The organism is Porphyrobacter sp. ULC335 (assembly GCF_025917005.1).
Lineage (GTDB): Bacteria > Pseudomonadota > Alphaproteobacteria > Sphingomonadales > Sphingomonadaceae > Erythrobacter.
Genome location: NZ_CP078091.1, coordinates 1,695,130 through 1,749,824, shown reverse-complemented (window position 1 = coordinate 1,749,824; position 54,695 = coordinate 1,695,130). Strand labels below are relative to the sequence as shown.

Sequence of the window (54,695 nt, the reverse complement as noted above, 5' to 3'; positions counted from 1 at the left end):
GCCTTCGGGCGGCGTGCCGCTCTGCCAGAACACATCGATCGGGATGCCGCCGCGCGGATACCAGTAACCGCCAATGCGCAGCCATTGCGGGCGCATCTCCTCGAACAACCGCACCCCGATTCCCACGGTCACATCCTCGTGGAAGCCGTTGTGGTTGCGGAAAGACCCGAGGAACAGCTTCAGGCTCTTGCTCTCGACAATCGTCTCGCCCGGCACATAGTCGATCACCAGATGCGCGAAATCGGGCTGGTTGGTCACCGGGCACAGCGAGGTAAACTCCGGCGAGACGAACCGCACCAGATAGGTCAGCCCCGGGCGCGGATTGGGGACATAGTCGAGCACCGCTTCTTCGGGCGAGGCGGGCAGCGGGGTATCCTTGCCGAGGAATTGCGGCGCGGGCTTGGCGGTTTCGGGTGTGCTTTCCATGCCGCGCTGTTGCCCCGATCCGCCGCACGGCGCAACCCGGGAACTGGACGCAAGGGCCCGCTAATCCCTAAGGGGACAGCCAAGGTTCACCCAGCGCCTTGCACCACCCCCTGTCCGAGACCCGATCGAGCCGCTTCGCACCATGACCCGCCCGACTGCCCGCCTGTTCCCGTGCCTCGCCGCCGCGCTCGCGATGAGCGTGCCGCTTGCCGCGCAGGATCAGCCCGACACCTTCAACCTGCCGCCCGCCAGCCCGGCGCCGACGCCGACCCCCGCCGGCCCGGCTGACGAACGCGCGGGTGTGGCGATTCCGCCGCGTGCCGTGCCCACAGCGACCGCAACGCCGGTGATCCAGCCGCTCCCCCGGCCCTCGCCGCGCACGAGCCAGCCGCCGCTCGCGCTGCCGACCCCGCGCCCGACGCCTGCCGCCCCGGCATCGACGCCGCTGCCGCTGCCGCAAGCAAGTGCAAGCGCCGCGCCGGATGCGCCGATTGATCCGCTCGCTCTGCCCACCACCCTTCCCGAAGCCGCGCCCGCTGCACCCATCGCGCCAGCGACTAGCGCACCCGCTGACGCTTCCCCCGCCTTGCCCGCATGGTGGCCGGTGGCAGCAGGCGCGCTGGGTGGCCTGGCGCTGCTCGGCGGCGCTGCCCTGCTTTGGCGTCGCCGCAAGCCCAAGGTGCTGCGCCTTGCCGCACCGGTGGCGAACACGGCGGCGGGCGTGCCTGCCGCTGCCGACGAACCGCCGCGCCTCGACCTTGCGCTGGAAATCACCGCTGCAACCCGCAGCGTCATGATGTTCACGCTGGAATACCGCCTGACCATCGCCAATCGCTCGGACCGCGCGGTCAATGATGCGCGGCTGGCGGTGCAGCTTGCCTGCGCGCGGGCGAGCGCCGGTAATGCCCCCTCGGCAGGCGCGGCGCAGGCGCTGGCGGATGTGGCGCGGCTTGGCCCCAACCAGATGCGCTCCGTCACCGGCACAGTGCAGCTTCCGCTGTCAGCCATTGCACCGCTGCGACAGGGACAGACCCCGCTGTTCGTCCCGCTCGTCCACGTGACGCTGGAGGGCGAGAGCCTGCCCGCGACTTCCAAAAGCTTCGTCATCGGCACACCCAGCGCCAGCGGACGGGTACATCCGATCCCGCTGGATGTGCCGCCGGGTGCGATCAACGGGCTGGTGGCACAGGCAATCGCAGTTCCTGCCGTTCCTGCCGCAGCGTGACATGCGTGCCCTTTGCGCCGCTGGGCTGGCCGCGCTAGGGTCTCCGGCATGATCACGCTCCCCGCCCCGCTCGTCACAGCCGATTGGCTCGCCGCAAATCTCGGTGCTCCGGGATTGATGATCCTCGACGCTTCGTACCACCTGCCCGCCGCGGCGCGCGATGCCGCCGCAGAATTCGCCGCAGCGCATATTCCGGGCGCGCGGTTTCTGGGGCTGGCGAGCCTGTTCGATGCCGGATCGCCCGTCCCCTATGCCTTCCCCACCCCCGAACAGCTTGCCGAGCGATTGGCGAGCCTCGGCGTCGGGGCGGATGATGCCATCATCATCTATGACGACAGCGCGATCCGCACCTCGGCGCGGGCGTGGTTCGTGCTGACCGCAAGCGGGCGCGGCAATGTCGCCATCCTCGACGGGGGCCTCGGCAAGTGGCGGGCCGAAGCCCGCACGCTCGAAGGCGGCGCGCCCGACATCACCCCCGCGGCTCCGGCCACGTTCGCCGCGCCCACGCGGGTGCGCAGCAAGGCCGATATGCTCGCCAACATCGAAAGCCGCGCCGAACAAGTGCTCGATGCGCGCGGGGCCGACCGGGTCTATGGCAGCGGCATCGATCCGGTGCATGGCGGGCCAAACGGGCGCATTCCGGGCGCGATGAACCTGCCGTTCAATCAGGTTCTGAATGCCGATGGCACGTACAAGTCGGCCGAGGAACTGCGCGCCGCTTTCACCGCCGCCGGGATCGACCTGGACGCGCCCGTCGCCGCGACCTGCGGCAGCGGGGTGACGGCCAGCGTTCTGATGTTCGCCATGCACCTCCTCGGCAAGCACGACACCGCGCTTTATGACGGCAGCTGGAGCGAGTGGAGCGCCGATCCCGATACGCCCAAGCTCCAGGGCCCCGAGGCATGAGCGGCGGGGACGAACGGCACCTGAAACCCGCCACCCGGCTGGTGCGCGGCGGGCGACGCAAGGAATGGACCGGGCCGGTGGTCAACCCGCCGGTCTGGCGCGCATCAACCCACCTCTATGACCGCGACGCCGATCGTCACGCGGCGGGCGGCAACAATGCCGACGGCCAGTTCTTCTATGGCAGGCGCGGCGCGCCGACCCAGTGGTCGCTCGCCGAGGCGCTGACCGCTATCGAGCCGGGCGCTTACGGCACGGTGCTTTACCCCAGCGGCGTCGCGGCGATTGCGGGCGCCATGCTCGCGGTGCTGAAGCCGGGCGACCGGCTGTTGATGACCGACAACGCCTATGATCCCACCCGCAGCATGGCGACCGGGCTGCTGGCGCGGCTGGGCGTGGAGACAACCTTCTTCGACCCGCGCGACCTCGCCGGTTTCGATGCGCTGCTGGCAGGGGGCGCTAAAGCCGTGTGGCTGGAAAGCCCCGGCAGCCTCACCTTCGAAATGTGCGATGTGCCTGCTCTTGCCGCCGCAGCCCGTGCGCATAGCGCGGTAACGATGATCGACAACACCTGGGCCAGCCCGCTCGGCTTCGCCGCGCTGGAACATGGCTGCGACATCGTGATGATGAGCCTGTCGAAGCATGTCGGCGGCCATTCCGATTTGATGATGGGCAGCGCCAGCGCAGGCAAGCGCTGGTACACGGCGCTGCGCCGCGTCTCGCAGGAATTGGGACAGGTCGTCTCGCCCGATGATGCCGCGCTCGCGGCGCGGGGCCTACGGACGATGGGCGTGCGACTTGAGGCCGGAACCCGCTCGGCATTGCGGATCGCCGAATGGCTGGAAGCCCAGCCGCAGGTTGCGCGGGTGCTGTGCCCGCTGCTCCCCTCCGACCCCGGCCACGCGCTGTGGCAACGCGATTTCACCGGCGGGTGCGGGCTGTTTTCCTTCGTTCTGGCAAGCGATGACCCCGAAGCCTCGGCCCGCGTGGCGGACGCGCTGCAATTGTTCGGGATCGGCTATTCTTGGGGCGGGTATGAAAGCCTTGCGCTGCCCATCACCCCGCGCACTTATCGCAGCCTGATGCCCTGTCCCACCGGCGGCGCGCCCGCGCTGCGGTTGTCGATCGGGCTTGAGGATGCGGATGACCTCATCGCCGATCTGGCGCAGGCGCTGGCGCTGGTCGGATGACCGCACCCACCCCCGCCGCCCCCGAAACCGTCGGCGGGGCGGATGTGCTGCGCGAAGACCTCGCCGAACGCAGCCAGACCGTGGGTGACATCGCCAACCGGCTCGATGCCTTCGCGCTCGAGATAGGCACGTGGCGCGTATCGGCCTTCGACGTGCTGTTTACGGTGGCCGCGATCCTGCTGGTGCTCGGCTTTGCGCTGGTCGCCACGCGGCTCACCCGCAGCGCCTTGCGCCGCCTGACCGCGCTCGACGGCACCCAACGCGTGCTGGCCGAAAAGATCGCGAGCATCGTCATCTGGGTGGTGACGTTCCTCGTCGGGGTCGATCTGCTGGGGATCGATCTGACCGCGCTGACGGTGTTTTCGGGCGCGTTCGGGCTGGCGATCGGTTTCGGGCTGCAAAAGACCTTCGGCAACCTGATCTCCGGCATCATCCTGCTGATGGACAAGTCGATCAAGCCGGGGGACGTGATCGCGGTGAGCGACCAGACCGGGCAGCAGACCTTCGGCCAGATCCGCAAGATCGGCATCCGCGCGGTCTCGGTCACCACGCGGGACGAACGCGAATATCTGATCCCCAACGAAAACCTGATGATCAATCAGGTCGAAAACTGGTCCTATTCCTCGAAGAACGTGCGCGTGCAGGTGCCCGTCGGCGTCAGCTACGATGCCGACATGGCGCTGGCCGAAAAGCTGATGCTGGAAGCCGCCGCCAAGGCGCGCCGCGTGCTCGCCACGCCGTCGCCCAGCGTATGGTGGAGCGGGTTCGGCGACAATGCGGTGAACTTCACGATCCACTGCTGGATCAACGATCCCGAAGAGGGCGTCGGCAACGTGCGCAGCGATGTGCTGAAGCACCTGTGGGGCCTGTTCAAGGAGCACGGCGTCGCCCTGCCCTTCCCGCAGCGCGACCTCAATCTGCGCGACAGCGATGCGCTCGACCGGGTGATCGCGGCGCTGGAAGAACGCCGGGGCGACACTCCGCAATAGTTCCGCTTCGCCGCCGCCAAACCATTCTCGCTGGCACCGCTGCGCGCGCTGGCCCATTTGCGCTGGCATGAAGCAGACTGGCACCATCTATCTCGTCGGCGCGGGGCCGGGTCCGGTGGACCTCCTGACCTTGCGTGCCGCCCGCCTGATCGAAGCGGCGCGGGTGATCGTCCATGACGGGCTGATCGGCCCCGACATCCTCGGCCTTGCCCGCCCCGATGCACGGCTGATCTCGGTCGCCAAGCAGCGCGCGCGCCACACCATGCCGCAGGAGGAGATCAACGCCCTGCTGGTGCGCGAGGCGCTGGCCGGACATGACGTGGTGCGCCTCAAGGGCGGCGATCCCTTCATCTTCGGGCGCGGCGGCGAGGAAGCCGAAACCGCGCGCGCGGCTGGCGTTCCGGTCGAAGTCGTCCCCGGCATTTCGGCGGCGAACGGCGCGGCGGCGGCCTCGGGCATCGCGCTGACCCACCGCGACGCCTCCAGCATCGTCAGCTTCGTTGCGGGCCAGTGCAAGGGCCTCGCCGAACAGGACTGGTCGGGCCTCGCGGGCAAGGGCCGCACGCTGGTGATCTACATGGGCGTATCGACCGCCGCCGCCATCGCCGAGAAGCTGATGGCCGACGGCCTCGCCCCCTCGATGCCCGTCGCCGTGATCGAGAACGCCGCGCGCCCCGAAATGCGCGTGCTGCGCGGGTTGCTCGCGGGCTTGCCCGATCTGGTCGAGGCCGAGGCTGTGAAAAGCCCCGCGCTGATCGTGATCGGCGAAGTGACCGCGCGCGAGGACGCTGTCGTGGCGGCGCTCGCACAGGAGAGTGCAGAATGAAGATCCTCACCGGCAACGACCTGCGCAGCGGCGCGGTGACTTGGTGGAACGGCACCGGCTGGTCGCTGTTCGTCGATGATGCCGTAGACGTCGGCGAAGAGGCCGAGGAAATCCTCGCGCGCGAGGAAGCCGCGCGCCGCGTCAATGTGCCCTATGCCATCGAAGCCACCATCGACGCCGCCGGACACGTGCGCCCCGCGCACATCAAGGACCGCGTGCGCGCACTCGGCCCCACCGTGCGCCGCGACCTCGGTGTGCCGACCGCGAACAAGACCGGCTGGGACTGGGTGATCTGATGCGCGCTTCATCCCTCAACCTCGCCTCGGCCTTTGCCTTCGCCGCCGCGCCGATTGCCGCGTCCGCCACGCCCGCGCCCGCCGAAAGCCGCGCCACCATGGTGATCGAATGGACGCGCCTCAAGGCACTCCCCGGCGAGCGTGCCAACCTTACCTCGTTCATCTTCCTCAACTGGTTCGCGATGGACGCCAAGGCGGTGGAGCAAGGCCTGTTCACCTCCTACCGCCTGATCGCCAACCCCTCCGCCGACGGCGACTGGGACTTGCTGGTCGAGGTCGGCTACCCCACCCCCGCCGGTTACGATGATCCCGCCACGCAGGCCGCCTTCGCCGCCATCCGCGCCGCGCACAAGGTGGTGCCGGTCGAAGGCAAGACCCTGCGCGAGCTTGGCACCATCCTCGGCACCGAACGCCTCCCTGTTCTGACTGGAACCCGCTGATGTACCGTTACGATTCCTACGATCAGGCGATGGTCGATGCCCGCGTGGAGGAATTCCGCGATCAGGCCCGCCGCCGTCTGGAAGGCAAGCTGACCGAAGACCAGTTCAAGCCGCTGCGGCTGATGAACGGGCTCTACCTGCAACTCCATGCCTATATGCTGCGCGTCGCGATCCCCTATGGCACGCTCGACGCGCGCCAGATGGAGATGCTCGCCGACATCGCGGACAAGTATGATCGCGGCTACGGGCACTTCACCACCCGCCAGAACATCCAGTACAACTGGATCAAGCTGGAAGACTGCGCCGATGCGCTCGCCGATCTGGCGACGGTCGAGATGCACGCGATCCAGACCAGCGGGAACTGCATCCGCAACATTAGTGCCGATCACTTCGCCGGAGCCGCCGCCGACGAGGTGGTGGACCCCCGCCCCTATGCCGAGCTGATGCGCCAGTGGTCGAGCTTCCACCCGGAGTTCACCTACCTGCCGCGCAAGTTCAAGATCGCGGTCATCGCGTCCGAGAAAGACCGCGCGGCGATGCGGCTGCACGACATCGGCGTGCGGATCGTCAGCCGGAACGGCGAGATCGGCGCGGAAATCTACGCGGGCGGCGGGATGGGCCGCACCCCGATGATCGCGCCGCTAATCCGCGATTTCGTGCCGATCGACCAGATGATCACCTATGCCGAGGCCGCCTTGCGGGTCTACAACCGCTACGGCCGGCGCGACAACAAGTACAAGGCGCGGATCAAGATCCTCGTCCACGAGCTTGGCGCGGCGGAATATACCCGCCAGGTCGAGGAGGAATTCGCCCACCTGCTTTCGGTCGGCGTGGAACCGCCTCGCGAAGAATTGGCGCGGATCGCCGAATACTTCTCCGACCCCCCGTTCGTGTCGAGCGAAGTCGAGACACCCAGCCTCTCGACTACGCTCGAGGCGAACGGAGGTCAGGGTAGCGCGTTCGGCCAATGGGTCCGCCGCAATACCCATGCTCACAAGGCACCGGGTTATGTCTCGGCGGTCATCAGTCTGAAGCCCGCAGGCGGCATCCCCGGCGATGCGACCTCCGAGCAGATGCGCGTCATGGCGCGGCTGGCCAAGCAATACAGCTTCGACGAACTGCGCGTCATGCACACGCAGAACCTGCTGCTGCCCCATGTGCGGATCGCTGATCTGCACGCGGTGTGGACCGCGCTCGACGAAGCGGGCCTCGGCGCTGCCAACATGGACACCATCGAGGACATCATCGCCTGCCCGGGCCTGGACTATTGCAGCCTCGCCAATGCGCGTTCGATCCCTCTGGCCCAGCGCATTTCGGAACGCTTTGCCGAAACCGGCCGCACCGAAGTGGTGGGCGAGTTGAAGCTGAAAATCTCCGGCTGCATCAACGCCTGCGGCCACCACCACGCGGGCCACATCGGCATCCTTGGTGTCGATAAAAAGGGCACCGAGAACTACCAGCTCTCGCTCGGCGGATCGGAGGCCGAGGATGTCAGCCTCGCCAAGATCACCGGCCCCGGCTTCGACGAGGACGGCGTGATCGCCGCGGTCGAGAAGGTCACCGACGTGTACCTCGCGACCCGCGCCGATGGCGAGCGCTTCCTCGACACCTACCGCCGCATCGGCATGGAGCCGTTCAAGGAGGCGCTTTATGGGTAATGCCCGCGATCTCGGCACTTCGCCCGACGAGGTGCAGTTCCGCTTCCGCGATGACGAGCCGGTCGATCACGCCGCCGTCACGGTCGATTCCTGCTGCGACCAGACCAACGCCACCGCCGTCCGGATCGAGCCGGGCGATGATGCGCGGGTGCTGCTGCCCTTCCTTGACCGGCTGGCGCTGGTCGAGGTCAACTTCCCCAGCTTCGGCGACGGGCGCGGCTATTCTGCCGCCCGTATCCTGCGCGAGGCGGGTTATGTGGGCGAATTGCGCGCGGTGGGCGCGGTGTTGATTGACCAGCTCAGCCATATGCGCCGCTGCGGTTTCGACAGCTTCGCCCCCGACAAGCGCCTCGACGAAGAAGACGCCGCGCGCGCTTTCGCGACGTGGGAGAATGTCTACCAGCGCGCGGCAGACCGCCGAGCCACGATTGCGGACAAGCGCCATGAAGCCTGAACTGTCCCTCCCCGCCGAGGCGCGCACCCGCGACGCCCTCGACCTCGCGCCGCGCTTCACCGAGCATGATGCGGTGCGGCTGAACCGGCTGTTCCGCGGCAGCACAACACAGGAAATGCTGACGAGCGTGATCCGTGACGGATTGGCGGGCGATCTGGCGGTGGTCTCCAGCTTCGGTGCGGAAAGCGCGGTGCTGCTGCATCTGGTCGCGAGTGTTGACCCGAGCGTGCCGGTGCTGTTCCTCGACACCGGCAAGCATTTTCCCGAGACGCTGGCCTATCGCGATCTGCTGGTGGAGCGCCTCGGCCTCAATCTGGTGATCTTGACCCCGGATGCCCAGGAGCTGGCGAAGCGCGACGAAACCGGCCTGCGCTGGTCCTACGACCCGGATGGCTGCTGCGAAATCCGCAAGGTCCGACCGCTGGAAAAGGCGATGGCCCGCTATGACGCCAGCTTCACCGGCCGCAAATCCTTTCAAGCCGCGACCCGCGCCAATCTCCCTCGCTTCGAGGTGGATACTTCGGACGCGCAGGGGCGGCTCAAGATCAACCCGCTGATCGATTGGGACGCAGGCCAGATCGAGGGCTACTTCATCCAGCACGACCTGCCGCGCCACCCGCTGATCGCGCAAGGCTACCCCTCGATCGGCTGCTCGCCCTGCACCAGTCAGGTCGCGCCGGGCGAAGACCCGCGCTCGGGCCGCTGGAAGGGCTGGGACAAGACCGAATGCGGCATCCACAAACCGGGCGAGGAACCGTTCCTCTGAGGCTTTCGCCTTAAACCCACCCCTCACGCCGATACCACTCGGCCGTGGCCTTGAGCCCTTCCTCGCCCGCGATCCTCGGCTGCCATATCCCCGGCGGGGGTTTGCGGTCGAAGCGGGCGACCCAGTTGGGGTGGCACATATAGCCCACGCGGTCGGCGGTCAGCTTTGCGCGGTCGCCGCGCGCGATGCGGTCGGCAGCGGCGGCGGCGTCGAGCACGGCGCGCGGCAGGTGCGGCGCGAAAACAGAACGCTTGCCCATCGCTTGCCCGATGGCTTGTGCAAGCTCCTTGTGGCTCCACCCGCCCTCGCGGCCGTCATCGGGCTCGTAGATTTTCTTCTTCGTCGGCGCGGCGTTGCTGCCGGCAAGTGCGACCAGCAAGTCCGCCAGATCGTCAGCGTGGATGATCGAGGTCGCTCCGCCCGGCGGCAGCGGCACCACGCCCCACTTGGCACTGCGGAACAGGTCGAGCATGTCGATATCGCGCGGGCCGTAGACTGCGGGCGGCCGCACCGTCGTCCAGTCGAGCCCGGACGCCTCGACCAGCGTCTCGGCCTTGGCTTTGGACGCGCCATAGACCGACAATCCGGGCATCCGCGCCGACAGCGAGGAGACGAACACCAGCCGCTTTACGCCGGCTTCCTTCATCGCGGCGATGACATTGGCGGTGCCGGTGACGTTCGCCACCTCAAACTCCGCCGGGTCGGGCGTGTTGGTGAGGCCCGCAACGTGGATCACCGCTTCCGCACCTTGCACCAGCGCCGCCAGCGCAGCGGTGTCGGCAAGGTCGCCGCGAACCCACTCCACGCCGCCGCGCGCAGGCTGATCGCGCCGGGCGAGCGCCCTCACCTGATGGCCTTGCGAGCGCGCCGCATTCAGCACCGCGCTGCCGACAAAGCCGGTCGCGCCGGTTATGGCGATCAGGCTCACAGCAGCACCAGATGGTCGCGGTGGATCACGCATGAGCGTGGTGCATAGCCGAGGCGTTCGGCCTGATCCTCGGCGCGTTTGCCCGCGATCAGCTGCATTTCGGCCACGTCATATTCGGCGAGGCCCTGCGCCAACCGCTCGCCGCGGATGCTCAGCACACTGACCAGATCGCCGCGCCGGAACTGGCCGGAGACGCCGACCACGCCCGCGGCCAGCAGGCTCGCCCCGCCCTTCAAGGCTTCCGCACAACCCTTGTCGACGCGCAATTCGCCAGCCGGGGCCAACCGTCCGCCAAGCCACGCCTTGCGAGCCGAGTCGGCGCGGACAGGGAGGAACAGCGTGCCGCGATCCTGTTCGACAGCGTTGGCGATGGGCGACTCCCAAGTGCCATTGAGAATCCCGAGCGCAATCCCCGCGCGGGTCGCAATCTGTGCGGCTTGCAGCTTGGAAATCATCCCGCCCGAGCCGAGGCCCGAGGACGAAGCCCCGCTCGCCATCGCCATCACCTCTGGCGTCACGGCGTCAACCACCGGGATCAGCGCCGCGCCATCTTCGCGCGGGTCGCGGTCATACAGCCCGTCGACGTCCGAAAGTAGCAACACCAGATCGGCGTTCGCCGCCTGCGCCACCCGCGCGGCGAGGCGATCATTGTCGCCGAAGCGGATTTCCTCGGTCGCAACGGAATCGTTCTCGTTGATGACAGGAATAACGCCCGCCTCCAGCAGACGGTCAAGCGTGGCCGAGGCGTTGAGATAGCGCCGCCGGTCCTCGAGATCGCCGAGTGTCAGCAGCATCTGCGCCGCCGTGATGCCTTCGGCGCCGAGCGCCCGCGACCACAGATCGGCGAGCGCAATCTGGCCGACCGCCGCCGCCGCCTGTGCATCGGCAAGGCTCCCGCGCCCGCCTTTCGCCAACCCCAGCCGCGCCGCGCCCAGCGCAATCGCGCCGGAACTCACCACGATCACCTGCGGCCCTTCGCGGCGTATGGCAGCGAGATCCTGCGCCAGACTGGAAAGCCACGCGACCCGCGCCTCCCCGCCGCCGACCAGCAGCGCCGAGCCGATCTTGACCACAATCCGCCGCGCGGTGGTGATGTCAGCCAGGCGTGTCAGCATCGTCGGCTACAGGGGCGACCAATCGCTGGCGTCTTCCTCATGCTCGACCTCGACCGTCTTGGTCTCGGTCGAGGTACGGTCCGGCAAGTAGCCGAGCACCGCGTCGAGCAGTTCGGGAATGCCCGCGCCTGTCACACCCGAAACCGCGAAGACTTCGTCCGCGCCTGCTTCCAGCAATTCCTTGCTGAACACCTCGACCAGTTCGGCATCCGCCAGATCGAGCTTGTTGAGCACCACCAGCCGCGCCTTGTCCTCAAGGCCCGCGCCGTAGGCCGCCAGCTCTTCCTCGACGATGCGCATGGCTTCGGCGGGGTCGGCATCCTCGGTTCCGGTGATGTCGATGAGGTGGATCAGCACCCGGCAGCGTTCGATATGGCCGAGGAAGCGGTCACCGATCCCGGCGCCTTCCGCCGCGCCCTCGATCAGGCCCGGAATGTCGGCGAGCACGAATTCGCGGCCCTTGTGGCGCACCACGCCCAGCTTCGGCACCAGCGTGGTGAAGGCATAATCGCCCACCTTGGCCTGCGCATTGCTGACCGCGTTGATGAAGGTCGATTTGCCCGCATTGGGCAGGCCAACAAGGCCCACATCCGCGAGCAGCTTGAGCCGCAGCCACACCCACGCTTCCTGACCGGGAATCCCGTCCTGATGCTGGCGCGGGGCGCGGTTGGTCGAGGTTTTGTAGCTGGCGTTGCCGCGCCCGCCCAACCCGCCTTCAAGGAAGGTGACGCGCTGGCCGACCTGCGTGAAGTCGGCGAGCACCTCTTCCTTGTCTTCGGAAAGGATCTGCGTGCCGACCGGCACCTTGATGACCAGCGGCTTGGCCGAGGCACCGGTGCGGTCCTTGCCCATGCCGTGCTGTCCGCGCGGCGCCTTGAAGTGCTGCGAATAGCGGAAGTCGATCAGGGTGTTGAGGCCAGCGACGGCTTCGAACACGATGTCGCCGCCGTTCCCCCCATTGCCACCGTCAGGGCCGCCGTATTCGACGTACATCTCACGCCGGAACGAGACGGCCCCGGGGCCACCCCCGCCGGACTTCACATAGATCTTGGCTTGGTCGAGAAAATGCATGGGAGCCCCCTACGCATTTCTTGCTGCAAATGCGAGGGCTTTGGGCGACCGCACCTCCGGACCAAAGGTCCGCAAGGCCGACTGGCCGCCCGCAGCGATGCGACCGTCAGGTCGCGTGAGCGAGGATTTCGCACGCCGGATGGCGTGCGGAACTCAAAAACGCGCCTCCACGCCGATCACCGCAGACCGCCCCGGTGAGACGAAGCTGAACACCTGCTCGTACCGCTCGTCCAGCAGGTTCTCGACGCGGGCGAAGCCGCTGACGCTGTCGGTCAGCTTCACGCGCGCGTTGAGGTTGACGAGGGTGTAATCGTCAAGCTGCACCCGCACCGGACGGAAGCTGGGATCAGTGAAGGCCACATCGGGCGTCGCGCCATTATGGCGCACCACCAGCGTGGCCGAGGCAGCATCGCCCGGTGCGGTCCATGTCAGCGCCGCGCTGGCGATATGTTCGGGGCGGCGCACTTCCTCGATCCCGTTCTCCTCGGCATCAAGGTAGGAATAGGCCGCATCGAGGCTCCACTGCTCGGCGAGGCGGGCGCCCACCGACACTTCGACACCCCGCTGCTGGCTCACCGTAGTGCGGTTGGCCGGCGTGGCGATGAAGGTGGGGGCCGGGAAGGTCGTGAAGATCTCGCCTTCCAGCTCGCTGTCGAAATAGGTCACCGCGACGCGGGCGGCATCACCGATGTCCTGATCGAAGCCCACTTCCCAACCGGTGGATTTTTCCGGCCGCAGCGCCTCATTGCCGATGAAGCGGCCATCGACGAAACCGAACAGTTCGAAGAAGCCGGGGTTTTTGACGCCCGATCCCGCCGCCGCGCGCAGGCGGGTGGTGTCGGTGATGCGATACCCTGCGCCCACGCGGAAGGTGGTCGCATCGCGGAAGCGGTCGTTGATGTCGTGGCGGATTGCGGCGGAGAGGTCGAAGGCATCTCCGCTGTAGCGATATTCGCCCACGAAGCCGGTCTGCTCGATCGCACGCCTGCCGGTGAACCCGCCGCTTGCCGCCAGCGCATTGCGGAAGCTTTCACGCTCCCAATCGGCTGCAAAGGTGAGGTTGTGTTCATCCGCCAGCTTGAACGCGGTGACGTAAGACGCTTTGACGCGGTCGCCTTCGCTGGCCGAGGTGAGGCCGAAGGGGCTATCCGTTTGCCGGTCCACCTCGGCGACCTGAGCGGACAGATCATGCGTCCAGCGCCCGTCCAGCACCTCGGCCCGCGCACCAACAAGGGCGTAAACCGCCTCGTTGGTGAACGTCACGCCGGGGCTGTCGATGATGAAGCCGAAGGTGGGGCTAGTGCGGTCGAAATTGCTGTCGTTGGTCTGGCCCTCGGTGCGGATGAAGCGGGCGGCGGCGCGCAGGGCGAGAGTCTCGGTCAGCTCGACGCTGCCCTTGCCCGCCAGCGTGTAGCTGTCGCGGCCAATGTCGCGCGAGCCGCCCCGCGCATTGGGCTGGCCATCGGTGCTGACGACGACGGCAGAGAGCGCCGCGACCCAGCTGTCACCGCTCGCGCCGTAACGCAGCGCGCCGTTGATGGTGTTGTCGGTGCCACCTTCGATCCGCGCGGCAAAGCCCGGTCGGCTGCGACCGCTCGCGCTTTCATAAGCGACCACGCCGCCGATCGCGTCCGGACCGTAGAGCGCCGATTGCGGCCCCCGCAGCACTTCCACCCGCGCGCCGGGTTCGGCCTGAAGCGTGCCGATGTCGAATTCGCCCGCGAAGGGATCGGAAACCTCGATCCCGTCGACCAGCACCAGCACATGATTGGCTTCCGACCCGCGCAGGCGGATCTGGGTCTGCCCTGCGATGCCAGCGACGGCGACGCCCGGCACATCGCGCAGGATGTCGGCGATGTCACGGGTCTGGCGGTTTTCGAGCTGTTCGGCGGTGATCACCAGCGCTGAGCCGGTGAAATCCTCGCGCGATAACGATCCGTCACGGCTGGCGGATACCAGAATGGGTTCGGGCAGACGCGTATCGGCAAAAATGATCTGTTCGCCGCCAGTATCGGCGTCCTGCCCCAAAACCGGCACAGCCCAAACCAGCGCCGCCCCAGCGACGCTGCACAACAATTTCAAATTTCTCACGGATTCCTCCCGTCATCAGCAACATGGTGGCCGCGAGGGAGCCTCCCCCACAGCCTAGCGATGTCGCTCACAACGAAAGTCAGTTTCCGCGCTTGGCCAATCCCTGAGCCAAGCAAAGAGCGACACGCCCCGGTCGGTCTCCTGGCTCACGGATCAACGCATCCGGTGCTCACCTTCCCAGAGCGTCGCCGCTCCAGTGGCTGCCCTTTTCAGGGCGCGCACCGCATACTCACCGCTTACAGTTGCAGGGACAGCTGCGGAATCAAACCGCATTCCCGTTACCGAAACGCCTTTTGTTGTTAGGCGCTCGCCTCCGCGAGCGCAATCCTCGCTCTCACGCCCTTCGGGCGCGTCGCTGCGGGCGGCCGGTCGGCCTTGCGGCGCTGCGCGCCGTTACAGTGACAGATGGCAGGTTGTTCCTCGGCCCAAAGGGCCGCAGGCGCGACCGCGCGCCCGAGCTTATGCGAGGAAAGCCAAGCGGGCCGGACGGCCCGCGCCCGGCGTCTGAGGGCGAAAAAAAGAACCCGGTGCCCAGTTCCTCCCGCGCTTGCGCTTGGGAGTTTCGGGGCCGCGCCTGTCCCCCGGACAGGCACGTGTCACCCGAAACTGGTGGAGCCGAGGGGGATCGAACCCCTGACCTCGTCATTGCGAACGACGCGCTCTCCCATCTGAGCTACGGCCCCGTTCCAGGTTTTCGCGCCCACCGCGCCCTGTAGGGGCCTTGGCAAGCGAGCGCGATTTAGCGGGAAGCAAATGGCCTTGCAACGCAAGATTTGCCCTCTGCCGGACCCGCTCTACTGGCCCGATGCGCCGCCAATCCGCGGGCCGATGGGCTGGACCACCGGCTGCGAGGTGACGCCTTCATTGACCGGAATCACCGGCACCGGAAGGCCGGTCACCGGGTCGATCACGGTCTGCACCAAGCCCGCGGCCGGATCGGTCATCGTCCCGGCCCGCGCCTGTTGCACCGCCACCCAGCCGGGCTGCGAGGCGCCGTAGAGTGTGCCCCATTGCGCGTCCCACTCCGACGAAGCGCGCTGGTAGGCCTCGTATTCGTCGAAGAACTGTTCGAACGGCAGCAGCAGTCCGTCAAAGCTGGCGCGCGCGAAGACGAGCGGATCGCTCGGCGGCGCGACAGCCGCGTTGTTCGCCATGTCGAGCGCTGCGCGGCAGAACCCGGCGCGCGCGGCAGGTTCGGCGAAGAAGTTGTAGACCTGCGTGGTGTAGGCATCACGCGCCACAATCGCATCGCGCTTTACCCGGAAACGGCTGGTGTAGGTCTTCTCGATCCGGTCATTGACCGCCTTGAGCGTCTTCACGTTGGTGGTCAGGAAGGCGCGATAGCCATCGAGGATCGGCTGATACTCGGGCGCCAGGCAATTGAGCGCCGCGACGTTCCATGCCGAACGCAGGTTCCAGACCAGCTGGTCGTTCGACAGATTGGAATTGACCGTGATGCGGCGCCCGTCGGGGCCGCGGCTGGGCAGGTTCATCACGTAATGCGCGCCGCCCGGGGGCAGCGGACGATAGGGAACGGCCTCTTGCACGACGACCGGCGGAGTGGGCGGCGGGGGAGGCGGAGGGGGCGGCGGCGGCGGTGTGGCGCAAGCGGCCAGCATGGCTCCGCCCACTGCCAGCGTGGTGATGGCGAGCCCGAAGGGGGTGCGTGTGGTGGTACGGATCGGGTCGGAAGGCGTCTGCGGGGCCGCACTCATGGGGGGTACTCTCTCCTGCTGCGGTCTGTGATTGCCGCTTCGGGGCAAGGATGCGCGCCCCCGGCTTGCTCCAGCCTGAAGCGCTGCGATAGCTGCGCCCGCTAACAAAGCAAATGCCCGGAACCTAGGGAAAGGTTCCGGGCATCCGAGATTTCAACACCATTGCGGCGAAGTGCTTACGCTGCTGCCGCGCAGGTTAAGTGTGAATGCTTACTCGCGGTTGCCGAGGAAGCTGAGCAGGAACTGGAACATGTTGATGAAGTCCAGATACAGCGTCAGCGCGCCCAGCACGACAGCCTTGCCGGCGAACTCGGAGCCGCGCAGGTACTCGTACTCGTTCTTCAGGCGCTGCGTATCATAGGCGGTCAGGCCGGCGAAGATCAGAACGCCGATGAAGCTGATCGCGTAGTGGAACGCAGGCGACTGCAGGAACAGGTTGATGACCATCGCCACGATCAGGCCGATGACGCCCATGATCAGGAAGCTGCCCATGCCGGACAGGCTCTTCTTGGTGGTGTAGCCGTACAGCGACAGACCGGCAAAGGCCGCCGAGGTGGCGAAGAACGTGGTGGCGATCGAACCGCCGGTGTACACGAGGAACACCGAGGACAGCGACAGGCCCATCAGCGTCGCAAAGCCCCAGAACATCAACTGGAGCGTACCCGTGCTGAAGCGGTTGGCGCCAAGGCTCATCGCGAAGACGATGGCCATCGGCGAAAGCGCAACGATCCAGCGCAGGATACCGCCGGTGAAGATCGTTTCTGCAACGCCGGTGTTATAGGCGAGCAGCGCGACGATCCCGGTCAGCAGGATGCCCGAGGTCATGTAATTGTAGATCGAGAGCATGTGCGAACGCAGGCCCTCGTCAAAGTTCACGCGGCCGGCAACATCGCCTCCGGCGCGGGGCACGGAGCCAAACCGCTGCGCGTTGCGCGAAGAGTCATTCCAGTCAGCCATTGCGAAACCCTTAGCCTTTCCTTGTCGGAGCGCGGAAATGCCCACGCTCTCAATGGATGCAATATCGGGCTTTCGTTACGGCATTTCAAGCGAAACCGGATTGCAAAGCGCGCAATCCGTTCAGCTTAACGCCTGTTAATCTTAACCTGCCTTGGAAAGCGAAGCGCCTTTGTCCCGCGTGGCACGCAAAGTTGCGGCCAGCAAGCGGCGCAAGGCCGCATCGGCATCGAGCACGTTGAGCCCTTCGCGGGTCATGCCGCCGGGGCTGGCAACGCGGTCGGCGAGCGTGGCGGGACCGACATCGGATGCCGCCGCCAGCGCAGCCGCGCCCTCGACCGTGGCGAGCGCGAGGCTGGATGCGGTCGCCTCGTCCAGCCCGAGATCGACCGCCGCGCCCGCCAGCGCATCGATAAAGCGATAGACAAAGCCCGGCCCCGAACCGGCGAGAGCAGTGACGAGATCGAACTGCGCCTCGTCGTCCAGCCACACCGCGCTGCCAAGCGCGTCGAACAATGCGAACACGGCATCGCGCCCGCTCGCGTCCAGTCCGGCCTCGGCCAGGATCACCGGCGATTTGTTGATGCGCGCGGCCAGATTGGGCATCACCCGCACATGCGCGCCAGCCTGCGGGAAGGCCGCGCCAAGCTGCGCCAGCGTGATCCCGGCGAGCAACGAGCACACCGTGACACCCGCGCCCGTAAGGCCCTGCAAACCCGGGCCAAGCGCGCCCAATTGCTGCGGCTTGAAACCGAGCAGCACCGCATCATGCCCTGCCGCTGCGGCATCATCCGCACTGCGATAGAGCGCCACACCTTCAGGCGCTTCGGGCAGAGCGGGATCAAGGACGGAAAAGCGCGAAGGGCTCTCCCCCGCGGCCAGCCATCCGGCCAGCATCGCGCCGCCCATATTGCCGCAACCGATGATGAGGAGGTGGCTGGTCATGGCGCGGCGCGGGCGCTCAGGCCTCGCCCGCCGCGTCGACCATCGCCGCGTCCAGCGCCGCGCGCGGGCTCTTGTCGCCCCACAGCACGAACTGGAAGGCGGGGTAGAAGCGGTCGCATTCGTCAATCGCGCTCTCGACCAGCGCCTGCGCCATGTCGATGCTCAGCCGTCCGTGATCGCCCAGAAGCGCGCCGTGGCGGTACAGCAGCACATCGCCGTTCGACCAGATATCGAAATGGCCGAGCCACATCTGTTCGTTGACGAGGCACAGCAGCTCATAGGCGGCGGCGCGCTTGTCTTCGGTGACGCGGATGTCGGGCAGGCACAGGAATTGCAGCACGCCGTCTTCCGCCCGCCAGATCGCGCGGAGCTGGTAATTGGCCCAGCTGCCCTGCACTTCGCCGGTCATTTCGTCGTCGGAAACCATGTCGCACGGCCATCCGCGCGCCGCGAACAGGCTGGCGAGCATATCGACGGGGGCGGCTTCGTCCTCGGCGGAATAGTCCATTTCTTGCGCTCTCATGGCCGGGCTTTCGCAGGCTGAAGGGGTTTGCGTAGCATCGCGAGCAGGGATGGACGCGAAGCGGGCCGCTTGGCAATCACACAAGATGGAGTGGCTGGGGAGAACCGGATAGACCTGTGCAAAGCCTGTGCAAAGAAACCCGTGGACGGGCGACTTGCATCACTTAAGCGGTTGAACTGCCTCACCTTCGTCGCTCAACCACAGGAACACGTCGAGGCCCTGCTTCTTCAAATCGCGGACCAGCGCCTCGGCCTTGTCGCGGCTGGCGACGGGGCCCACAACCAGCCGGTTGGTCTGCCCCCAGCGCGCGGTGTGCGGCTTCAGGGCGGAGAGCGACTTGCCCCCTTCCTTGGCAATGCGCTTCCAGTCGAAGGCGAGCGCATCGATCTTCCTGCCGGTTGCCACCTGCACCCAGACGCGGCTGGGGTGGACCGGCTTGGGCGGCTCCTTGGGCTTGGGCTTTTCGGCGGGCTTGGCGACCACCGGCGGCGGCGGAGCCTCGCGCTTGACGGTGATTCGCGACAGGTCGACAGCATCCCCGCTGACCCGCGCATCAGGCAGCGGCGCGCCAAGATCGGCGAAGGCATCGGCCACGCGCAGTTGGGGCTGCGAAGGAGCCGGTGCCGACGAGGCGGGCGCAGTGCTCACCGCAACCGGCATGACCGTCGCCACCCGAGCCTGCGCTGGGGCGGAACCGATGGTCGAGGCCGGCAGCGGCTCGGCATAAACCGTCGTTTTGGGGGCCGGCGTGGGCGCAGGTGCAGGACGCGCACCCAGCGGCGGACCTGCTGGCGCGAGGCGGCTGTCCGCACGCTCCTCGGCAGCAAAGCGGGCGAGGCGCGGATCATCCCGCCCGATATCCGCCGCGCGCGGGAAAATCCCGAGATTGGCCGCCGCCGCCTGCTGCGGCTTGGTCAGGCGCGGCATATAGCCGAGATAAGGCACCAGCCGGGTGGCGAGGTCGCGCGGCATGACCTGTTCGACAATCGCGGTGGCACGATCGCTCTCGCCAAGGATCGCAAGGCCGAAGGCGCGTGCGCGGTGCGCGGCCATGTCGCGCTTGTCGAGCAGCGGGCGCAGCGTCTCTTCAAACCGGGCGCTGTTACCGGCGATGGCATAGCTTACCGCGAGGCGGCGGCGCGCCTCGTCATTGGCTGGATCAAGCTGGAGCGCGCGCAGGTAAGCCGTCTGTGCCGCGCCTCCCTCTCCGACCAGATCGAGCGTCAACGCCCGGTCGGTCTGCACCGCCCACTCGTCGGCCCCGCCTGCCAGCGCGCGATCGAATTGCAGCAGCGCTTCGCCCGCGCGGCCCGCGCGCAGATAGACCGAGCCGAGGCCCATGGCGACGCCGGGGTGGCCCGGATCAACCTCCGCCGCGCGTCCGAAAAAGCCGATCGCCGCTTCCAGATCTTCAACCCCGAGCGCCGCCTGCCCCGCCTCGATCAGCGTGTCGCGATCACGCGGAGCCTTTGCCAGCGAAACCAGAGCGCGGTTCAGGCGCTGGACTTCGGGCGAAGGGAGCGCCTGCACGACAGGCTGCGCAACCACGTCTTGCGCCCTCGCCGCCCCCGCAGGAAGCAGCACGGCGCTCAACGCGAGCACACAGGACAAGGAAAAGCGCGACACCATCATGCGTGATCTAACGGCCCTGCCGATACCCGCCAGAGGCTGTCCCTGACGCTGCGGCAAACAGCACCGCCCGCGCGCCGGATAGCAGCGCGGGCGCGTTGTTACTGGTTGTTCTGGCGGCCAAGGAAGCGCGGAATACTGAGCGCCGGGCCACTATCATCGCCGTCATCATCGTCATCGTCGTCGCGCGCGGTGCTGCGCGACAGGTTGGCCATGCGTTCGAACAGCGTGCTGCCCTCGCCGCTTGCCCCGCCATCATCACCTTCAGCACCGCCGAGCAGCGAACGGCGACGTCCGCCGCCCAGACGCGCTTCGACCGGACGGTCTTCGGCGGCAAGACGGTCGGCACTGGCAAGCAGATCGTCCTGCGCAGGCCCTTCGGGTTCATCCGCCGCGTCGCTATAGGGCGCGTAGCCATCGTCGAGATCGAGCGTGTCGTCCTCGGCTTCCGCCGCAGGGGTTGCCGGAGCGGCCGCTGCCGCGCCAAAGCCCGAAGCTTCGTCAGCCCCGCGCAGACCTGCGAGCGGATCGACGATACCGTCGACATCGTCGTCATATTCGTCGCCATAGCCGTCACCGGCCTGCATGCCGGTCAGCTCGAAAGGCGCAGCGGGCGGATAATCCGCTTCCTCTTCGTCCTCTTCGCCAAGGTCGAGGGTTTCGTCTTCGTAGCCGGCCGAGGCGGTTGCCGCGGGCGTGCCGAGATCGAAGGTCGGCACCGCAGCAGGCGCGGGCGCTTCGTCTTCGATCGGGGGAAGTTCGGTCAGACCTTCGTCTTCCGAGAGTTCGAGCACGGGACGCTTCGGCGCGCGCGATTGCCCGAGCGAGACCGGCTGCGAACGTTCCGACTGGCCGATCGCGCTCTGCTCGATACCGGTGGCGACGACCGAGACGCGGATCTTGCCCTTGAGGTCGGGGTTGAAGGCCGAACCCCAGATGATGTTCGCATCCTCATCCACCAGCTCGCGGATGTGGTTGGCAGCCTCGTCGACTTCGAGCAGGCGCATGTCCTCGCCGCCGATGATCGAGATGATGACGCCCTTGGCGCCTGCCATGCTGACGCCGTCGAGCAGCGGGTTGGCGATAGCCTGTTCGGCGGCGTCGAGCGCGCGGTTCTCACCCTCGCCCTCGCCGGTGCCCATCATCGCCTTGCCCATCTCGCTCATCACAGAGCGCACGTCGGCAAAGTCGAGGTTGATGAGGCCGGGCATAACCATGAGGTCGGTGATCGAACGCACGCCCTGCTGGAGCACCTCGTCGGCCAGCTGGAAGGCCTCCTTGAAGGTGGTTTCCGCCTTGGCAACCAGGAACAGGTTCTGGTTGGGAATGACGATCAGCGTGTCGACGTGGTTCTGCAGTTCCTCGATGCCCGCTTCGGCAGAGCGCATCCGGCGCGTGCCTTCGAACAGGAACGGCTTGGTCACCACGCCCACGGTCAGAACGCCCATGCGGCGCGCGGCTTCCGCGATCACCGGCGCGGCGCCGGTGCCGGTGCCCCCGCCCATGCCTGCCGCGATGAAGCACATGTTGACGCCTTCGAGCGCCTTTTCGATTTCGGCGACGGTTTCTTCCGCCGCGGCCTTGCCCACTTCAGGGCGCGCGCCTGCGCCGAGGCCGCCGGTAATATCGGGCCCGAGCTGGATGCGCTTTTCCGCAGGCGAGGTGCTGAGCGCCTGCGCGTCGGTGTTGGCGACGATGAACTCGACGCCCTCGATCTCGGCCGCAATCATGTTGGCGATCGCGTTGCCACCGGCACCGCCAATCCCGATAACGGTGATGCGCGGGCGCAGATCGTCGCTCGCCGCGGGTCCGATATTGATGCTCATCAGCTGGTCCTCCAGGCGCGGGAGCAGGACTTTTTCACCTTATTCCCCCGCATTTATCGTCTGTGACATAATCATCGCGCACATTTTATAGCGTCAAAACCCTTATCCACAGCAGCGGCAAAGTGTTTTGATGAGGCGGCCCCTGCGTCAACCGGCCGCCCGACCCGTCAGAAATACTCCCTGAGCGCCCGGAACAGGCGCGTCACCAGCGCCATGATACCACTTTCGCGCGCAAAAGCCTTGTAAACTCCGCCGCGTCCCGCGCCCACCGCGCGGATGTCGACCGGGTCGTCAGCGGCGTAGAGACACAATCCCGCCAGCGTCGCAAAGCCCGGCGCGTGGTGCGCTTCAGGCATGCCGGAAAGCTGCGGCGGCCGTCCGAGCCGCACCGGCTGGCCGAGAGCACCCTGCATGAAATCGGCCATTCCGGCAAGCTCGGCTCCACCTCCGGTAAGCACCACTTGTCCCGCGCGGCTTCCGGCAAAGCCCATCATCTTGAGCGCCTTGCCGATCTCGCCGGTCAACACGGCAAGCTGCTGGGTCACCACTGCAATCAGTTCGGCGCGCACGATCCGGTTCTTGTCATCCGCCCCGCGTGCGAGCGGGCCGACTGGTGTAGCGCCCTCTCCGCCTTCGCCCGGACCGCTGACCGGGATCAGCTCGCGATGATCGGCCGGGCTGGCGATCGCCGATCCGGCAACGCATTTCAGCCGTTCGGCCTGGCTGCGGCGGATTCCGAAGCTGCTGGCAATCGCATCGGTGATCGAGCCGGAGCCCATCGGCACAGCCTGCAACCCCAGCAGCATCCCGCCCGCGAACACCGCGACATTGGTGATGTCCGCGCCGATCTCGACCAGCGCCACGCCAAGCTCGCGCTCCTCGGGCGTCAGGCAACCATGCCCCGCGGCGAGCGGCGCGGCGACCACGCCTTCGACCTCAAGATGGGCGTTCTGCACGGCCTCGGTCAGGTTGCGGACCGGTGCGCCATCGGCGAGCATCACGTGGATATCGACGCCCAGCCGCTCGGCATGTAGACCGCGCGGATTGGCGACGCCGTGGGCACCGTCCAGCGTATAATGCGCAGGCTGGGCGTGCAGCACCTTGCGGCCATCGGGCTGGATCATGTCCTGCGCCTCGATCAGCAGTTGCTCGACATCCTCGTCCTCGATCCGCCGACCGCCGATCTCGATATCGACCGAGACGACATGGCTGGCGAGCCCCGCTCCGGCGCAGGCGATCCATACGCTCCTGACGGGCGTATTGGCGCTTTTCTCCGCCCGCTCCACCGCATCGCGGATCGCGTGGCTGGCCGCGCCCATGTCGGTCACATAGCCGCGCTTGATCCCCGCACTGGCGCGATGGCCGGAACCGAGCACTTGCAAATCACCGCTCTCGGTCTCGCCCATGATCATCGCCGAAATGCGGAACGAACCGATGTTCACCGCGGCATAGGTGCGCGCAAGGCGGCGCGGCGATGCTGCTTTGCTGGCCATCAGGTGGTCTCCCCGTCTTCGCCCGCAGCCACGACCTTGGGCTTGCCGGCAGCTTCGGGCAGACGCAGGTAGAGCCGCGGGGGCGTGCGCATGTCGAAGGCCAGCACCTTGCCGCCGAGCAGCCGGTTCTTGCCGTCAAGCCGTGCGAACTTGACCAGCGCTGTCGCAGCCTCGACCTTGCCTTCGGGCAGGGCGAGTAATTGCCCGGTCTGGAAGGTCAGGTTCCAGCGGCGGTTGCCGACCCATTCGGCAGCCTCGACCTTCGGTGCCAAGGCAGGCGCAGCGGCGAGCAGGGTTTCGAGCGCTTCGGCCTGCTTGCCCGCGCCGGGTCCGGCGAGCCGCAACATGCCCTTGGACTTGTCGGCAGCGACCGGTTCAAGCTCCACGCCGGTCGCGTCGATCAGCACCAGCCGGTCGGGCTTTTCCAGAACCGCATGGGGCGTCCGCTCGACGATATCGATGGCCAGCGTGTGCGGCAGCTGGATCGAAACCCGCGCGTCCTTGACCCACGGCAGCGCGCGCAATTCGGCGCGCAGCTTGCCGATATCGACATCGGGCATGGGCTGATTGCGAATGGCCAGCGCGCGGGCATAGACCTGCTGTTCGTCCATGCGGCTGGTGCCGGTGACCCGCACATTGCGCACCTCGAAACCGGCATCGGCAGCGATCCGCGCGACCTGTGCCTGCGCAAGTGCGGGCACACCGGCAAGCGTGGCGATGATGAAGGCCACGCCCACGCCGGTGCCGATGATCATGGCGAGCCAGATGCGGCTCCACTGTTCCTCGGTGAAGGGCAGCACGCCCATGGCCTGATCGATGAACCCGCTAGCGGACCCGCGTGCGCGGCGCGCGGTTACTGCGCGGCTCTGCGCCTTGGCGACGCGCCGCACGCCGGAGGCGCCGTTACGCCGGATCTGTTGTGCCATGCTGCCCTCCTTTCGCCTGCTTCAGCCCATGGACCCGCAACGCCTCGGCGACCAGCATTTCGACCAGATCGGCATAGGAAATGCCGCATCCCGCCGCCTGTTCGGGCACGAGGCTCAAAGGCGTCATGCCGGGCTGGGTGTTGGTTTCGAGCACAAACAAGCCGTCCTCGCCCGCTTCCTCGTCCCAGCGGAAATCGGTGCGGCTGGTGCCGTGGCAGCCGAGCACCTGATGCGCCTTGACGGCATAGGCCTCGCACAGCGCGGTGATTTCAGGCGGCAGCTTAGCGGGGAAGATATGCTCCGTCCGACCGGCGGTGTACTTGTGCTCGTAATCGTAGAAGCCGTTTTCGATCACGAGCTCGGTGACGCCGAGCGCGCGCGGGCCATCGGGGCTGTCAAGCACGGCAGCGGTCAGCTCGCGGCCCTTGATGAAGGGTTCGGCGAGGAGTTCCGCGAATTCCTGCCACGGGCCGCTCGCCTGCGGGTTGATCGGGTTGCCGACATTGCTGTCTGCGGTGACGATGGCGACGCCGACCGAGGAGCCCTCGTTCACGGGCTTCAGCACATAGGGCCGCGGCAGCGGGTCACGTTCGTAGAGTTCATCGCGGCTCACGATCCTGCCGCCCGGCATGGGAATCCCATGCGGCACCAGCGCCTGCTTGGTCAGCTGCTTGTCGATCGCGATGACCGATGTGGCGAGGCCCGAGTGCGTATAGGGCAGGCCCATCAGGTCGAGCATCCCCTGCACCGTCCCGTCCTCGCCGGGAACGCCGTGGAGCGCGTTGAACACGACATCGGGCTTGGCCTCGTGGAGCCGGAGGGCAACATCGCGGCCCATGTCGATGCGGGTGACCTTGTGCCCGCGCGATTCCAATGCGTCGGCCACGCCTGCGCCGCTCGTCAGCGAGACCGGGCGCTCATTGGCCCAGCCGCCCATCAGGACTGCGACGTGGAATTTCGTATCGAGGCTCACGGGCGTCCCACTCTCTGAATTTCCCATTCAAGGCTCACGCCAGTTGCGGCATAGACTTTGTCGCGCACCATTTCGCCCAGACCTTCGATGTCCGCGCTGGTCGCATCGCCGGTGTTGATGAGGAAGTTGGTGTGCTTCTCCGAAACCTGCGCGCCGCCCAGTTTGAGGCCCCGGCACCCAGCCTGATCGACAAGCTGCCACGCCTTGTGACCTTCGGGGTTCTTGAAGGTCGACCCGCCGGTCTTCGTGCGCAGCGGCTGGCTCGCCTCGCGCGCGGCGGCAATGCGGTCCATCTCCGCGCCGATCTCTTTGGGATCGCCCGGATGCCCGCGGAACCGGGCTGAGACGACGATAGCGCCATCGGGCAGCGCGGAATGGCGGTAGGAGTAATCCAGTTCCTCGGCGTTCAAAGTGATGAAGCTGCCGTCGGTCAGGATCACCGCGCAATCCAGCAGCACATCGGCCACCTCGCGCCCGTAGGCCCCGCCGTTCATGCGCACGAAGCCGCCGACAGTGCCGGGGATGCCGCGCAGGAATTCGAGCCCCGCAATGCCAAGATCGCGCGCGGTGGAGGCGACCAGAATACCGCTCGCCCCGCCGCCGCAGGTCAGTTCCATTTCGCCGCTGTGCGTGACGCCCGCAAACGCCTTGCCGAGCCGCACCACCACGCCGGGAACCCCGCCATCGCGCACGATCATGTTCGAACCGAGGCCCAGTGCCATGACCGGAATCTCGCCGCCGAGCCGTTCGAGGAACAGCTTCAGATCATCCATATCGGCCGGTTCGAACAGCCAGTCCGCAGGCCCGCCGGTCTTGAACCAGGTATAGGGCGCAAGCGGCGCCTTGCAGGTCAGCTTGCCGCGAATGGAATCGAGCGGCACGGGCGCCGACACGCCACCTTCGACCGCGCAGGTGGGGGCGGCACCGCTGTCATATTCGTAGCTGTCGCCCGGCTGGTTCATGCCGCGCCCCGCTTGGCATCGATGGCCGGGGCGAGGCTCGCAGCCCAGCGCGTGATATCGCCCGCGCCGAGACACACGACCATGTCGCCCGGCTGGATCTCGCCCGCCAGCACATCGGCCAGCGCCTCGGCCCCGGCGATCTCGCGCGCCGCCCGATGACCGCGTGCCTTCATCCCGGCGACCAGCGCCGCGTGATCGACCCCCGGGATCGGCTCCTCGCCCGCCGGATAGACCGGCGTGACATAGGCGATGTCGGCATCGTCGAAACACGACTGGAATTCGTTCATCAGGTCATTGAGGCGCGAATAGCGGTGCGGCTGCGCAACCGCGATGACGCGGCCCCCGCTCCCGGCAACCGCCTCGCGCGCGGCGCTGAGCACGGCGCGGATTTCAACCGGGTGGTGGGCGTAATCGTCAATCACCGTCACGGCGCCGCCATCCACGGCGACGCTGCCGACCTTGGTGAAGCGCCGCCGCACCCCGCCGAAGCGGGCAAAGCCGGTGCGGATGACCTCGTCCGAGCAGCCCATCTCGATCGCAACGGCAATCGCGGCGAGCGCGTTCTGGACGTTGTGGCGTCCGGGCATGGGGAGGTGCACGCCTTCGATCCGGCGATCTTCCAGTCCCCGCTGACGGACGATCACATCGAAAGTGTTGCCGCCATCTTCCGAGCGGACATTGACCCCGCAGATATCGGCCTGAAGCGAGAAGCCATAGGTGACAACCTTGCGGTCGCGCACATCGCCGATCACCGCCTGCACGACCGGATGATCCACGCACAGCACCGCCGCGCCGTAGAAGGGCACGTTGTGGATGAACTCCACGAAGGCGCGCTTCACCCCGTCGAAATCGCCGTAGTGATCGAGGTGCTCCGGATCGATATTGGTGACGACCGCGATGGTTCCGTCGAGGCGTAGGAAAGAACCGTCGCTCTCGTCGGCTTCCACGACCATCCAGTCGGAATCGCCGAGGCGCGCGTTCGAGCCATATTGCTCGATGATCCCGCCATTGATGACCGTCGGATCGACCCCGCCTGCATCAAGCAGCGTCGCGATCATGCTGGTGGTGGTGGTCTTGCCGTGGGTGCCCGCCACCGCAACGGTGGATTTGAGGCGCATCAGTTCGGCCAGCATTTCCGCGCGGCGCACCACGGGGACGCGGGCTTCCAATGCGGCGGCAACTTCAGGGTTGGAACGGCGCACGGCAGTGGAGGTTACGACCACGGACACGCCCTCGACGTTCTCGGCCTTGTGCCCGATATGCACCGTCATGCCGCGCGCGCGCAGCCGTTCGACGCTGGGGCCTTCGGAAATGTCGGAGCCCTGCACCTTGTAGCCAAGGTTGTGCATCACCTCGGCGATGCCCGACATGCCGATCCCGCCGATGCCGACGAAGTGGATGGTGCCGATATCGGTGCCGACGCCCTTCATGCTGCGTTCTGCTCTTCGGTTTTCTCGCCGCCCGCAGCGGCGGTTGAGGCCCGCGTGCGCAGGCGGGCGGCGGCAGGCGCAGCCTCGCCGACGCGGATGACGTCCATCAGATCGATCCCGCTCATGCTTTCGACCAGATCGGCCAAGTCCTTCGCCGCATCGGGCCGCCCGCAATTGAATGCACAATGCGCCGCATTGGCGAGGCTGGCGGGGTTCATCGCCATCGCCTGGATCTGCTTGGCGAGTTCCTTGGGCTGGAAAGCCTCCTGCCGGATCATCCGTGCGCCGCCCGCCTTCACCATTTCGCGGGTGTTGACCGCCTGATGGTCGTCGGTCGCAATCGGCAGCGGGATGAGGATCGCGGGACGGCCGACTGCGGTCAGCTCCGCAATCGTGGAAGCGCCAGCGCGGCCGATGAACAGATGCGCATCGGCGAGCCGTTCGTGCATGTCCTCGAAATAGGTGCCGAGTTCGGCGGGGATGTCATGCTCGGCATAGCGTTTGCGCACCGCTTCAAGGTCTTCGGCGCGGCATTGCTGGGTCACCTGCAAGCGCTGGCGCAGCGCGGTGGGGAGCATGGCGAGGCCATCAGGCACCACTTCGGACAGCACCCGCGCCCCCTGTGATCCGCCGGTGACGAGAATGCGCAGCAGGCTTTCGTCGGTGAAGGCGGGGAAGTCCTGTTCGCGCAGCGCCAGCACCTCGGCGCGCACCGGATTGCCGACCAGATGCACCTTGGCGGCGTGCTTGGGCGCGAGGCGATCAACGCTTTCGTAGGAGGTGGCGATTGCGTCCACGCGCCCGGCCAGCAGGCGGTTCACCCGGCCCAGCACGGCGTTCTGTTCGTGCACCACGCTCGGCAGCTTGGCGGATGTCGCCGCCAGCAGGGCGGGCAGCGCGGGGTAGCCGCCGAAGCCGACGATGGCAGAAGGCTCGAAGGCGTCGAACAGCCTCAGCGCCATGCTGCGCCCTTCCAGCACCGCGCGGATCCCCGCAGGCCAGCCCAGCGGGTTCTTACCGAAGCGCCCGGCGGGTAGCACGTGGGCGGTGAGAAAATCCGGCTTGCCGGGGATGTTCGCCCCGCGTTCGTCCGTGATCAGCGCCACGTGGTGCCCGCGCGCGTGCAGCTCGGTAGCGAGCGCGAAGGCCGGGATCAGGTGGCCGCCGGTGCCGCCCGCAGCGAGCACATAGTGGCGGGAAGCGCCAGTGGGGGTGGAACTGGTCATGCGCTCGTGTCCTTGCGTTCGATCAGATCGCGCAGCCCTGTGCCCTCGCGGGCGAGGAACGGATTGCGCCGCGTGATCGCCAGCAATAGCCCAAGCGTGAAGCACACCGCCAGTGTCGATGAACCGCCATAGGAGATCAGCGGCAGCGTCATCCCCTTGGAGGGGAACAGTTTGAGGTTCACCAGAATGTTGATGAAGGCCTGCCCGCCGAACTGGGTGATGAGACCCGCCGCCGCCAGCAGGGCGAACAGATTGTCCTCGCCCGTCAGCCGCAGCAGCGCGCGCAGCACCAGCCCGCAGTAAAGCACCACGATCATCCCGCAGGTCAAAAGCCCGAATTCCTCGCCGATCACCGAGAAGATGTAATCGGTATGCGCCTCGGGAAGGTTCATCTTGCGAATGCCCAGCCACAGGCCCGTCCCCGTCCAGCCGCCCGCCGTGATGGTGCGCTGCGCCAGATCGACCTGATCGAAGGCGGTGCCGCCGCCCAGAAAACCGTCGATGCGGTGGCGGGCGTTATCGTAAAACAGGTAGGCGAGCGTCAGGCCGGCGATCCCGAGGCCGCCCAGCCCGGCGATGCGCTGCCACTGCATCCCTGCCAGCAGCACCATCACCAGCCAGATTCCGCCGAACAGGATCGCATCGCCAAGGTTGGGCTGGAGCATCAGCAGCCCCGCGATCAGTGCGAAAAACCCGGTAACGAAGGCAATCACCGGAAGACCGGGATCGCGCAGCCGCCAGCTCAGAATCCAGGCGCAGATGATCGCGAAACCGGGCTTGAGGAACTCGGACGGCTGCAAGGACATGCCGACATTGATCCAGCGCTTCGCCCCGTTCTTCTCCTCGCCGATGATCGGCACGACGAACAGCAGCGCCAGCATCACCGCGCCCACCATGATGCCGACCCTGCGCGCCTGATCGCGGTTGAGGAAAGACAGGCCGATCATCAGCGTCAGACCCATCATCTGGAAAACGATGTGCCGCTTGAAGAACATGAAATCGGCGACCCGCTCCTTGGCGGTCGAAAGCTGGTCGGCGCTCGCGGGGGAGGCCGCGGCCACCGCAATGATGCCCACCCCCATCAGCAGCGCGATCAGCAACAGCAGCACCTTGTCGATCTCGCGCCACCAGATGCGCAGGGCATCGCGCCAGCGACGCTGCACAGGAACCGGAGCAAGATAGTTGCCGCTGCTACGGGCTGCGGGGGAATAGGCGGGAGCGCTCATGGCAGGATGCTCCGGCTGGCAGCATCGCCGCAGGTGTCGCAGCCGGTTATCGCACCGACCATCTGGCGGAAGTGCAGCCCGCGCTTTTCGTAGTCGCGGAACTGGTCATAGGAGGCGCAGGCGGGCGAAAGCAGCACGACCTCACCCGGGAGCGCGGCTTCCTCGGCGCGGCGCACGGCTTCGCTGATCAGCTCGCAGCGTTCGGTGCGCACTTGTCCTTCGAGCAGGTCGGCAAACATCGGCCCGGCCTCGCCCACGGTATAGGCAGCCGCGACATTGCCGAGGTGATCGGCGCAGGCGCCGAGGCCGTCTTCCTTGGGCAGTCCGCCCACGATCCAGTGAATGCGCGGGGCGCCGCCGTTGATGTCAGCTTCCGGCGGGAAAGCCGCAAGGGCGGGCGCGGCCGAGGCGGCGTTGGTCGCCTTGCTGTCGTTGATGTAGATGACGCCCTTCGCCTCGCACACCCGCTCCATGCGGTGCGGCAACCCGCGATAGGTGGCGAGGCCCGCTGCAATCTGCGCATCGCTCAGGCCAAGCTGGCGGCAGATGGCCACCGCGACCGCCGCGTTCTGGGCATTGTGCGGCCCTGCCAGCGAGGGCGAACGCCCTTCGGCGAGGCCCGCCGCATCGAGGTCCGCCGTTTTCACCCGCACCAGCGGCTTGCCTTGCGCTGCCAACCGGTCGGCGATGGCGATGGTCGGCTCGTCCTCGTCACAGATCAGCGCGGTGCCGTTCGCCTGCATCTGGAACAGGCGTTCCTTCGAGGCAGCATAGGCGGTGAAATCGGCATAGCGATCAAGATGATCGGGGGTGATGTTGGTCAGCGCCGCGATGTCGCAATCGAGCGTGAAGGTGAGGTCTATCTGGAAGCTCGACAGTTCGAGCACATAGATGCCACCTTCCGGCAGGGGCTCCTGCCCCAGGATCGGATCGCCGATATTGCCGCCCATCACGGTGGGTATGCCCGCCTCGCTCAGGATGTGGTGGGTGAGCGCGGTGGTGGTCGACTTGCCGTTGGTGCCGGTGATGCCGACCACCTTGTGCGGCGGCAGGCTGGCGCGGGCCTGTGCGAACAGTTCGATATCGCCGATCACCGGAAGGCCATATTGCCAGGTGTGCGGGGCGATGGGGTGCGAATTGAGCGGCACGCCGGGCGAGACGACCACGCCCGCAAAGCCGGTGAGATCAAGCTCCAGCGGGTCGATCAGTCGGCAGCGCCCTTCGAAGACTTCGCGCGCGTGCGGCTGGCGGTCCCAGCCGATCACCTCGGCCCCGCTCGCGATCAGCGCCTCTGCCGCCGCCGCGCCAGAGCGCGCGAGGCCGAGCACCGCAAAACGCTTGGACTTGAAGGCGGGCGAGGTGATCACGGGCGCGGGCCTACCGCAGCTTCAGCGTCGAAAGGCCGATCAGTGCGAGCACGATGGCGATGATCCAGAAGCGGATCACGACCTTACTCTCGCTCCAGCCGAGCTGTTCGAAATGGTGGTGGATCGGCGCCATGCGGAACACGCGCTTGCCGGTACGCTTGAACCAGAACACCTGCACAATCACGCTGACCGCTTCGAGCACGAACAGTCCGCCGACGATCGCCAGCACGACTTCGTGATGCGAGGCGACCGCAATCGCCCCGAGCGCTCCGCCCAAGGCGAGGCTGCCAGTATCACCCATGAATACGGCAGCAGGCGGCGCGTTGAACCACAGGAAGGCGAGGCCCGCCCCCATGATCGCCGCGCAGAAGATCGCCAGCTCCCCTGCGCCGGGCACATGCGGGATGCCGAGATAGGCGCTGAAATCCGCGCGGCCCGCCAGATAGGCGATGATCGCAAAGGTCCCCGCCGCGATGATCACCGGCATGATCGCAAGGCCATCCAGCCCGTCGGTCAGGTTGACCGCATTGCCCGCGCCCACGATCACGAAGGCGGCGAAGACGTAATAGGCCGGCCCCAGCGGAATGCTGACGCCGGTGAGGAACGGCAGGTAGAGGTTGGTGTTGATCTGGCTGACGATCAGCCACGATGCGATCCCTGCCACCACAAACTCGCCCAGCAGTCGCACCCGCGCGGACACGCCTGCATGACTGTTCTTCGAAACCTTGTCGTAATCGTCAAGGAAGCCGATGATTCCGAAGCCGATTGTCACCGCCAGACACGCCCAGACAAACGGGCTGGAAAGATCCATCCAGATCAGCAGCGCCAAAGTCAGCGAGACGAGGATCATCAGCCCGCCCATCGTCGGCGTGCCGCGCTTGGCAAGGTGCGATTGCGGCCCGTCCTCGCGGATCGGCTGGCCCTTGCCCTGACGCACGCGCAGCAGGTTGATGAAGCGGGGTCCGATGATCAGGCCAATCACGAGCGCGGTCATCAGCGTCGCGCCCGCACGGAAGCTCTGGTACCGCACCAGATTGAGGATGCCTTCGAAGCCAAGCCACTCGGCAAGCAGATAGAGCATTCAATCGTCCTTTGGCCCGGTCTTACGCCTCCCGCTACGGCTCACGCCCGGGCACTATCGGTGTAATGTGATACCAGCTTGCCCAATCCGACCGAATTGGAACCCTTGACCAGCACCGCATCCCCATGCGCCAGACCATATTGCCCGAGCGCGGTAATTGCCTCGGCAGGGCCTTCGCAATGGGCGAAGGTGACGCCCTTGCCAAGCAGTGCCTCTGCCTGTTTCCCCAACTCGTCTGCCAGCGCGCGCATCTCTGCGCCGACAAGGATCGCATGGGTCACGCCTGCCTCGGCAATTGGTTCGGCGAGTTGGCGGTGGAAGGCGTCGGCGAAATCGCCCAATTCCTTCATGCTTCCCAAGACCGCGAGCCGCCGCGTGGCGGGGGTTGCGGCAAGTGCTTTGAGCGTTGCACGCATTGATGCCGGGTTGGCGTTGTAGCTCTCGTCGATCAGCAGCGCGGTCCCGCCCAGCACAGCCAGCGTATGCCGCGCGCCGCGACCCTTGAGGCCGCCCATCTCGGCCAAGGCAAGACCCGCGCTGGCAAGATCGCCGCCCGCCGCGCGCACCGCCGCCATCACGCCCAGCGAATTGACGATCCAGTGCTCCCCCGGCTCGGCGATGGTGTAGCAGATGCGCCGGTCGCCCAGATCGGCGGTGACAAGCGAACCGCCGCCCGCTGCGGGAATGGCGTCGAGCAGGCGCACATCCGCATTGGCGGCGCGCCCGAAGGTGACGACATGTGTGCCAAGCGCCTTGGCGTGGCCGATCATCCGCTCGGCCCATTCGCTGTCGGCGGGGATGATAGCGACGCCGCCGGGAACCAGACCGGTGAAGATCTGCGACTTCTCGTCCGCGATCGCCTCAAGGCTGCCGAGGTTCTCGATATGCGCGGGCGCGATGGTGGTGATCAGCGCCACATGGGGTTTCGCATGGGCGGAGAGCGGAGCAATCTCGCCCTGATGGTTCATGCCCATCTCGAACACGCCGAACTTGCTGCGTGCGGGCATCCGCGCGAGGCTGAGCGGCACGCCGACATGGTTGTTGTAGCTGCGCACCGAACGATGCGCCGCGCCGCGGCTGGCACGGTCGAGGCAGGCGAAGATCGCTTCCTTCACGCCGGTCTTGCCGACCGATCCGGTGATGCCGATCCGCACCGCCTCCACCGCACGGTCACGCGCGGCGTGGGCGAGGTCGTGCAGGGCCTTGGTGGTGTCTTCGACAAGCACGTGCGGGTAATCGACCGGGCGGTCGACGATTGCTGCAACCGCGCCCTTGGCGAAGGCGGCTTCGATGAAGCGGTGGCCGTCCATCGCTTCGCCCTTCAGCGCAACGAACACATCACCCGGCTTCACATCGCGCGAATCCATCTCGACGCCGGAGGCCTGGAAGTCATGGCTGGCAATGCCGCCCGTCGCCCTTTCGATGGCGGCAGCGGTCCACAGCGCGAGCGGCAGCGTGTCGCGCGCCGTGACCGGCCATGCGTGCAGCATCGGATGTGAGAGCGGCGCGTTCACTGACCCGTGCTCCCCGCACATTCGCGCGCGACTTCGACATCGTCGAAAGCTTCGATCCGCATTGTTTCTCCAGACCCGAATATTTGACCCTGCTCGTGCCCCTTGCCAGCGATCAGCACAATATCGCGCGGTCCGGCTTCCCCAATTGCGGCGGCGATGGCGGTGCGGCGGTCTCCGATTTCGCGCGTATTCGCGCCTGCACCGGCCATAATCGCGGCGCGAATGACGGCGGGATTTTCGCTGCGGGGATTGTCGTCGGTGACGATGGCGAGATCGGCAGCGCGCGCGGCGACTTCACCCATCTGTGGGCGCTTGCCCGCGTCACGATCGCCGCCCGCGCCGAAGACGACGATCAGGCGACCGCCTTGCGCCACGTGGGGGCGCAGCGCGGCGATGGCAGCTTCGAGCGCGTCGGGCGTGTGGGCATAATCGACATAGGCAGGCGCGCCCGCCTGGTTGAGTGCGGCCCGCTCCAGCCTTCCGCGCACCGGCTGAAGACGGCTCAGGGCATCGAACACGCTTGAGGCAGAAACGCCCGTCGCCAACGCCAGCCCTGCCGAAACCAGTGCATTGGCCGCCTGATAGGCCCCGATAAGCGGCAGGTTCACCTTCCGCGTCTCGCCCTCATACGCGATATGAAGAAGCTGCCCCAACTGTCCGGGTTCGCGGGCAATGAGGCGCAGGAAAGTCCCGCCCTCACCCACGGTCAAAACCTTGAGTCCGCGCGCCTCTGCTGCGGCGATGGCCTTGGCGGTCCATTCCGAACCCTCGCCCGCATCATGGATCACCGCCGGGCTGCCGGGCGCTACGACTTCGGTGAACAGCCGCATCTTGGCCGCGAAATAGGCCTCCATCGTGCCGTGGTAATCGAGATGGTCGCGGCTGAAATTGGTGAAGGCCGAGGCCGAGACGGTCAGCCCTTCGTTGCGATACTGGTCGAGCCCGTGGCTCGATGCCTCGTAGGCGACATGAGTCACGCCTTCGCGCGCGAGGCCGCTCATGTTGGCGAGGAAGGTGACGATGTCGGGCGTGGTCAGTCCGGTCGAGATGCTCCCGTCAGGCGTGGTCACGCCGAGCGTCCCGATGCTCGCCGCGCGCTCGCCCGCCATGCGCCAGATCTGGCGGGTCATCTCGACGGTCGAGGTCTTGCCATTGGTTCCCGTCACCGCGACGATGGTCTGCGGCACCGGAGAAAAGAAGCCCGCGGCGAGGCGCGCAAAGGCGCGTCGGGGGGTGACGTCGGCAATGTGCAGCGCACCTTCGACGCGGACTTCAGGGCGGGCCACGACGGCAATCGCGCCCGCTGCGATGGCGGGGCGGATGAAGTCCTCGCCATTGACGGTGGCGCCTTCGAAGGCGCCGAATATTGTGCCGGGGGCAACCTTGCGGTGATCGATGGCGAAGCCGGTGACGGTATCGTCACCCGCGCCCGGCAGACCCGCCTTGGCAAGCAATTCGTCGAGCTTCATTCGCCCTTGTCCACCAGATAGCGCAGGTCGGAGATATCGACGTCGCGGCTGTCGTCAGGCTGCACGCCCAGCATCGGACCTATGCGCGGCACCAGCTTGCCGACGATCGGCGCGGAGGTGAAGGCGGCGGTGCGCTGGAAGCTGCTGGCGATGGTGCCCTTGGGCTCGTCGACCACCACCACCACGACATAGCGTGGCGCGTCCATCGGGAAGGCGGCGGCGAAGGAGGACACCAGCGCGGTCTTGTTGTACCCGCCCACCCCGGCCTTCTCCGCCGATCCGGTCTTTCCGCCCACGCGGTAGCCGGGCGCATCGGCGCTTTTGCCTGTGCCATACAGCGAGATCATCCGCAGCATCTGGCGCATCTTGGACGAGGTCGATTCCTTGAACACCCGCCGTCCGCGCGGCACATCGGCCGGGTCAAGCTTCAGCAGGGTCGAGGGACGCCAGATGCCGCCATTCACCATCGCCGCATAGGCGCTGGCGAGGTGCAGCGGGGTCACGGCAAGGCCGTGGCCGAAGCTGACGGTCATGTTGGTGACGCGGCTCCACGGACCCTGGGGCCAGATCGGGCGGCCCTTGGCAGGCAGTTCGATGAAGGGGCGGCGGTCCATGCCCAGATCGATCATGGTCTGGCGCAGGCGTTCCGCGCCCATCGCATCGCCGATCCGCGCGGTCACCGTGTTCGATGAATGCACCAGCGCCTGCGGCACATTGAGGCTTGCTCCCAGCGGGTGCGAGTCCTTGATCGAGCGGCGCCCGACCTCGACCGGCGCGGCGTTCCACTGCTGGCCGAGATTGCGCACCACGCCAGCATCAATCGCGGCGGCAACGGTCAGTGGCTTGAAGGTCGATCCGAGTTCGTAAACGCCGTTGGTGGCGCGGTTGAAGACATTGACCGCGCCGCTCGCGCCTGCGGTGTTCGGATCGAACTCGGGCAGGCTGGCCAGCGCCATGACTTCGCCCGTATCGACATCCAGCACGATCCCTGCCGCGCCGAGAGCATTGGTTGCCAGCATCCCGCGCCGCAACTCGTCCTCCAGCGCGCCCTGCACCCGCACATCGATCGACAGCGCAACCGGCGCAGTGCGCTGGTCGGGGTGGCTGAGGCGATCTTCGAGCACTTGCTCCATGCCCAGCTGCCCGCCCTTGTCCTCGACCACATAGCCCAGCACATGCGCGGCCAGCGTGCCTTGCGGATAGTAACGGTCGGTCTCGCGGGGAATTTCCAGCGCGATCTCGCCCAGAGCGAAGACGCGGTTGGCTTCTTCGGGGAGCAAGCGGCGGCGCAAGTAGCCCGACTGGCCGGACGCGAGACGCTTGGTCATGCGCGCTTCGTCGATATCGGGGAAGATGCCCTTGAGCGCGCGCGCGACCTCGGCGGGGCTGCGCACCAGCGGCGCGCCGCTATCGCCCATCGCCTTGGGATCAAACCACAGGGCATAGGCGGGGAAGGCCCTCGCGAGCGGCGTGCCGTTGCGGTCGGTGATCTCGCCGCGCGGGGGCAGCAGCGCATCTTGCAGGCTGGTGCGTTCCGGCGCTTGCCCGCCCAAGCCGAGCGAAATGATCCGCAGCAAAGCGATCAGCGCGACGGCAGCAAAACCGGCGAGCAGCCACAGCACCCGCACGCGCGCGGCCCACAGCATTTGCGCGCGCAAACCCACACTGGGCAGGCGGCCAGCAGGAATGACCGGCGTTGCATTATGGGCGACCAGCTGGGCCGCCATCATGTTCATTCGCCGGTTCCCTTGGCGGCGGCGGCGACCTTGCCGATGCGCGGCGTTTCAGCCCGCGCGGGGCGGATTGGGGACGCTTCGATCAGGAAATCACCGAAGGCCTGGGCGAAGACTGCCCCTGCATCCTTCTCGCTCGATGCCGAAGCCAGCGTCACCTTCGCGCCCGACACAGGAGAGCGCATGGGGGCATCAGCCTGAGCCTCGCCAGCCACCGTGTCGGTGCTATCGGCGCGCGCGAGGCGGATCGGCGAAGGCGCATCGGGGCCGCGCACTTCGCCAAGGCTCGCCAATTGGCGCTCGCCATCGAGGAATTGCCCGGCGCGCGGAGCCGCGTAGCCGAATTCGACCGTGTTCCATTCAGCCAGCTGGCGCTGGCTGGCGCGGGTCTGGAACTCGGTCTCGAGCAGCATCGTCTCGCGCTCGAGCGCGATCAGCTGGCGCTCGGCGAGCAGCACCTCGCTCTTCACCGCGTGCACCCTGAAGCTGAGCACCACCACCAGCGCGAAGCAGATGGCGAGCACGGCGACCCAACCCAGCGAACGGGCCTGAGAGCTGTTCATCATGCGGCTAAGCTCCTTGGGGCGGCGCCGGTGCGGATCGCATGGCGCAAGGTGGATGAACGGGCGCGCGGATTGCGGGCGATCTCGGCCTCGGAAGGGCGGATCGCCTTGGAAAGCTGCGCGAAGGTTGGCGGGGGGCCGGGGATTTCCCCGGGCAGATGGCGCGAGACGGAGCGGCCCGCGCCGCTGGCGGTGCGCAGGAACTGCTTGACGATGCGGTCCTCAAGGCTGTGGAAGCTCACCACCGCCAGCACGCCGCCCGGCACCAGCAGCGCCTCGGCAGCGGCCAGCCCGGCTTCAAGCTCGCCCAGCTCGTCGTTGATGTGGATGCGCACCGCTTGGAAGGTGCGGGTCGCCGGGTCCTTCTTGTCGTGCGGCTTGTGGCCCAGCGCACGGCGAACCACGCGGGCGAGTTCGCCGGTGGTCGCCAGCGGGCGCGCGGCGACGATGGCGCGGGCAACGCGGCGCGACTGGCGCTCTTCGCCATAGAGGTAGAGCACGTCGGCAATCGCTTCCTCATCGGCGGTGTTGAGGAAGTCGGCGGCGCTCTCGCCGTCCTGGCTCATGCGCATATCGAGCGGGCCGTCATGCATGAAGGCAAAGCCCCGTTCGCCCTGATCGAGCTGCATCGAGGAAACGCCGATATCCATCACCACGGCATCGACCTGCGGCACGCCAATCGCGGCGAGCTCCGCACGCATCGCCGAAAAGCGCGCGGCGTGGAGCGCCAGACGACCATCGAAACGCGCGACCAGCGCCTGTCCGGCAGTAATCGCATCGGGATCGCGGTCGAAGGCATGAACGCTCGCGCCAGCTTCCAGCAGCGCGGTGGTGTAACCACCTGCACCGAAGGTTGCGTCAACGATGGTCATGCCGGGCCGGGGGGCGAGCGCGGCGACCACTTCATCGAGCAGCACGGGGATGTGCGGGGCGATCTGCGTCATGCCGCGGCCCCCTTCTTGGCGGCAGCGATGAGCTTGGCACAGGCTGCCTGGGCGCCCTTCCACTCGGGGCCCATGTGGGCCAGTTCCTCGGGCGACCAGACGAAGAAGAACTCCCCCGCCGCCTGGAAATACAGCCCGTCGCCAACCTTGCCGAGATCGCGCAGATGCTCGGGCATCACGAAGCGCCCGGAATCGTCGAAGGGCAGCTGCTCGAAGCCGAACAGCTGCGCGGCGCGCACTTCGCGGTCGAAATCGTGGAGGCCGAGGCGGATGGCGCGCTCCTCCTCACGGTCGAGCTGGACGTCGAGCTTTTCGGTGCGCGAGAGGCCGAAACCGATGAGGCAATCGAAGCGGTCATGCGCGGCAAGGCAAAGGGTGCGGTTGCCGCCCGAGCTTTCCTTGACCGCCTTGCGGAAGGCCGGAGGAAGGACAAAGCGGCCCTTCTCGCCCGCGGGCGAGTAAGCTTGACCGTTATATCCTCCAAAAGCAGACACGTGCCTGCGTTCCCCTCTAAACGGCGGCGGCGCACCTCACCGGCTGGCCGCGCTAATGACGCGCTCTAATCCCCCGGACATGCCTTCCCGTCCCGGCCGCACGCGTGCGGCACGGTCTGCGCCAGCCCCACCGACCGGTCGCAAGACATACAGGCATGTCTGATAGGCCCCGGTATTATCGGGGATGGGGCGGGGATGGAAGGGATTTTTCGGGGAAATTGCGGGAAAACTTGGTATTATACTGTTTTATCGTCATTAATTAGGCTGGCGTGAAATCGCTTAGGGCTTCCACTTGGTCGACAAATCCCTGAAAAAAGCGGTCTGGAGCGGGCCAATCCCGCGTTTTCCCCGGCATGGCGCGACTCCGAGTCCCGCGCTTCCCGCATTTTCCCGTGGCCGCGTCACGGGAAGGCGAAGGCCAGCACATCGCGCAGGCCTGCACCGTCCTCGCCGGCCAATTCCTGATGTTCGAACAGCGCGGCATCGGCGATCAGAGTGACCTGCCCTTCCCCGACCCCGCACTGCGCCGCCGCACCGCCCGCCAGCAGAGTGCAATCCGCCGCGGCCGGATCGGTCACCGCAATCCGTCCGGCCAGCGCTAGCGGGATCATGGCAGTGCCAAGCGGCGCTGTCGTTGCCGCAGCGTCCTGCGCATCGTCGAAATTCACCGCCATGCCCCAGCGCGCCACGACCGGCGGGATCAGCGCACTATCGACCGGACGTCGCGGATCGCCGAGCGGCAGATCATAATCGCCCGTCAGCGCCGGATCGAGCACCAGCAGCAGCCGCCCTCCCTTGCGCACCCAGGCATCGAGCGCGACATTGTCGCCGGGCGAAAGCCCGCGCGGCTGGATGACTGCCAACCGATCAAGGCCCGCCAGCGGATCGACCTCGGCAGCATCGGGAGAGAGGCCGGGGATCGGCGACAGCGTGTCGATCAGCTCCAGCACATAGGCAGAACCCATGGCAGAGCGCTGCCACGGAACAGCACCGCGCCCGGCTGCAATGTCGCCAATGCCTTCGCCGAGCGGCCAGTACAGCGGCAAGCTGGTCATCAGCCCGAGCTTTTCGGTGGGCGCAGGGGTTTGTCGAGAAACCGGCGCGTCAGGGGCAGCATCGCAGCCGGCCAGCAGCAGCGCCGCGCCCAGCCAGACGAGCCCCTTACTGCGCAGGCGGGGCATCGGCCGGTGCAGCTGGCTCAGCGGCGGGAGGCTGCTGTTCTGCACCCGGGTCGGCAGCGATGTCGGGCACCACGCCGGCATCGGCGAGCGGATTGGCCTGCGCGGCAGCACCGCTCGGCTCGGTGGTCGGCGCGGCTTCTGGCACGGCGAGTTCGTCATTGCGCTCGGCCTGACCGCCGATGATGCTTGCCAGCCCCACCAGCAGCACCATCGCGCCGATCCCGAACAGCCCGACCTGAAGCCGCTGCACCGCCTCGCTCCGCGTCGTCACCGCGGCCGAGCCATCGTCGGGTTCGCCTTCAAGCTCTCTCGTTGCGGTCACTTCACCGCTGACGGGGGCGAACAGGCTGCGCTGGTTCATCCGCCGCAACCGCTCACGCCACGAAAGACCCTTCATGCCGCTCCTCCAGCCGGAGCCAGCCAGTCAAAGACCGGCAAGCCCTTCGCGCTTAGCCATTCGTGATTATACAGGGTCGAAAGATAGCGGAAGCCGGTGTCGCACAGGATGGTGGCGACCTGCGGATTGGCCCGCCCCTCGGCGACCAGTTCCTTGCCCAGGGCGATCGCGCCCGCGACATTGATGCCCGATGACAGGCCGAGGCACAGGCCTTCTTCCCGCAGCAGTCGTTCGACCCAGACCAGGCCTTCTTCGTCGCTGATGCGGTATTGCGTGTCGATCGGCGCGCCTTCGAGGTTGGCGGTGATCCGGCCCTGCCCGATCCCTTCGGCGACCGAGGATCCTTCCGCGCGCAATTCGCCATGCGCGTAGTAGTTGTACAGCGCCGCGCCATGCGGATCGGTGAGCGCGATGCGGATGTTCTCGTCGAAGGCCTTGAGGCCGAGGCCCACGCCCGCAATCGTCCCGCCGGTGCCCGCCGCGCAGGTGAACCCGTCCACCCGCCCGCCAAGCTGCTCCCAGATTTCGGGCGCGGTGCCTTCGATATGGGCGCGGCGGTTGGCGATATTGTCGAACTGGTTGGCCCATACCGCGCCCGGCGTTTCTTCCGCGAGGCGGCGCGAGGTGTGGACGAAGTGGCCGCTATCTGAAAACTTGGTCGGCGGCACCAGCACCAGCTCCGCGCCGAGCGCGCGCAGCGTGTCCATCTTCTCCTTGGACTGGTTGTCGGGCATGACGATGATCGTCTTGTACCCGCGCGCATTGGCAACCAGCGCAACGCCGATCCCGGTGTTGCCCGCTGTGCCTTCGACCACCGTTCCACCGGGCAGAAGCTCGCCGCGCGCTTCTGCATCGCGGATTATGTAGAGCGCGGCCCGATCCTTCACCGAGGAGCCGGGGTTGGCGAATTCGCACTTGCCGTAGATGTCGCAGCCGGCTGCTTCACTGGGTCCGGCAAGGCGGACGATCGGGGTATTGCCGATAAGCGCGAGCGTGTCGCCAAAGGGGCGGGTAATGTTCATGGGTCTGAATTAGGCGCTCGAAGCGCGCGGGGCAAGCTGCACCACTTCAGGCGAGCCGCAGCACCGCCTCGACCACACTGCCCTCAACCAGCTTCTCCGCCTTGCGCACTGCGGCCTTCAGCGGGAGCAGCCAGCCGCCGACCTGTTTCGAGGGGAACAGCGATGTGCGCCATGTCGTCCCGCCGATGGTCACCTCGACATAGACCGATCCCCATGCCGCGGCATTCACCGCGCCAGCGCGGATTGCCTGTGCGGTCTCGCCGTCGATGGTCAGGAAATACCATGAGCCCTTGGCAGGCGCGCCGTCGCTGCCCTGCCATAGCCACACCGGGCCGCGCACAGTCCATATGCCCGCGTTGCCTTCCGGCGCGTGGCCCAGCTCGTCGCGCAGGAACCGGGCGAGGTCAGCGTCCATCGGACTACTCCCCCCGCCCGGCCTGAAATCAATCTTCCGGAGCAATCGTCACGTGCAGCCCGTCCAGTTCCGCGGTGAACGGGATCTGGCACGACAGGCGCGAGGTCTCGGTGCGGTGATCGGAGGATTCGAGCAGATCGTCCTCGTCTTCGCTCATCTTCGGCAGCTTGTCGGCGAAGGCCGGATCGACATGGATGTGGCAGGTTGCACAGGAGCAGCAGCCGCCGCACAGCGCCAGCAGCTCGTCGAAGCCATTGTCGCGGATGGCTTCCATCACAGTGAGGCCGTTTTCGACGGCAATCTCGCTGGTTTCGCCTTCGCGGTTGGTGACGACCAGTCTGGGCATGAACAGGGCTTCCTTTTCGGCTATTGGGCGCAAGAACCTGCGCTGTGAGAGTGCGGGACGGCTGCTAAGGTACTCTTGGGGCCAAGGCAAGTTAAGGAAAGTGCGAGTGGGGCTGTCAGCCGAAAAATTGCGTGAAGACCTCGATGCTGTTGCCGCGCGCGAGCCGCAACTGGCCAGCGCGCTGATCCGCGTCGGCTATCCCGATGCGCGCATCCGCGATCCCGGCTTTGCCACCTTGCTGCGCACCATAGTCGGCCAGCAGGTCTCGGTCGCCTCGGCAGCGGCGGTGTGGCGCAAGCTGGAGGCCGAATTGGGCGACGGCTTCACCCCTGCCTGTCTGCTGGAGCGCGATTTCGAAACCTTGCGCGCCTGCGGGTTGTCACGCCAGAAGCAAGGCTATGCCCGGTCCCTGTGCGAGCTGATGGTGGCAGGCGAGCTCGACTTCGATACCCTCCCCGCCGATGACGAAGCAGCGATCGAACTGCTTACCCGCATCAAGGGCATCGGCCGCTGGTCGGCAGAGATCTACCTGCTGTTCGCCGAGGGCCGCCCCGACATCTGGCCCGCGGGCGATCTGGCGGTGCAGGAAGGGGTGAAACGGCTGCTGGAGATGGAGGAACGCCCGTCGGAAAAGGCAACGCGCGCGTTGGCGGAAAGCTGGTCGCCGCAGCGCGGGGCAATGGCGATTTTCACGTGGCACTTCTATGCCAATCCGGCGCTTTGAGGCGGCGTCCGGTAATTCCGTCTGGAGCCCAAAAGCCGCCGTTCGGGAAGCGACTTGTTTTGACACTGACTAGATGATTGAAAAACCGGTGCCGGTGCGCTTACGCCTACTAAATCAGGCTTGGCGTCAATTGGAACCCAGTACCTATGTTTCATCTTTCGCTCCCGGTTCAGGAATTCAACGCATGTCTCACCTTCTATCGCGACTGCTTCGGGGCCGACGTGCAAATGCTAAGTGCGAAAGCGGCCAATCTGTTCGTCTTTGGTGGACAGGTTACCTTCCACGAACGGCCCCAGGCCGGGCTGTCCGACGATGCCCGGCGCACGATGCACTTCGGGCAGGTGGTGTCGCCCGACGAGTGGCTGCGATTGCGTGATAGGATCATCGCTGCCGGGTACTCGCCCCTGCGCGCCGTTCCGGCGAACGAGGCGGCGAACCGACGAGCGAAGCTTGTTGTCGCCGATCCAAGTGGCAACCTGGTCGAGATCAATTCCACGGCACTGGAAGGGTAAGGCCCGATGGAGCTCTCGGCTGAACTGCTCGAAGGTCGCCACGTTCGGCTCGAACCGGCAGGGCCGGATATGCGCGACGAGCTGCGTGCGGCGCTCGACTGCGACCCCGAGGCATGGGCAATACAGTTCGCCAACGGCCGCGGTGACGCCTTCTCCGGCTACTGGGCGGGCATGCTCACGCCCAACCCGCCGGGGAGCCGCATCGCATACGGAGTACGCTTACGCTCAAGCGGACGGCTGGTGGGCACCACCAGCTTTCACCATATCTCGTCTGCGAACTGCACCGTGGAGATCGGTTCAACCTTCTACCGACCGGAGGTGCGCGGCACGGCGGTCAATCCGGAAACCAAGCTGCTCCTTTTGGAGTATGCATTCAGTCGTGGTGCGCTGCGCGTGCAATTGACCGTAGACAGCCGGAATGAGCGAAGCCAAGCGGCAGTTGCGAAGCTCGGCGCGGTTCGAGAGGGCGTTCTGCGCCGCCACCTCGTCACTTGGACCGGTCACCTGCGCGACACGGTAGTGTTTTCGATCATAGACTCGGAATGGCCGGACGTGCGCGAGCGATTGCGCGCACGACTTGGCGCTTCCGCAGGTGTCACAACCGAACGGTTGTGACACCTGCGCGCGATGGCGTTGCGGCCCGCCGCACTCGAAAGCCGACCGAGAACGAACCACCCACTTGCGGACATTCGGCAGCCTTTCGGATCCGCCCAAAACCCGCAATCCAGACTGTGCCGGATTATCGCAGTGGTGGGCGCGGTTCACCGTTCTTTCTGCTTCTTGCACTTCTACGCCAACCCGGCGCTGATAGGCCGCGTCCGGTGTTCACGAATGCAGCCCCACCAAATGCGCCGGTCGGCTAGCGCCCCCAAAGCAGTCATGGAACCTCAGGAGCAGGTCCAGGGAGCGCGCATTCGAGAAAGTCGATTTCCAGAACGAATTCGCCTTCCAGAAGCTCGAGATGGTGGGGAATGGTCGGGGGGATGATTACCGTTTCCTTGTCGATGACGACGGTTGCATGATCGGCCCCATCATCATCCCACACAAAGCGGACCTTGCCGGACAGGACGCGCAGCCTTCCCCAGGTGCCTGCCTTCAGCCGGTGCTCCCGCAGCAGCCCTTTGGGCAGGCTATCGCAGCCGAACGGGCCGATGGTGCGATACACTGCGGCATCGCTTGGCAGGGCGAAACGTCCTTCCTCTGCGGGTCTGCCGTTCACGTGGCGGCTCCGCTGGCGATGATGATGACCGATGCAGCCACGCCAAACAAAGCTACTGCGCCCGGAATGACGAGAATCTGCCCATAAGCAGCTTTGCGGTCCATCGGGCCGCACCACGTTTCGAGGACACCCTTGCTCTCGAGCGGTGACCGGTCACGCGCGGGATTTTGCCGCGCCATGACCGCCGCGACCCCGAAGAACACGGCTGCATAGAGAGCCGACACCACGATCGAGAACATCGCCATCCCGCCCGAACCCAGCGCCGTCGTCATCGCCAGGAAGAAGATGCCGTAGCAGGCAAGCATGGTCCGCCAGACCCGCGAGGGCAGCTCGAAGCCGCGTTGCTCGGGCTGAACACGGTGCGGCGCTTCGGGCGCGGCGGTGACTTCGGGCAGAATGTCATCAAGCCTTTCGGCTTGTGCATAATCGCGCTGGACCTGTCTTGCTTCAAACATGGGGAAGTGCCTCCTTGGTCATCGCTCCCGCCACACCGTCGCGCGCGACGTTGATGCCGGTGAGCAGGCTTTCTGCAATCATGCGCGCGCGCTTGCCGACGTGTTCGGACGAGCGCGGATCCTGAGCCATCTGCTGCAAATTGGCGTAGAAGAGCTCAAGCCAGCGAATGAAATGGCGGCGTTCAAGGCCAGGAATGGCGATGTGGCGAGCCATCGGATTGCCGGAGAATTCGCCGCTATTGTGCAGGATTGAACGCCAGAACTGCTTCATGCGCGCGAGGTGCGGGGGCCAGTCGGAAACCCGCGCAGCGAATATCGGGCCAAGCAGATCGTCCGTGCGGATTGCTGCATAAAATCCGTCGACCATGTCGGAGATGAATCTTTCGTCGACGCCTATGGCTTCGGCCTCGCACCGCTTGATCTCGCGGGCCCGCAAAACGTGGGCGCGGGCTTCAGGGGATTGTGCCGGTGCAGTCATGGGGCTCGACTCGTATATATGTATCTCAAATACCCATTTAGCTCGCTTGCGGGAAATATCAATATTTGATATGCGTATTTTATGCAGCTGACCCTCAAGACCGATTATGCGCTGCGCATCCTGATGGCGCTTGCCGCCACCGACGAGGTGCTGTCGGTCGAATGGCTGGCCGCGCATTACGGCATCTCGCGCAATCACCTCGCCAAGGTCGCGCAAGCGCTGACCACCGCCCAGCTCGTCACCACGACACGCGGCCGCACTGGCGGGATGCGGCTTGCCCTGTCGCCGGAGGAGATCAATGTCGGGGCCGTTGTGCGCCGGTTTGAACGATTTGAAGGCTTCGTTGCTTGCATGGGCGGGGATCAGCCGTGTCCCATTGATGGCGTATGCGGGCTGAAGCCCGCGCTGGGAGGTGCTTTGGAAGCCTTCCTGACCCACCTTGATCGCTTTACGCTGGCAGATATCACGCGCCGATCCGATGCCATCCGTGCCCGGCTTCAGCACGATGTCTCGCAATCAGAGCTTCGCAGCTTCGGTCACTGATCCAGAGAGGCTGATTAGCTACTGCAAACAGAGGGGGACGCAGCCCTGATGAGATCAGATATGAGCTCGGTCACAGTCGGGCGGGGAAGCATGACCGTGAGTTGTTGCGCCGGAGCCTGCTGACAAGTGTGTCAGTCCGTTCTAGGCAGGTTGCAAATAGCAATGGGAAAGGGATCGACATGGCAACGCAAAACAATTCGGTGCGCAGCATCTTCATCACCGGCGGCGGATCGGGCATCGGGCGGGCGACCGCGCTGTACTTTGCCGCGCGCGGCTGGTTCGTCGGGGTGGCCGACATCAACGAAGCAGGCATGGCCGAAACGCTCGGGCAGATCGCGGGTGAGGCCAAGTGGTCGGGCCGGCTCGACGTGCGCGACCGCGCGGCTTGGGACGAGGCGCTGGCCGCCTTTGCTGCTGCTGCGGGCGGGCGGGTCGATGCCCTGATCAACAATGCCGGGATCGGCACCGGAGGCCCGCTGGCCGAACTCAGCAAGGAAGAGATCGACGCCTGTCTCGACATCAATCTGCGCGGGGTGCTGTATGGCGCGCAGGCGGCCTACCCCTACCTCAATGCCGCTGGACCGGGATCGGCGCTGGTCAATATCGCCAGCGCGGCCGGGCTGACCGGCGGCAGCGGCATGAGTGTTTACAGCGCCACCAAGTTCGGGGTGCGCGGGATCGCCGAAAGCCTTGATGCCGAATGGGCGGCGGACGGGATCAAGGTCTCCTCGATCTGCCCGAGCTTCATCGACACCCCGCTGCTCGACGGCACCGGCAACCGCAACACCAACGAAAACATCCGCACCCGCGTGACCGCCGCCGGACTGGAGATCACGCCGGTCGAGGAAGTGGCCGCGGCGATCTGGAACGCGGTCCACGGCGAGGAGCTGCACTATCTGGTCGGCCCAACCGCCCGCCGCCTCGCCTTTGCCAAGCGCTGGATGCCCGGCAAAGTCAGGAAGCAGCAGCGCGCCGCCGGGCGGCAGGGGCTACTGGGGAAATGATCTAGGCGCAGACAGAATTGGTCAGCGCTGGAACGGACGCGACAGCGACCGCAAGGCCGACTGGCCGCCCGCAGCGATGCGGCCGTCAGGCCGCGTGAGCGAGGACATCGCGCGCCGGAGGGCGTGCGCAATTACAAGGCGTCAATCGCCTGCGCCATCACCGCATCGCGCTGCGACAGCCCTCCGCTCGCGCCTGCATCATGGGTGGTCAGCGTCACCTCGACCTTGGCGTAGACGTTGAACCACTCGGGGTGGTGATCCTGCGTCTCGGCGAGCAGGGCGACGCGGCTCATGAAGCCCCAGGCCTCGGAGAAATCCCTGAACTGGAAGGTGCGCGTGATCGCCTTGCCCTCTCGCGTGAGGCTCCATGCGGGGTGCTGGCCGAGCAGCTGTGTGATTTCCTCGGGGGTGAGTTCGGGGACAGACATGGGGCACTCCGGCATAAGGGGTCGCTTGTTTGCGGGCCGCCTTTTCCCTAACGCTGGGGGCCAATGCAAGCGCCCTCGCCTTCCCTCACCGCCGATAATCTCGCCTGCCGCCGCGGCGACCGGTTGCTGTTCCGGCGGCTGTCCTTCGCGCTGGAGGCAGGCGCGGCGTGCCATGTGACGGGCGCGAACGGTGCGGGCAAGACAACGCTGATCCGCGCGGTGGCCGGGCTGACGACGCCCTATGCTGGCGAAGTGCGACGAGTGGGCGCGTTGGCGCTGCTCGACGAGCGCACCGGCCTTGACCCTGCCCTGCCGCTGGGCCGCGCGCTGGCGTTCTGGGCGCAGATCGACCACGTCGGCCACCTCGCGCTGGAGACTTGCTGCGACCGGCTTGGCCTCGGCAATCTGCTCGAAGTGCCGGTGCGTTACCTTTCGACGGGACAGAAAAAGCGCGCTGCCCTCGCCCGGGTGCTGGGGCAAGCCGCGCCGATCTGGCTGCTGGACGAGCCGCTCTCCGGCCTCGACACTGCCTCGCAGGGCCTCGTCAGCACGCTTGTGCGCGAGCATTGCGCCAGCGGCGGCATGGCGCTGATCGCCTCGCACCAGCCGCTTGATGTGCCGGGAATGACGAGCTTCGCGATCGAGGACTTTGCCCCCGCCGGACAGGGGGAGGAGGCATGATCGCCGCGCTCCTCAAACGCGACCTCGCCCAGTTCTTCCCCTTCACGGGAAGCGGCGCGGCGCTGCCGGTGGTGTTCTTCATCGCCGTCGCCATGCTGTTCCCGTTTGCAGTCGGGCCGGACGCCAATGTTCTCGCCAAGACCGGCGGCGGGGTGGTGTGGATCGCCGCGCTGCTGGCCGCGATCCTGCCGCTGGAAAAGCTGGTCGCGCGCGACATTGAACTTGGCTTTTTCGACCAGTTGAAGCTGCGCGGCATGGCGGAAGAGGCGATGATGGCGGTGCGGCTGATCGCCCATTGGCTGAGCTTCGGCCCGCCGCTGGTGCTGGCGACCTTCCCCGCCGCAGCCCTGCTCAAGATCGAGGGCGAGACGTTCCAGATCCTCCTCCTCGGCCTGATCGCGGGGACGCCCGGCCTCGCCGCCATCGGGTTGATGATCGCCGCGCTGACCGCATCCCTGCGCGCAGGAGCCGCCTTGTCCGGCCTGCTGCTGATCCCGCTTGCCCTCCCCATCCTGATTTTCGGCGCAGGCGCGCTCGCCCGTCAGGATCAAGTCAGCCTCGGCTTCGTTGGGGCGATAAGCCTCGCGCTGGTGGCACTCGCTCCGTTTGCCGCCGGAGCCGCGATCCGGGCGGCAAGGGAGAATTAGTGCGCGCACCTGAGTCTCACGTCAGAGCCAACACATTGATGGGCAATATCGCGCTGGGGCTGCTCGGCTTCACGCTGTTTGCCTTCGCGCTGAAAGCCATCGCCCACCCCGAGGTGCAGGCGCGCTACACCCCCATCGTGGTGTTCCACGCGCTGAGCATGATCGCATGGCTGACCCTGCTCGCCACCCAAGCCTTCGCCGCCGCACGGTTCAAGCTGGCGGCCCACCGCGCCACGGGCCGCGCCTCGATCGCGCTGGTGGGCGCGATGCTGGTGAGCGGAGCGGTGATTTCATGGCGCATCGGGCTGGAACTCGGCCGCCCCGAGGTGACGGTGGTGAACCTCGCCGCCTTTGCGACCTTCATCCCGCTATACTTCGCCGCGCTCCACTTCGCCCGCCGCCGCGACATCGCCGCGCACCGTCAGGCAATGCTGATCGCGACGCTGGCGCTAATGACCCCCGCCTATGCCCGCGTGGTACAGGTGCTGGGCCTGCCTGATCCAGTCGCGATTGGGGTGCAGGTGCCGATTACGGTGCTGGTGTCGGCGGGATACGACTGGGTGCTGCACGGGCGCGTCACGTGGCCGGTGGTGGTGATGCTGGGGTTTTCGGTAGGGCTGGTGGTGGTGATGAGCGCGGTGCTGGCGGTGTTGTTTTTGTGAGGATCGCACCCTCCTCGTCTCCCCGGCCTTGAGCCGGGGCCCCGCTTCTCCCTTAATTCAGGATGTCCTCAAACAAGTCACGCCAACCGGGATTGGCCTTTTCAATCAGCGCGAATTTCCAATCCCGCCGCCAGCGTTTGATGCGCTTCTCCTGATCCATCACGTCCCGCATGGTCGGGAGAGGTTCTGCCCAGACCAGCCGCGTCAGGCCATATTCGGCGCAGAACTTCGAGCCTTGCCCTTCGCGATGTTGGGCGACCCGAAGCGCCAGATCGGCGGTCGATCCGACATACGTTGTGCCGCGATAACGGTCGGCCATGATGTAGACCCAGCCGCCATGTTGTTCGCGATCCATGCTCTGAGGAAAGAAGAAGCGGGGCCCCGGGTCAAGCCCGGGGAGACGTGAAGGTCAAGCTGCCCCGCTAAACATAAGGCGGGCAATCCCGCCCCGTCGGGCTCTTGGTGAAGATCTCGTTCCCGGTCTCGGTAATCGCAATCGAATGTTCGAACTGCGCGGACAGCGACTTGTCGCGCGTCACCGCGGTCCAGCCGTCGCCCAGCACCTTGGCCCAGGGCTTGCCGAGGTTGATCATCGGCTCGATGGTGAAGAACATCCCGGGCTTCAGCACCGGCCCCGTGCCAGCCTTGGCGGCGTGGACCACTTCGGGGGCGTCGTGGAACAGCCTTCCCAACCCATGCCCGCAGAATTCGCGCACCACGCCGTAGCGGAACTGGTTGGCGTGGGCTTCAATCGCCGCGCCGATGTCGCCCAGTCGTGCGCCGGGCTGTGCCGCCGCGATGCCGAGCATCAGGCATTCATAGGTCACTTCGACCAGCTTCTTGGCCTTCAGCGACGGCTCACCGGCGTAGAACATGCGGCTCGTATCGCCGTGCCAGCCATCGACCAGCGGGGTCACGTCGATGTTGAGAATGTCGCCATCCTTCAGCACCTTGTCGCCCGGAATCCCGTGGCAGATCACGTGGTTGATCGAGATGCACGAGCTATGCGCATAGCCGCGATAGCCGAGCGTCGCGGGGACCGCGCCGGCATCAAGCATCATGCCGCGGATCGCATCGTCGAGCGCGCCGGTGGTCACCCCCGGCCTCACCATATCGGCGCAGGCGTCGAGGATTTCGGCGGCGAGCTTTCCGGCCTTCCGCATCCCCTCGAACCCGGCGGGGGTGTGGAGCTTGATGGAGCCGTCGCGGTAGACGGTCTGATCGCCGTCAACGAGTTGGTAATCGTGCATGGCGACTACATAGCGACTGCGGGCGCAAAAAGCTACTTTCCTAGAGCAAAAGCCGCCTTGTATTCGGGTTTGACCGCCGCAAGTACCTTGGGCGTGACGGGGAGCGTCACCTCGTAAGAGCCTTCGGCATAGGAGCCCGCCACATAGGGCGCGGCCAATAGGCCGATGCGATTGAAGCGCTGCTTGTCCGACGAGCCGACCAGCACCGTCAGATCGGCAACCGGCGGGCAGCCGAAGAAGCCATCATCGCTGTAGTCCTCGCCGAGCTTCTTCTGTCGCTCTGCGCCGAGCTTCCTGCACCATGCCTTGCCGACTGCGTCCTGCAAGGCTGCGGGTGACCGGAACATCGCCTTGGGATCAATGGCGCGGTTGGCCTCGCGGTCCCACACCAGCGCATCGAAGGCGTAATTGCCATGCGCGCCGCCCGAATAGTCATACCAGCTGGCCGACAGCGAGAGGAATCGCGGGAGGTTGGCGACCACGTCCCAGGATTTCTCGAAATCGCGGTTGACGCAGCTGATGCAATCGCTGTCGCCGAATTCGGCAAGGGCGCTTTGCCAGTCGGACTTCTGTTCGGCGAGCATCGCGTCGCGTTCGGCTGTCAGGCGGGCAGCAAGATCGGGGATGGCGGCAACCGCGGCGGGCCAGGAATAGCCAAAGGTGCGCTTGGCCTCGCCCTGTTCGGCATTGTCGGTGAAGGTGACCATCGGGCCCGAAGCAGGAGCTGCCGGGGGCGCAGGCGGCGCGGGGGCATCAGCCGCGACCTTGCCGGACGCTTCGGCTCCGGACTTGGCGGCAATCTCGGCGGGTGCGGAGCAGGCTGCCAGAACCACCGCCAGCAGACCCGCGCCTGCGCGAAGCAGAGGGGTGTCAACGCGGCCTAGACCCCCCTTAGACCCCCTCCAGACCGCCTCTTGCCCTTGTTTCACGCGAAACATTGCGACTGCCATGGCGCTCTCCCTGACGTATCCGAATCTGCTGGTGACATCGGTGCTGCGGCGATTATGGAACAGGCATGAGCGAACCCAAAGCATTGATCCGCCCCGACCGCGGCGAAGACGCCGTTGCCATCCATCTGGTGAACAAGGAAGGCTTTGAGGTCTTTGCCAAGGGGCTGACAGCCGGACAGCGGGCAAGCCTTGCAGGGCAGAAATTCGAAGGCGGCGGATATCAGGTGGCGATCGTTCCCGAGGGGGATTCGTGGTTCGCGGTGGGGGGTGTCGCCAATCCGGAGAGCCTTTCCAGCTGGTGCCTCGCCAAGCTCGCGGAGGAATTGCCCGAGGGGGTTTACCGCGTGGCCAATGCGGAACCCGGCCCGGCGATGTTCGGGTGGGTGACCGGGCAATACCGCTTTGGCCGCTACAAGAGCGAGGACAAGGCGCCGGGCCCCCGCGTGCTACTGACCGGGCAGGCCGGGCAGATTGATGGCTATGTGGCTGAAGCCGAAGCGGAATGCATGGTGCGCGATCTCGTCAATGCGCCCCCTGAGGACATGGGCCCTGCCGCATTGGAAGCCGAATGCGAACGCCTCGCCAAGGCGCACAAGGCCGAGCTGACCGTGGTGCGGGGCGATGCTCTGGAGCAGGACTACCCGATGATCCATGCCGTTGGCCGGGCGGCGGCGCGGCATCATGCGCCGCGGCTGATGCACCTCGTCTGGGGCGATCCGTCGCACCCCGTGCTGGCGGTGGTCGGCAAGGGGGTGTGCTTCGACAGCGGCGGATTGAACATCAAGCCGGGCGCGGGGATGCGGCTGATGAAGAAGGACATGGGCGGTGCGGCGCACGCGCTGGCGCTGGCGAGCCTTATCATGGGCGCACGGCTGAAGGTGCGCCTGCATCTGCTTGTTCCGGCAGTGGAAAATGCCATATCCGGAGGCGCCTTCCGCCCCGGCGATGTGCTCAAGAGCCGCAAGGGCCTGACGGTCGAGATCGACAACACCGATGCCGAAGGGCGCCTGATCCTCGGCGATGCGCTGACCCGCGCTTCGGAGGAGAACCCCGATCTGATCGTCGACTTCGCCACCCTGACCGGCGCGGCGCGGGTCGCGCTGGGGCCGGACCTCCCCGCCCTGATGGCGCGCAAGGACGAGACGGCGGACGCCTTCCTCGCCGCGGGCAAGGCGAATGACGACGCCGCCTGGCGCCTGCCGCTGCACGAAGGCTACCGCGAATACCTCGCCTCGGACGTTGCCGACATGGCAAACTCCGCTGCGAATCCCTTCGCCGGGGCAAGCGTCGCGGGGTTGTTCCTCGACCGCTTTGTCGCTGACGGCATCGACTGGGTGCATTTCGACACCTTCGCCTGGACCCCCTCCCCCAAGCCGGGCCGCGCACGCGGCGGGCGCGGGCTGGGCCTGCGCGCATCGTGGCACGCGATCCGCGCCCGGTATGCCTGACGAGCACAGGGGCCTGAGCTTGCTCCTGAGGCGACTTGCCGCTAACGGGCCTGCCACGCCGCGCCGTGGGGAGAAGACGCGGCTCTAACGAAGAAGGCTGTCGGAACGCACATGAGCGGCGCGGAGCGCAAAGATACGGATTACGCGGTGCCGGCAGGCGTGCTGGGTCTCAAAGGCCCGGTGGAAAAGCCCGCGCCCGGCACGCTGCCGCTGCGCGGTGATCTGGCGCATATCGCGCTCGCTGGCACGCATCTGGCTGCGCATTACGTGATCCCCCATGTCCGCGCAGTCGGCGCAGCGGGTGCCGGACTGCGGCTCAACCCGCGCGCCGATGCCGACGTGTTCACGACCCTCGCCGCCGGAAGCCGCTTCGAACTGCTCGATGTGGCGGGCGAATGGGTGTGGGGCTGTCCGGGTCCGCAGGGGCCGAGCGGATGGTGCCGGGCGAGCGATCTCGCCACTTCGGAAGCCTGAGAGAATGGCGATCCGCCTGTTCATCGACGGTGCGGCAGGCACCACCGGCCTGGAAATCCGCGAGCGGTTGCAAGGACGTAGCGAGTTCGAATTGCTGGTGTTGGACGATGCCCAGCGCAAGAACGAAGCCGCCCGCCGCGACGCGCTCCACGCCGCCGACATCGCGATCCTGTGCCTGCCGGATGAGGCCGCGAAGGAGGCCGTGAAGCTGGCGGAAGGGTCGGACACCCGCATCATCGACGCCTCGTCCGCGCACCGTGTGGCCGAGGGCTGGACCTATGGCTTTCCCGAGTTGATCGGGCGCGAGACAATCGCCAATGCCCAATTTGTGAGCAATCCGGGGTGCTATCCGACAGGCTTCCTCGGGCTGATCGCGCCGCTGGTGCGGATGCGCCAACTCCCCGCCGACTGGCCCTATACCGTCAATGCAGTGAGCGGTTATTCGGGCGGCGGCAATGCGCTGATCGACCGGTTCGAGGCTGACTCGA

The 54,695-nt window shown here is 66.5% G+C and carries 59 protein-coding genes, 1 tRNA gene and 1 riboswitch (2 of these 61 only partly in view); of the genes, 21 read left to right on the top strand and 39 right to left on the bottom strand.

Features of this window, described 5'->3' with window-relative positions:
• Positions 1-426 carry the 5' portion of a preQ(1) synthase gene (gene queF, locus KVF90_RS08305; protein WP_264394377.1) on the bottom strand. Its footprint begins 48 nt before the window's first position, so only the first 426 of its 474 coding nucleotides appear in the window; the start codon lies at positions 424-426; the stop codon falls past the left edge of the window.
• Between the two features lie 142 nt (positions 427-568).
• Here queF and KVF90_RS08300 point away from each other — a divergent pair, with 142 nt between their 5' ends.
• From KVF90_RS08300 to KVF90_RS08255, 10 genes are all read left to right on the top strand, one after another.
• Entirely contained in the window at positions 569-1,651 is a 1,083-nt protein-coding gene (locus tag KVF90_RS08300) for a hypothetical protein (RefSeq protein WP_264394376.1), read from the top strand.
• A gap of 48 nt (positions 1,652-1,699) precedes the next feature.
• Entirely contained in the window at positions 1,700-2,557 is an 858-nt protein-coding gene (locus KVF90_RS08295; protein ID WP_264394375.1) for a sulfurtransferase, read from the top strand.
• The gene (gene metC / locus KVF90_RS08290; protein WP_264394374.1) at positions 2,554-3,744 is read left to right on the top strand and encodes a cystathionine beta-lyase; all 1,191 of its coding nucleotides are present in this window, start codon (positions 2,554-2,556) and stop codon (positions 3,742-3,744) included. The genes KVF90_RS08295 and metC overlap by 4 nt, the downstream gene beginning before the upstream one ends.
• Positions 3,741-4,733: a mechanosensitive ion channel family protein gene (locus KVF90_RS08285; RefSeq protein WP_264394373.1), complete on the top strand. Its 993-nt coding sequence runs from the start codon at positions 3,741-3,743 to the stop codon at positions 4,731-4,733. The genes metC and KVF90_RS08285 overlap by 4 nt, the downstream gene beginning before the upstream one ends.
• A gap of 67 nt (positions 4,734-4,800) precedes the next feature.
• Positions 4,801-5,559 (top strand): uroporphyrinogen-III C-methyltransferase, encoded by a 759-nt coding sequence (gene cobA / locus KVF90_RS08280; protein WP_264394372.1) that lies wholly within the window; start codon positions 4,801-4,803, stop codon positions 5,557-5,559.
• Positions 5,556-5,855, top strand: a complete 300-nt coding sequence (locus tag KVF90_RS08275) for a DUF2849 domain-containing protein (RefSeq protein ID WP_264394371.1) — start codon at positions 5,556-5,558, stop codon at positions 5,853-5,855. Before cobA ends, KVF90_RS08275 begins: the two co-directional genes overlap by 4 nt.
• The gene (locus KVF90_RS08270) at positions 5,855-6,295 is read left to right on the top strand and encodes a hypothetical protein (RefSeq protein WP_264394370.1); all 441 of its coding nucleotides are present in this window, start codon (positions 5,855-5,857) and stop codon (positions 6,293-6,295) included. Before KVF90_RS08275 ends, KVF90_RS08270 begins: the two co-directional genes overlap by 1 nt.
• Positions 6,295-7,953, top strand: a complete 1,659-nt coding sequence (locus tag KVF90_RS08265) for a nitrite/sulfite reductase (RefSeq protein ID WP_264394369.1) — start codon at positions 6,295-6,297, stop codon at positions 7,951-7,953. The genes KVF90_RS08270 and KVF90_RS08265 overlap by 1 nt, the downstream gene beginning before the upstream one ends.
• Positions 7,946-8,407, top strand: coding sequence for a DUF934 domain-containing protein (locus KVF90_RS08260; RefSeq protein WP_264394368.1), 462 nt, complete (start codon positions 7,946-7,948; stop codon positions 8,405-8,407). The genes KVF90_RS08265 and KVF90_RS08260 overlap by 8 nt, the downstream gene beginning before the upstream one ends.
• Positions 8,397-9,173 carry a phosphoadenylyl-sulfate reductase gene (locus KVF90_RS08255; RefSeq protein ID WP_264394367.1) on the top strand — a complete coding sequence of 259 codons (777 nt, stop codon included), beginning with the start codon at positions 8,397-8,399 and terminating at the stop codon, positions 9,171-9,173. Before KVF90_RS08260 ends, KVF90_RS08255 begins: the two co-directional genes overlap by 11 nt.
• Before the next feature lie 10 nt (positions 9,174-9,183).
• Here the strand turns inward: KVF90_RS08255 and KVF90_RS08250 are convergent, their stop codons facing one another.
• From KVF90_RS08250 to KVF90_RS08100, 31 genes are all read right to left on the bottom strand, one after another.
• Positions 9,184-10,134, bottom strand: a complete 951-nt coding sequence (locus tag KVF90_RS08250) for an NAD-dependent epimerase/dehydratase family protein (RefSeq protein WP_264394366.1) — start codon at positions 10,132-10,134, stop codon at positions 9,184-9,186.
• A complete protein-coding gene (proB, locus tag KVF90_RS08245; protein ID WP_264394365.1) occupies positions 10,098-11,216 on the bottom strand; it encodes a glutamate 5-kinase in 1,119 nt (372 codons plus the stop codon). Before proB ends, KVF90_RS08250 begins: the two co-directional genes overlap by 37 nt.
• A 6-nt stretch (positions 11,217-11,222) precedes the next feature.
• A complete protein-coding gene (gene cgtA, locus KVF90_RS08240; RefSeq protein ID WP_264394364.1) occupies positions 11,223-12,287 on the bottom strand; it encodes an Obg family GTPase CgtA in 1,065 nt (354 codons plus the stop codon).
• 153 nt (positions 12,288-12,440) lie between these two features.
• The gene (locus KVF90_RS08235) at positions 12,441-14,378 is read right to left on the bottom strand and encodes a TonB-dependent receptor plug domain-containing protein (protein ID WP_264394363.1); all 1,938 of its coding nucleotides are present in this window, start codon (positions 14,376-14,378) and stop codon (positions 12,441-12,443) included.
• Between the two features lie 113 nt (positions 14,379-14,491).
• Positions 14,492-14,679: riboswitch (cobalamin riboswitch) on the bottom strand.
• A 306-nt stretch (positions 14,680-14,985) separates the two neighbouring features.
• A tRNA-Ala gene (locus KVF90_RS08230) sits at positions 14,986-15,061 on the bottom strand.
• A gap of 111 nt (positions 15,062-15,172) precedes the next feature.
• Complete coding sequence (locus tag KVF90_RS08225; RefSeq protein WP_264394362.1) at positions 15,173-16,093, bottom strand: hypothetical protein; 921 nt, start codon at positions 16,091-16,093, stop codon at positions 15,173-15,175.
• A 210-nt stretch (positions 16,094-16,303) separates the two neighbouring features.
• Positions 16,304-17,050, bottom strand: a complete 747-nt coding sequence (locus KVF90_RS08220) for a Bax inhibitor-1/YccA family protein (RefSeq protein ID WP_264394361.1) — start codon at positions 17,048-17,050, stop codon at positions 16,304-16,306.
• Between the two features lie 141 nt (positions 17,051-17,191).
• Positions 17,192-17,992: a pyrroline-5-carboxylate reductase family protein gene (locus KVF90_RS08215; RefSeq protein WP_264394360.1), complete on the bottom strand. Its 801-nt coding sequence runs from the start codon at positions 17,990-17,992 to the stop codon at positions 17,192-17,194.
• A gap of 16 nt (positions 17,993-18,008) precedes the next feature.
• On the bottom strand, positions 18,009-18,515 hold the full coding sequence (locus KVF90_RS08210) for a YbjN domain-containing protein (RefSeq protein ID WP_264394359.1): 507 nt from the start codon (positions 18,513-18,515) through the stop codon (positions 18,009-18,011).
• Positions 18,516-18,674: 159 nt separating this feature from the next.
• On the bottom strand, positions 18,675-20,063 hold the full coding sequence (locus tag KVF90_RS08205; RefSeq protein ID WP_264394358.1) for an SPOR domain-containing protein: 1,389 nt from the start codon (positions 20,061-20,063) through the stop codon (positions 18,675-18,677).
• Between the two features lie 182 nt (positions 20,064-20,245).
• Positions 20,246-21,970 carry a cell division protein FtsZ gene (ftsZ, locus tag KVF90_RS08200; RefSeq protein ID WP_264394357.1) on the bottom strand — a complete coding sequence of 575 codons (1,725 nt, stop codon included), beginning with the start codon at positions 21,968-21,970 and terminating at the stop codon, positions 20,246-20,248.
• Positions 21,971-22,137: 167 nt separating this feature from the next.
• Complete coding sequence (ftsA, locus tag KVF90_RS08195) at positions 22,138-23,463, bottom strand: cell division protein FtsA (protein WP_264394356.1); 1,326 nt, start codon at positions 23,461-23,463, stop codon at positions 22,138-22,140.
• Positions 23,463-24,389 (bottom strand): cell division protein FtsQ/DivIB, encoded by a 927-nt coding sequence (locus KVF90_RS08190; protein WP_264394355.1) that lies wholly within the window; start codon positions 24,387-24,389, stop codon positions 23,463-23,465. Before KVF90_RS08190 ends, ftsA begins: the two co-directional genes overlap by 1 nt.
• Positions 24,367-25,389 carry a D-alanine--D-alanine ligase gene (locus KVF90_RS08185; protein ID WP_413677022.1) on the bottom strand — a complete coding sequence of 341 codons (1,023 nt, stop codon included), beginning with the start codon at positions 25,387-25,389 and terminating at the stop codon, positions 24,367-24,369. Before KVF90_RS08185 ends, KVF90_RS08190 begins: the two co-directional genes overlap by 23 nt.
• Positions 25,359-26,324: a UDP-N-acetylmuramate dehydrogenase gene (gene murB / locus KVF90_RS08180; RefSeq protein ID WP_264394353.1), complete on the bottom strand. Its 966-nt coding sequence runs from the start codon at positions 26,322-26,324 to the stop codon at positions 25,359-25,361. The genes KVF90_RS08185 and murB overlap by 31 nt, the downstream gene beginning before the upstream one ends.
• Positions 26,321-27,754, bottom strand: coding sequence for a UDP-N-acetylmuramate--L-alanine ligase (murC, locus tag KVF90_RS08175; RefSeq protein ID WP_264394352.1), 1,434 nt, complete (start codon positions 27,752-27,754; stop codon positions 26,321-26,323). Before murC ends, murB begins: the two co-directional genes overlap by 4 nt.
• Positions 27,751-28,980 carry an undecaprenyldiphospho-muramoylpentapeptide beta-N-acetylglucosaminyltransferase gene (murG, locus tag KVF90_RS08170; protein WP_264394351.1) on the bottom strand — a complete coding sequence of 410 codons (1,230 nt, stop codon included), beginning with the start codon at positions 28,978-28,980 and terminating at the stop codon, positions 27,751-27,753. Before murG ends, murC begins: the two co-directional genes overlap by 4 nt.
• Positions 28,977-30,206 carry an FtsW/RodA/SpoVE family cell cycle protein gene (locus tag KVF90_RS08165; RefSeq protein WP_264394350.1) on the bottom strand — a complete coding sequence of 410 codons (1,230 nt, stop codon included), beginning with the start codon at positions 30,204-30,206 and terminating at the stop codon, positions 28,977-28,979. Before KVF90_RS08165 ends, murG begins: the two co-directional genes overlap by 4 nt.
• The gene (gene murD, locus KVF90_RS08160; RefSeq protein ID WP_264394349.1) at positions 30,203-31,573 is read right to left on the bottom strand and encodes a UDP-N-acetylmuramoyl-L-alanine--D-glutamate ligase; all 1,371 of its coding nucleotides are present in this window, start codon (positions 31,571-31,573) and stop codon (positions 30,203-30,205) included. Before murD ends, KVF90_RS08165 begins: the two co-directional genes overlap by 4 nt.
• A gap of 10 nt (positions 31,574-31,583) precedes the next feature.
• Positions 31,584-32,654, bottom strand: coding sequence for a phospho-N-acetylmuramoyl-pentapeptide-transferase (gene mraY, locus KVF90_RS08155; RefSeq protein WP_264394348.1), 1,071 nt, complete (start codon positions 32,652-32,654; stop codon positions 31,584-31,586).
• A gap of 41 nt (positions 32,655-32,695) precedes the next feature.
• Positions 32,696-34,189 carry a UDP-N-acetylmuramoyl-tripeptide--D-alanyl-D-alanine ligase gene (locus tag KVF90_RS08150; protein ID WP_413677021.1) on the bottom strand — a complete coding sequence of 498 codons (1,494 nt, stop codon included), beginning with the start codon at positions 34,187-34,189 and terminating at the stop codon, positions 32,696-32,698.
• Entirely contained in the window at positions 34,165-35,637 is a 1,473-nt protein-coding gene (locus tag KVF90_RS08145) for a UDP-N-acetylmuramoyl-L-alanyl-D-glutamate--2,6-diaminopimelate ligase (RefSeq protein ID WP_264394347.1), read from the bottom strand. Before KVF90_RS08145 ends, KVF90_RS08150 begins: the two co-directional genes overlap by 25 nt.
• Entirely contained in the window at positions 35,634-37,364 is a 1,731-nt protein-coding gene (locus KVF90_RS08140; protein WP_413677024.1) for a peptidoglycan D,D-transpeptidase FtsI family protein, read from the bottom strand. Before KVF90_RS08140 ends, KVF90_RS08145 begins: the two co-directional genes overlap by 4 nt.
• 5 nt (positions 37,365-37,369) lie before the next feature.
• Positions 37,370-37,936: a hypothetical protein gene (locus KVF90_RS08135; protein ID WP_264394345.1), complete on the bottom strand. Its 567-nt coding sequence runs from the start codon at positions 37,934-37,936 to the stop codon at positions 37,370-37,372.
• Positions 37,933-38,877: a 16S rRNA (cytosine(1402)-N(4))-methyltransferase RsmH gene (gene rsmH / locus KVF90_RS08130; protein WP_264394344.1), complete on the bottom strand. Its 945-nt coding sequence runs from the start codon at positions 38,875-38,877 to the stop codon at positions 37,933-37,935. Before rsmH ends, KVF90_RS08135 begins: the two co-directional genes overlap by 4 nt.
• On the bottom strand, positions 38,874-39,371 hold the full coding sequence (locus tag KVF90_RS08125) for a division/cell wall cluster transcriptional repressor MraZ (RefSeq protein ID WP_264394343.1): 498 nt from the start codon (positions 39,369-39,371) through the stop codon (positions 38,874-38,876). The genes rsmH and KVF90_RS08125 overlap by 4 nt, the downstream gene beginning before the upstream one ends.
• 401 nt (positions 39,372-39,772) lie before the next feature.
• A complete protein-coding gene (locus KVF90_RS08120; protein ID WP_264394342.1) occupies positions 39,773-40,552 on the bottom strand; it encodes a GldG family protein in 780 nt (259 codons plus the stop codon).
• Positions 40,533-40,949, bottom strand: a complete 417-nt coding sequence (locus KVF90_RS08115; protein WP_264394341.1) for a hypothetical protein — start codon at positions 40,947-40,949, stop codon at positions 40,533-40,535. The genes KVF90_RS08120 and KVF90_RS08115 overlap by 20 nt, the downstream gene beginning before the upstream one ends.
• Positions 40,946-41,971, bottom strand: a complete 1,026-nt coding sequence (locus tag KVF90_RS08110) for a cysteine synthase A (protein WP_264394340.1) — start codon at positions 41,969-41,971, stop codon at positions 40,946-40,948. The genes KVF90_RS08115 and KVF90_RS08110 overlap by 4 nt, the downstream gene beginning before the upstream one ends.
• Before the next feature lie 46 nt (positions 41,972-42,017).
• On the bottom strand, positions 42,018-42,386 hold the full coding sequence (locus KVF90_RS08105; protein ID WP_264394339.1) for a DUF1905 domain-containing protein: 369 nt from the start codon (positions 42,384-42,386) through the stop codon (positions 42,018-42,020).
• 28 nt (positions 42,387-42,414) lie between these two features.
• A complete protein-coding gene (locus KVF90_RS08100) occupies positions 42,415-42,732 on the bottom strand; it encodes a 2Fe-2S iron-sulfur cluster-binding protein (protein ID WP_264394338.1) in 318 nt (105 codons plus the stop codon).
• Between the two features lie 106 nt (positions 42,733-42,838).
• Here KVF90_RS08100 and KVF90_RS08095 point away from each other — a divergent pair, with 106 nt between their 5' ends.
• The 3 genes from KVF90_RS08095 to KVF90_RS08085 all read left to right on the top strand — a co-directional run bounded on the left by KVF90_RS08095 (position 42,839) and on the right by KVF90_RS08085 (position 44,583).
• A complete protein-coding gene (locus KVF90_RS08095; protein ID WP_264394337.1) occupies positions 42,839-43,456 on the top strand; it encodes a DNA-3-methyladenine glycosylase family protein in 618 nt (205 codons plus the stop codon).
• A 146-nt stretch (positions 43,457-43,602) separates the two neighbouring features.
• Positions 43,603-43,968, top strand: a complete 366-nt coding sequence (locus KVF90_RS08090; RefSeq protein WP_264394336.1) for a VOC family protein — start codon at positions 43,603-43,605, stop codon at positions 43,966-43,968.
• Positions 43,969-43,974: 6 nt separating this feature from the next.
• The gene (locus tag KVF90_RS08085; protein WP_264394335.1) at positions 43,975-44,583 is read left to right on the top strand and encodes a GNAT family N-acetyltransferase; all 609 of its coding nucleotides are present in this window, start codon (positions 43,975-43,977) and stop codon (positions 44,581-44,583) included.
• Positions 44,584-44,845: 262 nt separating this feature from the next.
• Here KVF90_RS08085 and KVF90_RS08080 read toward each other — a convergent pair whose 3' ends face one another.
• From KVF90_RS08080 to KVF90_RS08070, 3 genes are read right to left on the bottom strand one after another with little or no spacing between them, the layout of a single operon-like run.
• Complete coding sequence (locus KVF90_RS08080; protein WP_264394334.1) at positions 44,846-45,133, bottom strand: DUF1971 domain-containing protein; 288 nt, start codon at positions 45,131-45,133, stop codon at positions 44,846-44,848.
• 50 nt (positions 45,134-45,183) lie between these two features.
• On the bottom strand, positions 45,184-45,642 hold the full coding sequence (locus tag KVF90_RS08075) for a hypothetical protein (protein WP_264394333.1): 459 nt from the start codon (positions 45,640-45,642) through the stop codon (positions 45,184-45,186).
• On the bottom strand, positions 45,635-46,120 hold the full coding sequence (locus KVF90_RS08070; RefSeq protein ID WP_264394332.1) for a group III truncated hemoglobin: 486 nt from the start codon (positions 46,118-46,120) through the stop codon (positions 45,635-45,637). The genes KVF90_RS08075 and KVF90_RS08070 overlap by 8 nt, the downstream gene beginning before the upstream one ends.
• Positions 46,121-46,201: 81 nt before the next feature.
• On the opposite strand from KVF90_RS08070, the gene KVF90_RS08065 reads away from it, so the two are divergent.
• Both KVF90_RS08065 and KVF90_RS08060 read left to right on the top strand, forming a co-directional pair.
• On the top strand, positions 46,202-46,663 hold the full coding sequence (locus KVF90_RS08065; protein WP_264394331.1) for an RrF2 family transcriptional regulator: 462 nt from the start codon (positions 46,202-46,204) through the stop codon (positions 46,661-46,663).
• Positions 46,664-46,842: 179 nt separating this feature from the next.
• Positions 46,843-47,667, top strand: a complete 825-nt coding sequence (locus KVF90_RS08060) for an SDR family oxidoreductase (RefSeq protein WP_264394330.1) — start codon at positions 46,843-46,845, stop codon at positions 47,665-47,667.
• A 131-nt stretch (positions 47,668-47,798) separates the two neighbouring features.
• On the opposite strand, the gene KVF90_RS08055 is transcribed toward KVF90_RS08060, so the two are convergent.
• Positions 47,799-48,095, bottom strand: a complete 297-nt coding sequence (locus tag KVF90_RS08055; RefSeq protein WP_264394329.1) for a 4a-hydroxytetrahydrobiopterin dehydratase — start codon at positions 48,093-48,095, stop codon at positions 47,799-47,801.
• A gap of 63 nt (positions 48,096-48,158) precedes the next feature.
• Here KVF90_RS08055 and ccmA point away from each other — a divergent pair, with 63 nt between their 5' ends.
• From ccmA to KVF90_RS08040, 3 genes are read left to right on the top strand one after another with little or no spacing between them, the layout of a single operon-like run.
• Positions 48,159-48,776, top strand: coding sequence for a heme ABC exporter ATP-binding protein CcmA (gene ccmA / locus KVF90_RS08050; protein ID WP_264394328.1), 618 nt, complete (start codon positions 48,159-48,161; stop codon positions 48,774-48,776).
• Positions 48,773-49,423: a heme exporter protein CcmB gene (locus KVF90_RS08045; RefSeq protein WP_264394327.1), complete on the top strand. Its 651-nt coding sequence runs from the start codon at positions 48,773-48,775 to the stop codon at positions 49,421-49,423. Before ccmA ends, KVF90_RS08045 begins: the two co-directional genes overlap by 4 nt.
• Positions 49,424-49,461: 38 nt before the next feature.
• Complete coding sequence (locus tag KVF90_RS08040) at positions 49,462-50,085, top strand: hypothetical protein (protein ID WP_264394452.1); 624 nt, start codon at positions 49,462-49,464, stop codon at positions 50,083-50,085.
• Positions 50,086-50,137: 52 nt separating this feature from the next.
• Here the strand turns inward: KVF90_RS08040 and KVF90_RS08035 are convergent, their stop codons facing one another.
• From KVF90_RS08035 to KVF90_RS08025, 3 genes are all read right to left on the bottom strand, one after another.
• The gene (locus KVF90_RS08035; RefSeq protein ID WP_264394326.1) at positions 50,138-50,440 is read right to left on the bottom strand and encodes a GIY-YIG nuclease family protein; all 303 of its coding nucleotides are present in this window, start codon (positions 50,438-50,440) and stop codon (positions 50,138-50,140) included.
• 67 nt (positions 50,441-50,507) lie between these two features.
• Positions 50,508-51,335 carry a type I methionyl aminopeptidase gene (gene map / locus KVF90_RS08030; protein WP_264394325.1) on the bottom strand — a complete coding sequence of 276 codons (828 nt, stop codon included), beginning with the start codon at positions 51,333-51,335 and terminating at the stop codon, positions 50,508-50,510.
• A gap of 32 nt (positions 51,336-51,367) precedes the next feature.
• The gene (locus KVF90_RS08025; RefSeq protein ID WP_264394324.1) at positions 51,368-52,168 is read right to left on the bottom strand and encodes a DUF4163 domain-containing protein; all 801 of its coding nucleotides are present in this window, start codon (positions 52,166-52,168) and stop codon (positions 51,368-51,370) included.
• Positions 52,169-52,350: 182 nt separating this feature from the next.
• Here KVF90_RS08025 and KVF90_RS08020 point away from each other — a divergent pair, with 182 nt between their 5' ends.
• From KVF90_RS08020 to argC, 3 genes are all read left to right on the top strand, one after another.
• Complete coding sequence (locus tag KVF90_RS08020; RefSeq protein WP_264394323.1) at positions 52,351-53,733, top strand: leucyl aminopeptidase family protein; 1,383 nt, start codon at positions 52,351-52,353, stop codon at positions 53,731-53,733.
• Between the two features lie 111 nt (positions 53,734-53,844).
• Positions 53,845-54,207 (top strand): hypothetical protein, encoded by a 363-nt coding sequence (locus KVF90_RS08015; protein ID WP_264394322.1) that lies wholly within the window; start codon positions 53,845-53,847, stop codon positions 54,205-54,207.
• Positions 54,208-54,211: 4 nt separating this feature from the next.
• Positions 54,212-54,695: the 5' portion of an N-acetyl-gamma-glutamyl-phosphate reductase gene (gene argC, locus KVF90_RS08010; protein ID WP_264394321.1), read on the top strand. The gene runs 455 nt beyond the window's last position; only the first 484 of its 939 coding nucleotides appear in the window; the start codon lies at positions 54,212-54,214; its stop codon lies beyond the right edge, outside the window.

Coding starts and splice junctions, on each gene's coding strand:
- KVF90_RS08100 (WP_264394338.1), bottom strand. CDS start 42,732: ATGCCCAGACTGGTCGTCACCAACCGCGAAGGCGAAACCAGCGAGATT.
- KVF90_RS08065 (WP_264394331.1), top strand. CDS start 46,202: ATGCAGCTGACCCTCAAGACCGATTATGCGCTGCGCATCCTGATGGCG.
- proB (WP_264394365.1), bottom strand. CDS start 11,216: ATGCTGACACGCCTGGCTGACATCACCACCGCGCGGCGGATTGTGGTC.
- rsmH (WP_264394344.1), bottom strand. CDS start 38,877: ATGACGCAGATCGCCCCGCACATCCCCGTGCTGCTCGATGAAGTGGTC.
- cgtA (WP_264394364.1), bottom strand. CDS start 12,287: ATGCATTTTCTCGACCAAGCCAAGATCTATGTGAAGTCCGGCGGGGGT.
- KVF90_RS08040 (WP_264394452.1), top strand. CDS start 49,462: ATGGGCAATATCGCGCTGGGGCTGCTCGGCTTCACGCTGTTTGCCTTC.
- KVF90_RS08185 (WP_413677022.1), bottom strand. CDS start 25,389: ATGGGAAATTCAGAGAGTGGGACGCCCGTGAGCCTCGATACGAAATTC.
- KVF90_RS08105 (WP_264394339.1), bottom strand. CDS start 42,386: ATGGACGCTGACCTCGCCCGGTTCCTGCGCGACGAGCTGGGCCACGCG.
- murB (WP_264394353.1), bottom strand. CDS start 26,324: ATGAACCAGCCGGGCGACAGCTACGAATATGACAGCGGTGCCGCCCCC.
- murG (WP_264394351.1), bottom strand. CDS start 28,980: ATGACCAGTTCCACCCCCACTGGCGCTTCCCGCCACTATGTGCTCGCT.
- KVF90_RS08190 (WP_264394355.1), bottom strand. CDS start 24,389: ATGGCACAACAGATCCGGCGTAACGGCGCCTCCGGCGTGCGGCGCGTC.
- KVF90_RS08150 (WP_413677021.1), bottom strand. CDS start 34,189: ATGTGCGGGGAGCACGGGTCAGTGAACGCGCCGCTCTCACATCCGATG.
- KVF90_RS08015 (WP_264394322.1), top strand. CDS start 53,845: ATGAGCGGCGCGGAGCGCAAAGATACGGATTACGCGGTGCCGGCAGGC.
- KVF90_RS08140 (WP_413677024.1), bottom strand. CDS start 37,364: ATGGCGGCCCAGCTGGTCGCCCATAATGCAACGCCGGTCATTCCTGCT.
- metC (WP_264394374.1), top strand. CDS start 2,554: ATGAGCGGCGGGGACGAACGGCACCTGAAACCCGCCACCCGGCTGGTG.
- KVF90_RS08250 (WP_264394366.1), bottom strand. CDS start 10,134: ATGCGTGATCCACCGCGACCATCTGGTGCTGCTGTGAGCCTGATCGCC.
- KVF90_RS08120 (WP_264394342.1), bottom strand. CDS start 40,552: ATGCCCCGCCTGCGCAGTAAGGGGCTCGTCTGGCTGGGCGCGGCGCTG.
- map (WP_264394325.1), bottom strand. CDS start 51,335: ATGCACGATTACCAACTCGTTGACGGCGATCAGACCGTCTACCGCGAC.
- KVF90_RS08020 (WP_264394323.1), top strand. CDS start 52,351: ATGAGCGAACCCAAAGCATTGATCCGCCCCGACCGCGGCGAAGACGCC.
- KVF90_RS08045 (WP_264394327.1), top strand. CDS start 48,773: ATGATCGCCGCGCTCCTCAAACGCGACCTCGCCCAGTTCTTCCCCTTC.
- KVF90_RS08090 (WP_264394336.1), top strand. CDS start 43,603: ATGTTTCATCTTTCGCTCCCGGTTCAGGAATTCAACGCATGTCTCACC.
- murC (WP_264394352.1), bottom strand. CDS start 27,754: ATGAAGGGCGTCGGCACCGATATCGGCACCATCCACTTCGTCGGCATC.
- KVF90_RS08060 (WP_264394330.1), top strand. CDS start 46,843: ATGGCAACGCAAAACAATTCGGTGCGCAGCATCTTCATCACCGGCGGC.
- KVF90_RS08070 (WP_264394332.1), bottom strand. CDS start 46,120: ATGACTGCACCGGCACAATCCCCTGAAGCCCGCGCCCACGTTTTGCGG.
- KVF90_RS08295 (WP_264394375.1), top strand. CDS start 1,700: ATGATCACGCTCCCCGCCCCGCTCGTCACAGCCGATTGGCTCGCCGCA.
- KVF90_RS08220 (WP_264394361.1), bottom strand. CDS start 17,050: ATGGCTGACTGGAATGACTCTTCGCGCAACGCGCAGCGGTTTGGCTCC.
- KVF90_RS08035 (WP_264394326.1), bottom strand. CDS start 50,440: ATGGATCGCGAACAACATGGCGGCTGGGTCTACATCATGGCCGACCGT.
- KVF90_RS08085 (WP_264394335.1), top strand. CDS start 43,975: ATGGAGCTCTCGGCTGAACTGCTCGAAGGTCGCCACGTTCGGCTCGAA.
- mraY (WP_264394348.1), bottom strand. CDS start 32,654: ATGCTCTATCTGCTTGCCGAGTGGCTTGGCTTCGAAGGCATCCTCAAT.
- KVF90_RS08255 (WP_264394367.1), top strand. CDS start 8,397: ATGAAGCCTGAACTGTCCCTCCCCGCCGAGGCGCGCACCCGCGACGCC.
- ccmA (WP_264394328.1), top strand. CDS start 48,159: ATGCAAGCGCCCTCGCCTTCCCTCACCGCCGATAATCTCGCCTGCCGC.
- KVF90_RS08110 (WP_264394340.1), bottom strand. CDS start 41,971: ATGAACATTACCCGCCCCTTTGGCGACACGCTCGCGCTTATCGGCAAT.
- KVF90_RS08260 (WP_264394368.1), top strand. CDS start 7,946: ATGGGTAATGCCCGCGATCTCGGCACTTCGCCCGACGAGGTGCAGTTC.
- cobA (WP_264394372.1), top strand. CDS start 4,801: ATGAAGCAGACTGGCACCATCTATCTCGTCGGCGCGGGGCCGGGTCCG.
- KVF90_RS08145 (WP_264394347.1), bottom strand. CDS start 35,637: ATGAAGCTCGACGAATTGCTTGCCAAGGCGGGTCTGCCGGGCGCGGGT.
- KVF90_RS08115 (WP_264394341.1), bottom strand. CDS start 40,949: ATGAAGGGTCTTTCGTGGCGTGAGCGGTTGCGGCGGATGAACCAGCGC.
- ftsA (WP_264394356.1), bottom strand. CDS start 23,463: ATGGCCAGCAAAGCAGCATCGCCGCGCCGCCTTGCGCGCACCTATGCC.
- KVF90_RS08285 (WP_264394373.1), top strand. CDS start 3,741: ATGACCGCACCCACCCCCGCCGCCCCCGAAACCGTCGGCGGGGCGGAT.
- KVF90_RS08225 (WP_264394362.1), bottom strand. CDS start 16,093: ATGAGTGCGGCCCCGCAGACGCCTTCCGACCCGATCCGTACCACCACA.
- KVF90_RS08300 (WP_264394376.1), top strand. CDS start 569: ATGACCCGCCCGACTGCCCGCCTGTTCCCGTGCCTCGCCGCCGCGCTC.
- KVF90_RS08265 (WP_264394369.1), top strand. CDS start 6,295: ATGTACCGTTACGATTCCTACGATCAGGCGATGGTCGATGCCCGCGTG.
- KVF90_RS08135 (WP_264394345.1), bottom strand. CDS start 37,936: ATGATGAACAGCTCTCAGGCCCGTTCGCTGGGTTGGGTCGCCGTGCTC.
- KVF90_RS08055 (WP_264394329.1), bottom strand. CDS start 48,095: ATGTCTGTCCCCGAACTCACCCCCGAGGAAATCACACAGCTGCTCGGC.
- KVF90_RS08215 (WP_264394360.1), bottom strand. CDS start 17,992: ATGACCAGCCACCTCCTCATCATCGGTTGCGGCAATATGGGCGGCGCG.
- KVF90_RS08165 (WP_264394350.1), bottom strand. CDS start 30,206: ATGAGCGCTCCCGCCTATTCCCCCGCAGCCCGTAGCAGCGGCAACTAT.
- KVF90_RS08275 (WP_264394371.1), top strand. CDS start 5,556: ATGAAGATCCTCACCGGCAACGACCTGCGCAGCGGCGCGGTGACTTGG.
- KVF90_RS08075 (WP_264394333.1), bottom strand. CDS start 45,642: ATGTTTGAAGCAAGACAGGTCCAGCGCGATTATGCACAAGCCGAAAGG.
- KVF90_RS08270 (WP_264394370.1), top strand. CDS start 5,855: ATGCGCGCTTCATCCCTCAACCTCGCCTCGGCCTTTGCCTTCGCCGCC.
- ftsZ (WP_264394357.1), bottom strand. CDS start 21,970: ATGAGCATCAATATCGGACCCGCGGCGAGCGACGATCTGCGCCCGCGC.
- KVF90_RS08210 (WP_264394359.1), bottom strand. CDS start 18,515: ATGAGAGCGCAAGAAATGGACTATTCCGCCGAGGACGAAGCCGCCCCC.